This is a genomic window from Enterobacter cloacae complex sp. IR5458, assembly GCF_049238025.1.
Classification (GTDB): domain Bacteria; phylum Pseudomonadota; class Gammaproteobacteria; order Enterobacterales; family Enterobacteriaceae; genus Enterobacter; species Enterobacter kobei.
Genome location: NZ_JBMKIF010000009.1, coordinates 1 through 54,284, shown reverse-complemented (window position 1 = coordinate 54,284; position 54,284 = coordinate 1). Strand labels below are relative to the sequence as shown.

Genomic DNA, 54,284 nt, shown 5'->3' with positions numbered 1-54,284 from the left:
GATTTTCGCATCACTCCGGGGCGCCCCCGGAGTGATGAATTTACAGTGCGCCCAGCTGTTTCATCAGCGTCAGGTTGTCCTCAATATGCCAGTTAGCCACAATTTTACCGTCATTAATTTCATAGATATCCGTGGCGATAAAATCTATTTTCTGCCCCTTTCCTTTCAGCTCGCCAAATGTTCCGGTAAACGTGCCGTGAAAATGTAAATGGGAGACCACACGATTACCGGAAATAATCATCTGCTCAACGTCACAGCGTAAATCAGGTACGGCAGTACGAAATGCCCGGGAGGCTAAAATAGCGCCCTCGGGTCCCTGTTTACGCCCTTCCGGCGGCGTTTTATCAATAAAGTTAACTGCAAGCGCTTCACGCGCCAGAGACGGCGTCCCCGTATTCCAGAACGTTGCATATTTTCTGGCTGCAGCCTCATTCGCGGCTAATTGCGCCTGCGGCAGGCTTTTATCGACAATCAGCTGCTGTGGTTTCACCCACTCCTCCTGCGCCGAATAAGCGGCGCCCGACAGACCGATAAAAATAAGCGGCAATAAAACAGAACGAAAACAGGTTGAATAGTTCATCATTTTCTCTCAATCATTTATCAGGATAACGGCAAGGTGGGATAATCGGTATATCCCGTCGCACTGCCACCAAACAGCGTGGCGGGATCGCGCACCTGGGCCAGCGGCAACTTGTGCGCCAGCCGGTGGGGTAAATCCGGGTTGGCAATAAATGGCCGTCCGAAGGCAATCAAATCGGCATAGCCAGCCGTAAGTATTTGTTCGGCTTTGTTAAGGTCATAGTTGCCCGCGACGATAAGCGTTCCGCTAAACGTCTCGCGCAGGGATTGACGGAAAGTGTTGGGTACCTGCGGCGCGTCGTCCCAGTCGGCTTCCGCCAGGTGGATGAATGCTATCCCGTGTTGTTCGCACCAGGCCGCCAGAGCGAGGATGGCGTCGCTCACCTGCGGGTCATTCATCCCCCGCTGGGTAATAAACGGCGAAAGGCGGATGCCCGTTCGCTCGGGCCCAATGGCCTCCGCAATCGCGTTCAAGACCTCCTGGACAAAGCGGATCCGGTTAGCAAGCGTGCCGCCATACTCGTCCGTGCGTTTATTGGAGGTTTGACGCAGGAACTGGTCAATCAAATAGCCGTTTCCGCCGTGAACTTCCACGCCATCAAAGCCGGCCTGGACGGCATTCAGTGCCGCCTGGCGATAGTCCGCGATGATGCCGTGAATGTCTTTGCGCGTCAGCGTTCTTGGCTGCGGGCAGTCAACCATTTGGCCTTCGCCCTTTTCGTTCACCACCCACACTTTCGCGTCCGGTGCCAGCGCTGACGGGGCCACGGGCAGACCATCCTGATGAAAACTGGCGTGCGACATTCGCCCGACGTGCCAGAGCTGAGAAAAAATCACCCCGCCCGCCTGATGCACGGCCCCCGTCGTGAGTTGCCATCCTGAAACCTGCTCCGGCGAATGGATGCCAGGAGTCCAGGAGTATCCCTGGCCCTGCGGGGAGATCTGGGTGGCTTCGGTGATGATTAATCCCGCGCTGGCCCGCTGCCGGTAGTATTCCGCCATCAGCGACGAGGGAATATTGCCTGGTTGAAGGGAACGCGCGCGGGTCATTGGCGCCATAACGATACGATTTTTCAGGTCCTGCTGACCCAACCGGTAACGGTCAAAGAGTGAGGAACGGTTCATGTTTTCATCCCTTATGGTTTGGATGAAATCACTTTACAGGCGGTATTGCATTTTGATAATTACACTGAAAACTGATGCACTTTTCGGAAAACATGAATAATGGGCAAGCTTGAAGATATGGCATTGCTGGTTGAAGTGGCCGAGGCTGGTGGTCTTTCCGCCGCCGGACGACGGCTGTCGCTCTCTCCTGCGACCATGACGGCCAGACTGAAGGCGATTGAAGAACGTTACCAGACTCGCCTGTTTCACCGTTCAACGCGATCCATCACGCTGACCCGTGCCGGAGAAGAGTTTTATCATGCCGCGCTGCGCGTGCTGGAAGAGATGCGCCATGCCGAGTCGCTCCTGACGCAAAAAGAGGGCGTCCTCAGCGGCAATATTCGCCTTTCTGCCCCCTCGGATTTTGGCAGACAGTATCTTAGCCCCGCCGTGGTGGAATTTTCCCGACGCCATCCTGACGTGAAATTTTTCATCGCGTTAAGAGAACATGTTGAAGATCTGGTCGCTAACCGGCTGGATATGAGCGTGCGTTTCGGTAACCTGCCGGACAGCAGCCTGGTCGTCAGAAACATCCGCCCAAATCATCGGGTGCTGGTGGCCTCTGCGGCGTATCTTAGCAACCGCGGCGTCCCCGCCACATTTGCGGAGTTAGCCCATCACCGGTGCCTGGCACTTGAGTCTCAGGGCGTGGTGATGAACGAATGGCGCTTTGAAAAAGATGGCGAGGAAAGTGTCGTTCGCGTAGAGCCAGCCATGGTGTGCGACGACGGGGCATTGCTTCGTCAGTGGGCGCTCAGCGGCGCTGGCATTGCGGGGAAATCCTGGTGGGATGTGAAGGACGATGTTGAGGCCGGAAGACTCACCGTCCTGTTTGCTGACAGTTTTACCGGTTTTAGCCGATACGACCGCAAAGATGTCGGGCTACAGTTTGTTTACCCGCAGCGTAAACTGCAGCCGCTTCAGGTCACGGCCTTTAGCCAGTTTTTTCTCGACTGGCTAAAAAAACGGTAGCGTGAATGTTGATTAGACCCGCTTAAAATTCATCGACACAAGGCTGACCCACCTTATCCAGGGCGTTGACCAGCCTGGATCTGAGTTCAGTTAATGCGGCTTCCTTCTCTTCCAGCTGTTGCAACTTGCGGCGCAGCGCGCTTTGTTTTTGCTCAGCGGTAAATTTATCGTCGACCCAGACAGCTAAAACATCCGAAATTTCGGCCAGGGTAAAGCCCAGCATTTTGGCATGCTTGATCATTTTCAAACGCTGTAAATCGACGGCGGAGTAGACTTTGTAGTTGTTGCTGCGATTCGGTTGCGGGATTTTCTCCAGCAACCCTTGCCTTTCGTAGTAACGGACCGTCTCCTTCGATAAGCCCGTTTTCACACACAGTTCGCCAATGCGCATCGCGTCGTCCTCCCCTTTTCAAAATCACGCTTGACCGTGTACTTAAGTGCACGGTTTATCCTGTGATACACATATCAGGGAAACGGGATTTGAGGTATGAATATTTTTGATTATTCAGGAAAAATAGCGTTGATTACCGGGGCATCGTCGGGAATAGGTCGTGATTTCGCCAGGCAACTCGCTGCCCGCGGCGTGTCGTTGATCCTGGTTGCCCGCTCGGAGCCAAAGCTACAGGCGCTTGCCGCAGAGCTGGCCAAAAAGCATGGCGTATCAATCACTATTATCGTGCAGGACTTAGTGGAATCAGATGCCGTTCCCCGCATCGCGGAACGGCTGGGCCTCCTGAGGCGCTTCCCCGACATTCTGATTAATTGCGCCGGGTTCGCCACCTATGGCCCCTTCGAAGCGCTGTCGATCGACAGGCAACGTGATGAGATATATGTGAACTGCGTGGCCCCCGTGGCACTGACTCACGCTATGCTACCGGAAATGCTCCGCAAAGGTGCCGGGGTGGTAATTAATGTGGCCTCAACGGCCGCGATGCAACCGGACCCCTATATGGCAATTTATGGCGCGACCAAAGCCTTCCTGCTCTCCTTTTCAAATGCGCTATGGGGAGAGTACCGTGCAAAGGGCATTCGCATGTTGGCGCTTTGCCCTGGGGCAACGGATACGGCTTTTTTTGATGTGGTGAATGCGGAAGAAGCCTCGGTGGGTAAAAGGATGCCAGCGGATAAGGTGGTTACGCTGGCGTTGAAGGCGGTCGATACCAACCGTAACTACCTGATCACCGGATGCAGTAACTGGCTTCTGGGGCAGTTATACCGGTTTGTCACGCGTAAGCGTCTGTTACTCATCGCTGAAAAAATATTGCGTCCACGATCGACTTAAGCAAAACCGTGTCATTTCAGTGCAAAGGATTGCCCTGAAACGCTGACAGATAGATGCCTTAATGCGCGAAAAACAGTGATACACTTACCCCACCGGGTGGGTTTTCCCGTTTGAACTCATGAGGAAACAACAGTAACCAAATTACGATATGGTCACTCGTTGTCAATCCTGGCCTGTCACGCTAAGCTTAAATAATGACTAAAAATATGAACGCCCCATCAATACGTGGTCCACTTGACCATTCTGTCAGAGAGCAAATCGTCGAAGCGGCTTTTGAGCACTTCGGGCATTACGGCTATGAAAAAACCACCGTCGCCGAACTGGCGAAATCCATCGGTTTTTCTAAGTCCTACATTTATAAGTTTTTCGATTCCAAACAGGCTATTGGCGAGGTGATCTGCGCTAACCGCCTGGAGCTGATCATGGCGGCGGTGCTTTCTGCCATCGAGGATGCGCCGTCAGCCAGCGAAAAATTACGCCGTCTGTTCAAAGCGCTTACCGAGGCCGGAAGCGAGCTGTTTTTCCACGATCGGAAGCTTTACGACATTGCCGCCGTCGCCGCACGGGACAAATGGCCGTCTACTGAAAGGTATACAGACGGCCTGATGAAGCTGATTGAGAGCATCATTATTGAAGGCAGGCAGGCGGGTGAATTCGAAAGAAAAACGCCGCTGGATGAGGTCACGCAGGCTATCCACATGGTGATGTGCCCTTATATCAATCCCATACAGCTGCAATATAACCTCGAAACGGCCCCCACTGCGGCGGTGCTTCTCTCTTCACTGGTATTAAGAAGCCTGGCCCCCTGATTGGTGACCATTGACTTTATTGGTCACTAGTCTGAGAATGCGGAAACTGTCCTGTTACTTCTATAAGGGTTTCCCATGCTCAGGCTCAATACAGCCCGCCTTGCCGTTAGCCTTCTGCCGTTTGTCCTCGTGGCGTGCGGCGATAATTCCGCGAGTGACGATCCGCGCACACAGCCACCGCTTGTCAGATCCGCCGCCATCGAGCTTGCGAACAATACTGCGCACGCCTTTACCGGCGTGGTGGTGGCGAGAACGCAAAGTGATTTGGGTTTCAGGGTTCAGGGGAAAATCCTTGAGCGACTCGTCGATACCGGGCAAACCGTCAGACAGGGTCAGCCGTTACTGCGCCTCGATCCGGTTGACCTGAAATTACAGGCCCAGGCACAGCAGCGCACGGTGGATGCTGCCCAGGCGCGTGCGAGAAAAGCGTCCAGCGATGAGGCGCGTTATCGCGGTCTTGTGGCGTCCGGCGCCGTGTCCGCCTCGGAGTATGATCAGATCAAAGCCGCCGCCGATTCCGCCAGAGCGGAACTCAGCGCAGCCCGGGCGCAGGCCAACGTGGCGCAAAACGCAACGGGCTATGCCGTACTGCTGGCGGATTCAGACGGGGTAGTGATGGAAACCCTCGCCGAGCCGGGTCAGGTGGTGAGTGCCGGGCAAGTGGTGATCCGACTCGCCAGAGCGGGACAACGTGAAGCGCTCGTGCAGTTCCCGGAGACCCTGCGCCCTGCCGTTGGCAGCCCTGCACTGGCCACACTTTATGGCAATGAAAAACACCCGGTCAGCGCAACGCTGCGCCTGCTGTCTGATTCAGCCGATGCCACAACCCGCACCTATGAAGCCCGCTACGTGCTGAATGGTGACCTTGCAAACGCGCCGCTGGGGGCAACCGTCACGCTGAACGTTCAGGACCCCAAAGCGGAACGTCAGGTCATGCAGGTTCCGCTCGCCTCACTCTACGATGCTGGCAAAGGCCCCGGTGTCTGGCGCATTTCCGCCAGGCCGGCAAAGGTTACCTGGACGCCGGTGAAGGTGCTGAGCGTGGGTGAAGATGCCGCGCAGGTCACGGGCAGCGTGAAGCCAGGCGAGAAGATTGTGGCGCTGGGCGCACACCTTTTGCACGAGGGTGAAATCGTCAGGCTTGCAGAACAACGCAATGCCGCGCTGGCGGAGAACACGCCATGAGCGGAAGTCGCTTCAACCTGTCAGCGCTTGCCGTGCGCGAGCGCTCCATCACCCTGTTTCTGATCGTCCTTGTGACGATTGCCGGTATCTACGCCTTTTTTGGGCTTGGCCGCGCGGAAGACCCCCCTTTTACGGTGAAGCAAATGACGGTGATATCCGTCTGGCCCGGCGCAACCACGCAGGAGATGCAGGATCAGGTCGCCGAACCGCTGGAAAAACGCCTGCAGGAGCTCAAATGGTATGACCGGACGGAAACCTATACCCGCCCCGGCATGGCGTTTATCACCTTATCGTTGCAAGACAAAACGCCCCCCGCAGAGGTGCAGGAGGCGTTCTATCAGGCGCGGAAAAAGCTGGGAGACGAATCCCTGAACCTCCCTGCCGGGACGATCGGCCCGATGATCAATGACGAATTCGCCGATGTCACCTTTGCCCTTTTTGCCCTGAAAGCGAAAGGTGAACCCCAGCGGCAGCTGGTACGTGATGCCGAAGCCATGCGCCAGCAACTTTTGCACGTACCCGGCGTGAAGAAAGTGAACATTATCGGCGAACAGGCGGAGCGGATATACATCGCTTTCTCTCATGACCGACTGGCTACGTTGGGTCTTTCGCCGCAGGATATTTTCAACGCCCTTAACAATCAGAACGCGTTAAAAGCAGCGGGCTCTATTGAGACCCGGGGCGCCCAGATGTTTATTCGCCTCGACGGCGCGTTTGATGAGTTGCAGAAGATCCGCGATACACCCGTTGTGGCTCAGGGCAAAACGCTCAGGCTGTCCGATGTGGCGACGGTTGAGCGGGGCTATGAAGATCCTCCCACGATGCTGATACGTAACCAGCATGAACCCGCCCTTCTGCTGGGTATCGTCATGCGTGAGGGCTGGAATGGTCTGGCACTGGGTAAAGCGCTGGATGCCGAAACGGCAAAAATAAACGCAAGCCTGCCGCTGGGCATGACCCTGAGCAAAGTCACCGACCAGTCAGTGAACATCAGCTCGGCGGTGGATGAGTTTATGATCAAATTCTTCGTCGCCCTGCTGGTAGTCATGGTGGTCTGTTTTGTCAGCATGGGCTGGCGCGTGGGGGTGGTGGTTGCAGCGGCGGTACCGTTGACGCTGGCGGTGGTCTTCGTGGTGATGGAAGCCGCGGGGATAAACTTTGACCGCGTCACGCTGGGCTCCCTGATCCTTGCCCTCGGCTTACTGGTTGATGATGCCATTATCGCCATCGAAATGATGGTGGTCAAAATGGAGGAAGGTTACGACCGGGTCAAAGCCTCCGCCTACGCCTGGAGCCATACCGCCGCGCCAATGCTGGCGGGTACGCTGGTGACGGCGATTGGCTTTATGCCAAACGGTTTTGCCCAGTCAACCGCCGGGGAATACACCAGCAATATGTTCTGGATTGTCGGCCTCGCCCTGATTGCATCGTGGTTTGTCGCCGTGGTGTTTACCCCCTATCTTGGGGTGAAAATCCTCCCGGCCATTCCCAAAGTGGAAGGAGGCCATGCCGCCATCTATGACACGCCGCGTTATAACCGTTTTCGCCGGATGCTGAGCCGCGTTATCGCCGGAAAATGGCGGGTGGCCGGTGCCGTGGTCGCTATTTTCATCCTCGCCACATTCGGCATGGGACTGGTAAAAAAACAATTTTTCCCGACATCCGATCGCCCGGAAGTGCTGGTTGAAGTGCAGATGCCCTATGGCACCTCAATCGAACAGACCCGTGCCGCAACCGCAAAAATAGAAGCATGGTTGAGCCAGCAGCCTGAGGCCAACATCGTGACGGCCTATATTGGCCAGGGATCGCCCCGCTTCTACCTGGCGATGGCCCCCGAATTACCTGACCCGTCTTTTGCAAAAATCGTGATCCTGACGGACAGCGAGACGTCACGCGAAGCGCTCAAGGTCAGGCTCAGGGAGGCTGTCGCAAGCGGCCTGGCGCCTGAGGCCCGCGTGCGGGTGACGCAGTTGGTCTTTGGCCCGTACTCGCCCTTCCCGGTTGCCTGGCGCGTTTCGGGGCCGGATGTCGGTACTTTACGCGATATTGCAGACAAGGTGAAAGGCGTGCTACAGGCAAGCCCGATGATGCGTACCGTCAATACCGACTGGGGATCACGCGTTCCGGTATTGCATTTCACCCTCGATCAAAACCGTCTGCAGGCCACCGGATTAACGTCCAGTGCCGTGGCTGAGCAGCTTCAGTTCTTGCTCTCAGGCGTGCCAATTACCGCCGTGCGAGAAGATATTCGCTCGGTAGAGGTCATGGGGCGCGCCGCGGGGGATATCCGTCTCGACCCGGCAAAAATTGAGGGTTTTACCCTCGTCGGCAATGCGGGGCAGCGCGTTCCGCTGTCTCAAATTGGCAAGATTGAGATCGGTATGGAAGACCCGATTTTGCGCCGCCGCGACCGCACTCCGACCATTACCGTGCGGGGTGATATCGCCGACAATCTTCAGCCACCGGATGTATCGGTCGCCATCATGAAACAGCTCCAGCCGATTATAGATACGCTACCGGCCGGATACCGCATTGAGATGGCCGGTTCGATTGAGGAATCGGGCAAAGCCACGCAGGCAATGATTCCGCTGTTCCCGATCATGATTGCGCTGACGCTGCTGATCATCATTCTGCAGGTGCGTTCGCTCTCGGCGATGGTGATGGTGTTCCTTACCGCGCCGCTGGGGCTGATTGGCGTGGTGCCGACCCTGTTGATTTTCAATCAGCCGTTTGGCATCAACGCGCTGGTGGGGTTGATCGCCCTTTCAGGCATTCTTATGCGCAATACGCTGATCCTGATTGGGCAAATCGATCATAACCAGAAGGACGGTCTCGATCCGTTCCACGCAGTGGTCGAGGCGACGGTTCAGCGAGCCCGGCCCGTACTGCTGACGGCACTTGCCGCCGTGCTGGCGTTTATTCCTCTGACGCATTCGGTATTCTGGGGAACCCTGGCTTACACGTTGATTGGCGGAACCTTAGGCGGTACGGCCATTACGCTGGTGTTCCTGCCTGCGATGTATGCGATCTGGTTCCGGATCCGCCCTGCGGAACAGCGCGTGCAGTCCCCGGCAGAAAACGTGTAAACTACCCTAAGTAGATAACTGTTCCGAGGAAAGCATGGTTGTTAAGCGCTTAAGAAAAGAGGATCGCCGCGTACAGCTGCTGGAAGTGGCGCGCGGAATTGTCCGCCAGCAAGGCACGGAGGCACTGACGTTGGGTTACCTGGCGGAGCGGGCCAACGTGACCAAGCCTATCCCCTACGACCATTTTGGCGATCGTGAAGGGTTGCTGATGGCCTTGTATCAGGATTATAGCGATCGGCAGTTGGCGAAATTCCGTGAGACGCTGGCGGTAGACAGCAAAACGCTGGACAAGACGATCCGCTTTTTCAGCGCCGCCTATATTGATTGCGCCATGACCGCCGGGCCCGAAACCGGGCCCATCGCCGCGGCGCTGTCCGGCTCTCGCGCGTTGCAGTCGTTTCGTGAGGCGTGCGTTGCCGAATGCGCCGACTGCCTGCGTACCGCGCTTTCCCCTTTTGTCGTCCTGAAAGGCGTTCAGGGAGAAGCGGTATTGACGGCCATCATTGGTGCGGCGGACGCGCTCAGCACCGCCGCGTGTAACGGCGTGCTCGCCCGAAATGTTGCGGAAGATACCCTCAGCGGCGCCATCACCGGGGTGCTGGAGACCTACGTGAATAGCACAAAATGATCGTTGGGTGCGGATTGACAGCTAAGTTACCAATAGTAATATAAACGTCAATTCTCACCCATTCGAGGTCGCTATGTCTGCTACACATGCCATTAATAATGCACTGATCGTGACGGCTCACCCTGTCGACAATTCGTTATCCCATGCGCTGGCCGCCCGCATTGCCGGGAAACTGCGTGAACAGGGTACGCAGGTGGAGATGGCCGATCTGCATGCCGAAGGGTTTAACCCGGCCATGTCCCGCGCCGATCTTGATTTGTACCACGGCGATCCGAGCGCCCTTCCTGACGCTATTCTGCGCGAGCAGCAGCGGGTCGAGCGGGCGGATATGCTGGTATTCGTTTTCCCGGTGTACTGGTGGTCCGTTCCCGGCCTGTTGAAAGGCTGGTTCGATCGCGTATTAACCCTGAACTGGGCGTATAAAGTGGCAGAAGACGGCCGGATTGTGGGCAATTTGCGCGACGTTCCCGTTCGCCTTATTGCGACTGCTGGCAGCGATCTTAACGGTTTCGATAAACATGGTTATTCGACGGCGATTCAGACTCAAATAGTCGAGGGCATTTTCGGCTTCTGCGGTTTGAAGAACGTCAAACTCGATATTCTTTACCAGGCAGACACGGCGATGCCTGAGCAGGTGGAGGAGTTCCTGAAGGGACTAAAGGGCCTTAAATAATCCCGGCTATTCAGTCAGCAAAGGCGTGCACAGCAGGTTACGAGCCTTTGCTGACAGCTTCCTGCCGCTGCATCGTACCCCTACTCAAGTTGGTGTCTTGAAGCAATGAGTTAATCAACGCTATAACTAACGTGATAATTCCGCATATAGCGTAATGAATAAACAAAGGTCATTCCATGTATCAGTCAGTTCAGCCAACAACCACCCTCACCACCACCGGCACCTTCGGCGGCATGAGCGTATCTGTAGCAAACGACTGACAAACAGAACCTCAATCCCCGCCTAACTGGACGGGGAAATACCTCTCCGTTCACCGCCCTCTGAATGGAGAAAGAAAATGATTTCTGACAATGCTCTCTTAATTATCGACATGCAGCAGGGCCTCTTCCGGGGCCCGGTCTCACCCTGTTCCGCCGATGCCGTTCTGGCAAATATCCGTTTGTTAATAGCCAACGCGCGCCACGCTCAGGTACCCGTCTTTTTTGCCCGCCATGTTGGACCAGACGACTCGCCCTTTTCAGCGCAGGGGCCGTTGACGCAGCTGATACCCGAGCTGGACGTGAAGGAGCAGGATGTTGTTTTCACCAAGCGCCATCCCAGCTGTTTTCGGGATACCGAATTGCTGCGTGAACTTAATCAGAGAGGCATCAAACAGCTGGTCATTGCCGGGATGAAAACAGAATTTTGTGTCGACACCACCTGCCGGGCCGCGCCGGAGCTGGGCTTCAGGACGATATTGATTTCAGATGCGCATACCACAATGGATAACGCACATTTACCTGCCACTGACATCATTGCGCATCACAACAGCACGCTGGCCGGCCCGTTCGTGATGCTGTCGACTGCCGGCGACTGGCATTTTAATACGGTCAGTTGAGTTGGCGGGAGCGTCTCTCTCTATCCCGGCGCGCCTTTCCGCGCGTCGGGAAAAGTAGAGAAAATTACAGGGTAAAACCTCCATCACCCACCTGTGCCTGAGCGTACCATTTCATCAGCTCCGCACTACCGGGCGCGTTCTCAGCCGGTGACCATGGAGCGGTATCGTGCTCCGGAACAGGCTGATAGCCGCCGTGTTTCACCTCAAAAATGACGCCGCCTTTATCCAGCGACAGCACGGCATGCCAGGTACCGGCATCCATCTCCAGCACTTTGCAGTCTTCACCTAACACCACGCGCTGGGTCACGTTACCGCTGTCATCAAAATTCAACACCAGAAAGCGACCGCTCAGAGCCGTCAGCAGTTCAAACGTGTGCGGGTGGCGATGAGGGCGAACATAGGTACCTGGCTCCATCGCGATAGCCAGGCGTTGTACCGGGTCGCTCAGTTCGGGATGTAAATTTCGGTGCGCGCGTAAGCGAGGAGAATTGGCAGCCTGCTCGCTTTGTTGCTGCAGGTCACTGAACGTAATTTGTTTCATATACACCTTTGTGAATGGAGTCAGCGGGCGGCCACCCTTTAGCCGCACGACGTTATACCATTCTGGACGGTCGATGAGCGATGGCGTTTGTGAAACAAAACGCTGCAGCGTGAGGATGTGCGTGATCGCACTCCAAAGCGCAACGTTGAGTAAAACTCACATTTATTCCCACTATTTATCGTTTTTCAAAAGCGATAGCCCTGCAATACCATCCATTCATCCCTGGGATAGAAAAAATAAATAATATTAAGCCTGTATGGAGCAGCTATGACACTCGATGCTTTATTCCCTGTATTGAATATTATCTCGCCTCATAAATATAGCCTCAATGCAAATGTGCATGAGTTGATAACGTTACTTTCAGCAGAAAAGGAAAGCTCAGAAGCGCTATCGCCTTTCATCCATCGACTGCATCTTTTGGCTTTCGCCCAAAGCAATCCGGGTAACGCCGAAGAGTTGCTCTCAGCGCATTTACCAAAAGAAGATGGGATCCTTCCGCTGCTTGACTTTGCGGAGTGGCCAAAGGTGCGTTACGCCGCGTCGGGCGAAGATCAAACGCGTGAATCGGAGGAGTATTTCCGTGACATGACCTCGGCTGCCAATCTGTTACGCACGGCGCTGATCGACGCAGAGCGCGCAAAGGGGACGCCTGCGCTTTATATTCTGGATAAATTACTTAGCCTGAACAGCGCCCTGCCGGAAAGATATAAAAAGATGGCGAATATTCCCTACGCATAAATACGTTCAGGATGCGGAATATCCCACAATTAATATTCCGCTATTTATTAAACCTGATTATCATCGTAATCAAGACAGACGATATTCAAAGAAGGCACCACAGGCGCGTTAAGGTTAAGCCACGCCAGCAAACGTTCAATACTCTGTCTTCTGAGCGAATTTTTCGGCCAGACAAGATAGTAGCCATCCCCGGTTGCTATCGCTTCCCTGAAGGGCAGTGCGAGCAGGCCACTTTTTAGTGCGTCCAGCGTGAGTCGAAGGTCAGCCATCGCCACACCGTGACCGTGCATGGCCGCAAGGCTGCCCTGCTCCAGGGTGTCGAACACAAGCCCGCCGCTCATGTCGAGCCCGGGGAATAACCCTGTCCTTTTCAACCAGCGTTTCCAGTCCCGTCTGTCCGGTGAGGGATGAATAAGATCGCACTGAGCAAGCTGGTGCCGGGCAGATTCAAGCAAAGACGGGGGACAAACCGGAATGAGCCATTCACTGAAGAGCAGCCGGCTTTCTGTTGACTCGCCGAAATAGCCATTACCGAGGAGGATCGCGCAATCGTAAGGCTCGCGGCTGAAGTCAACGGTGTCGAAGTCCATCCAGACGCTGGCGATTTCGATTTTAGGCTTCGCATGGTTTTCGCGGAAAGATTTAAGCACATTCAGGAGCCATCTCATCGTAAGGGTGCTGGGAGCTTTAAGGCGCAGAAGGTGATTTTCACTTTTGAATGCCCGGCATGCCCACTCCATATTCGAGAAGCTTTCGCCAAGCTGTCCGGCCAGAATACGACCTGCCTCACTGACCTCCACTCTCGGCCCCTGCCGTTTGAAAAGCTCGCAGTCAAACCACAGTTCAAGCGTCCTGACATGCCTGCTGACCGCTCCCGGCGTGATATTCAGGGTTTCAGCGGCTTTGCTGAAAGAGTTCAGCCGCGCGGCGACTTCAAACGCGCGTAGCGCGTACAGTGGCGGTAATGACATATTTTCCCTTTCGATGAGGTTGAATCATGTAGCTTTTTTATTGGCACCCGGGGACTATTCACCCCGTTCCTCAGTCGGAAACGTCAGCAGTAATTCCCTGAGCAGGGATTCAAGCTGCGCATGTTGCACATCAGATAAGTTTCTCAATACTGCATTTTGCGTTTCCGTGTAAACGAGCAACGCCTGTTCAATATGATCCTTCCCGCTGGACGTCAGGCTCACGAGCGTGCTGCGCTTATCCTTCGGGTCGGCGATTCGCCTGATAAGCCCCTGCTGTTCAAGATGGCTGAGCCGGTTCGTCATCGCCCCGGACGTAATCAGCAACGCTTTGTACAGCTGCGTGGGCGAAAGGCAGTACGGCTCACCGGCGCGACGCAGCGTGGCGAGGACGTCAAACTCCCCCTCGCGAAAACCAAACTGCGCCATGGCCTGCGCGCGCGCTTTTGCCAGATGTTTTATCAGCCTGAGCATTCGGCCAAAAATTTTCATCGACGAGACGTCCAGTTCAGGCATGGCACGACTCCACTGGTCGACAACAAAATCTACATGGTCTTTCATTTTCCCCCCGTGTTGAGTGGGTATTTATCGTGTTGTGCGCTACATCTTACACAAAAAAAGGATTTTATCTTAACGTTAAGATAAATGCTTGTGGCATTTTGCCCTGGCCGTACACAATCGAAAAGGATTCCACGTTGAAACGCACATCACCTTTACTCTTCGCCGTTATTGCTTTTATCGTCGGGTTGAACCTGCGCCCTGTCCTGGCTTCTGTCGGCCCCTTGTTCTCCGTGCTGCAGCATGAAGTTGGGCTGTCGGCCACGGAATTCAGCCTGCTGACCACCCTGCCGGTCGCGATGATGGGCCTGGCCGCCTTATGCGGCCCCTGGCTTTTAGCCAGGATCGGAGCCGTCCGGGGGATCGCGTTCGGACTCTTCATCCTGCTTGCGGCCTGTTTATTACGAGGTTTTAGCGCCACACTGGCGAGCCTTATGGGTACCGCGTTACTGGGTGGGGCCAGCATAGGCGTGATCCAGGCGTTAATGCCTGCCCTGATAAAAAAGGACTATACGCAAACGGCCAGCACGGTGATGTCGCTCTTCAGCACGGGCATTATGGCCGGCGCGGCATTAGCCGCCGCCAGTGCCGAGCCGTTGTTTTCATGGCTCACGCTGAAGCCCGCGCTGGCGATGGCAGGCGTATTAGCGCTGCTTGCTTTGATACTGTGGCTGGCCCTCGTTAAGCGCCCTCAGCAAGAACAAACGGTACACGAAACCGTGACGCTCTCCTCCTCCCGGACAGGACTACTGTTGCTCTTTTTCGGTGTGGGAACTGGCGCCTACACGCTGGTTTTAGCCTGGCTGCCCCCACTCTATATTCAGGCGGGATGGTCCGCACGCAGCAGTGGCTATATGCTGGCCTGGCTGACATTGACCGAAGTGGTCGCCGGGTTTGCCGTCTCCGCGCTGATTGGTAAATTCCCTGACCGCCGTGTGCCGCTGATCGCTGTGCTCTCGCTACTGCTGGCAGGATTACTGTGTCTGGTCTTTGCACCGGGTACAACGCCGGTAGTATCCACATTGCTGCTTGGCACAGGGATCGGCGCCCTTTTCCCACTGTCGCTCATCGTCACGTTCGATCACACCCGCACGCCCGCTGAGGCCGGGAAGTTACTCTCCAGAGTTCAGGGGGGCGGATATATGATTGCCGCGCTGATGCCGTTAATCGCGGGGATTGTTCGCGACAGCGCGGTTTCATTGACCAGCGCCTGGCTGGTGATGAGTGCGGGAGTGGTGCTGCTGATCGTCATCGCGTTGAAGTTTAAACCCGTCGAGAACGTGCGGACACGGTGAAAGCGATGCCAGAATTGAGAGTCGTATTTCAACTGGTCGTAAGATAAATTCAGCGTAAGTGTTACGTCATACAGGAGGGGATATGCCGCAAGCTTTACCGGGAATTGATGTTTTATTTGTCGCTGGGTTCGGGCCTATTTCACGGGACACAGCGTCCAGCGCCGCGTTTTATATCCATACACTCGGCCTTCCGCTTAAGCCGATGGAGGGGAACAGTGATTATCTGCTCGCAGAAGTGGGCCAGTTGAAAGGCGTGAAGCATTTCGCCGTCTGGCCGCTTACACAGGCGGCAATGTCCTGCTTTGGAGAAGAACAATGGCCCGCTGAGCACCCGATACCGCAAGGATGGGTTGAGTACGAGGTTCAGGACCTGGACTCGGCTACCCGTATTTTGACTGAAAAAGGCTATCGGTTGCTGGTGGCAAACCGCACAGAACCATGGGGGCAAACCGTCACCCGCCTGCTCAGCCCGGAGGGCTTGCTTACGGGATTAACGATTACGCCGTGGCTTCGGGAGGTATGACGCCCTTCACCAGGCCATTTACCAGCAGGGTAAAAACCTGAATCGCTTTTGGTAATGCCTGCTGCGGATCTTCGCTGGCGGCCACCCACTGGGCGGCATTCAGTGCGGCACCGTTTAACAGCCAGGCGGTGGCATCAACATCTACCGGTTCGATTAATCCGCGTTCAATCAGGTCGGAAAGGCTCTTACGCGTAGCGTCGAGGCAGTTATTCTGGCTCGGCCATTTTCCCGGGTCCCCAAGAAAAGCCGGACCATCAAGCAGAACGATGCGACGGACTTCTTCATCCAGCGCCATCTCGATATAGGCTATCCCTTCTGCCAGAAGCTTTTGCTGGTCATCCTTCACATGTGCCGCCGCACTTTTGGAGCTTTGCGCCATTTCAGAATCAATCTGGGTAACGACAGCGGCAAGTAACCCCTTTTTATCGCCAAAATTATGATACAGGGCCCCGCGCGTCAGGCCAACGCTGGCGGTTAAATCATCCATCGAGGCTGCGGCAAACCCTTTTTCGGCAAAGGCTTTACGTGCAGCCGCAATCAATTTAGTGCGGGTTTCTTCCATCGTTTCGGCGCGGCGTTTGGCTGCCATAAGAACTCCTTGCAATCTACACCACGCAAGTCGTTTGACATACGCGGCGTATGTGTGATTAAGTTGACATACGCCGCGTATCTTAATTCATTTATTTATGCCGCGCATCCACTGTCCCTGTCCAAAGAAAGGATCCGTTATGAACCAACCGAAACCCGTTTTCCCTGCAAATCGCCACGCGCTGTATGAGCAGCACGGCTATTCTGCAGCGATCCGCTCTGGTGATTTACTGTTTGTTTCCGGACAGGTGGGTAGCCGGGAAGACGGTACACCCGAACCCGACTTTGCAATGCAGGTAGAGCGTGCCTTCGATAATCTCAAGGCCACGCTTGACGCTGCAGGATGTACGTTTGCCGATCTTGTTGATGTGACAACCTTTCATACCGATCCGGAGAATCAATTTCCAGCCATTATGCAGGTGAAACAAACGCTTTTCCCTAAGCCACCGTATCCGAACTGGACAGCCGTGGGCGTTACCTGGCTGGCGGGATTTGATTTTGAGATAAAGGTTATCGCCCGGATCCCTGAACATCAGGAATGAACACGTTGCACACAGCTATCAGAAGAACCGGTATCTGTGTGTAAATGTGAAACCGGGGCCGACATAGTGAGTGTTAGCTCAGAGTGACGCTACCTTACAAAGGGCGGTTAGCATGTTACCCGCGCATATCGAAACCGGATTTTTGAAAATCTCTGTAGACTTCCGGATTGTTGAATGCCGGGAATTTGGCTTTTTGGGCTGCTGATTTTATCGCTTCACAATAGGCTTTATTGCCGTTGCTGGTGGATATGTTTAAAGGCGTGCCATCCTGAGCAAATTCAATATGCAGCCTGCATTTTTTCCCTTTCCAGTTTTGCGGCTCATCCAGTTTGGCATTTATTGCCGCCCTGATTGCCCGCGCTTGCGCGCCCCACTCATCCTGATCGTCCCAGCGTCCTGAGCTGCAACTGCCCGTTGCCGTGGTCTTATGGCATCCAGAAGGATGTAACGGCGCACATCCTGCGACCATGTTCACCACTAATGCCACCATAACAATTTTCTTTATTGTTTCAGACACGCTCACTTCTTGCCTCTCAGTCCATTTAAGCATCAGAAATAGTGATCTATTTTTCTGTATTGACTGGTCATGTTTCAACTACCAATTTTTCACACAACCCGATGCTTCCAATGAACCTTTTTATGGCGCAAGGATAATAACCTGCGATGTCGTCGTTCATCATGCACGCTAAATCACTACCAAAGCGCTCACCTCCCCAGTGCCTCAAGAATTGCATCCTCCATTTTCTCGGGCGTCGTCATCGGTGCAAAACGCTTGAGGGGTATCCCATCGCGTCCGATCAGGAACTTCGTGAAATTCCATTTGATCCGTCCTCCCAGCACGCCAGGCAATTCCTTTTTCAGATAACGAAACACCGGGTGCGCTGCGCCACCGTTTACCTCAACTTTCTCGAACATGGGGAAACTTACGCCGTAGTTAATGTAACAAGTCTTCGAGATTTCATCGGCGCCGCCGGGCTCCTGCTTCCCAAACTGGTTACAGGGAAAGCCAAGCACCACTAACCCTTGACTGGCGTATTTCGTGTAGAGCGCTTCAAGGCCCGCGTATTGCGGCGTGAAGCCACACTGGCTGGCAGTATTCACGACCAAAACCACCTTACCCGCATAGTCGTCCATTGAGATAAGACGGCCATCCAGGCTGGTGGCGGTAAGTTGATGAAAATTCGTCATACTGGCATCCTTAAAAGAGAAACGGTTCGGCGTGAAATCTGGTTAACCCACAGGTTGAATCACGAGTGATGATCCCTCAGGAAAACGGTTAACACATCCTTAGGAGGGGTTATTCCCGTTTCTGAAAGCATCCAGCCCACCGCGCCGCGATGATATGAACCGTGAAAAAGGACATGATTAAGCATATCTCCTGCCTTCATTTCACCATACCCACCATCGACGAAACGAAATTTAACGATTTCAGAAAGATCAGACGTGTTCATTATTATACCGACGTGTTGAATATACCATTTAGTGCATTCAAACATCTTTGTCAGAAGCTCGTCTGCAGTCGGGGTTTCTGGCGTATTTAACGCGGTGTATTGGTGCTTTTGGCCAGTAATGTTGGCTCTGAAAATCATATCAACGACATAAACATGGTTCATAAGCCTGAGCATCAGATGATGCTTATCAGCATTCGCTAACGTATCTACCTGTATAGAAAGATGTTGCGGATTGCAAGACACCTTAATGCCCAAGTAATGGATGATGATGGTACGATTTACAGTGACGAATCGCAGTGGGAGTATGATCCGTCAACTAACGCTTAACGTCTGCTGTTGGCTCGCAGAGGCCAGGCTGGCTGGTCTTCAGGTCTGCTTTGAGCGATAAGCAGATATTCCCTTATGGAGACCTCAGTGTAATCAACCTTGTCAGTTCACGGATTCACCTGTTCTGTAAACAAACCTGGATTGATGAATTGAATTAACAGAAGCTTTTAGTCTGGCTAATCACATATTGTTTTTTGTCGACAAAACTTAGGGCTGATTTGCACCTCAACCATAAGGACAAAGTATGTCAAATAAAAAACGTGTAGCCATAACCGGTGCTTCAGGGAAAATTGGCAGGGTTACAGTAGAGTGGCTTGAGAAAGCGGGTTATAAACTGTTTCTCATCGATAAAAAAGACCCCGTCACCGATGCTCATCCAGCTATGATCGCGGATTTAGAGGATTTTGGTGCAACGCTTGATGCACTTTCCTCCGTGGGGGAGGACGTTTATTCACGACCCGAAGCGGCAGCCTTTGATGCCGTGGTTCATCTTGCCAGTATTCCTCATCCCCGAATGATCCCTGATTCTGACGAGTTCAGAAATAATATGCTGGCCACCTTCAACGTGTTTGAGGCATCCAGGCGGCTGGGAATAAAAAATATTATCTGGTCGTCGAGCGAAGTTCCTACCGGCGTGCCTTACGACAAGTGGGATGCCCCCTATGTTCCGGTGGATGAGCACTACCCTACCCGCGGATTAAGCATTTACGCGCTAACTAAAGTGCTGGGTGAAGAGATGGCCCGTCAGTTCTGCCTTAATAACGCTGACATACGCATTACCTGTCTGCGACTTTCTAACGTTATGGCACCGGAAGAATACGCGCAGTTTGAAAGCTGGCAGGACGAACCTGCCGTCAGGCAATGGAACATGTGGACCTACGTGGACGTTCGGGACGTTGCTCAGGCGATTGAAAAAGCTGTTGAATATGATGTCAGGGGCAAAGATGAGTTCTTTATTACCAGCGATGTCACCTGTATGCGGACACCTACACAGGAACTTCTTGACCGTTACTATCCTGACGTTGAACAGCGTAAAAAATTAGCAGGTAATGAATCCGTGCTGAGCAGCGAAAAGGCAATGCGCGTCCTGGGATACCGTCCTGCGCATCGCTGGACCGATAGCGTGTGATGCTAATTGCCCCCTCATTTTGCCACCGGCCTGTACAGGGCCGGTTACCCCTTTAACCGGAGAATCATATGAGTGAGAAAAAGCTGGCTCTGATAACTGGTGCGAGCAACGGTATCGGCCTTGCACTTGCTGAAGAATTTGCAGCTAACGGATACGATCTTGTCATCGTCGCCAGGGATGAAAAAAAACTTTCAGCCGCGGGTGAAAACCTGCAAAAATGTTTTTCAGTTAACGTACACGCGTTCAGTGCTGACCTGAGTGAGTATGACCAGATAACAGATCTCCAGGTCAGAATGGATGAGGCCGGTTTAGCCCCTAATGCACTGGTCATCAACGCCGGTCAGGGGCTCGGCGGCGCGTTTATCGACGGTACCGATCTTGAAAAAGAGCTTAGATTAATCCGGCTCAACGTTGATGCTGTGGTACATCTTTCTAAAATATTTATCCCGCGGCTCGTAGAGAAGGGTAACGGGCACGTTCTTATCACTTCGTCGCTTTCCGGCTCGGCGCCCATACCTTTCGAAGCGGTTTACGGGGCGTCAAAGGCTTTCGTCAACTCCTTTTTTTACGCCATACGTAACGAGCTGATGGGGAGCGGTTTATCAATGACGCTTCTGATGCCTGGGGCAACGGAGACCAATTTTTTCAAAAATGCAGGACAGGCCAGCACGACCGTAGGTTCGATGAAAAAGGACGATCCGAAAGAAGTGGCAAAACGTGCCTGGTATGCCCTGATGACAGGACACGAATTTGTCTATGGCAGTGAGTATGCCGAGTATGAGGGCGAGGTGATGAACAGAATGATGAGTGAGTCACATAAGGCTCAGCGTCACCGCATCATTTCTGAACCCGATTCTGCCACCAAAAAGTAAACCCGCACGGCGCCGGGCATCAGCCCAGCGCCTCTTTCAACAGCGTAAATACAACACTGAAAGCATGATTGCTGACAGCCGCATTGTAATGCGTTTTGCCCGGAACATCGGCCTTAGGATAGGTAAATGAGTGAACCGCACCGGCATAGTTCGTCAGCTGAAAGTCACATCCGCAGGACGCCATTTCACCGGCAAAAGCTTTTATCTGCTCTGCGGAAACAAACGGATCATCGGCCCCATTTAACACAGCGACCTTGCCCCTGATATCCCCTTTCTCAGCAGGGGTGCGGGTATCAAGCGTCCCGTGAAAGCATGCCGTGACGGCCAGAGGCGCACCGCTGCGTGCCAGTTCGAGTACGCAATGTCCACCATAACAGAATCCTACAGCAGCAAGCTTATCCTCATTCACGCACTGGAGCTGCGCCAGTCGTGCCAGCGCTGCGTTAAGAATCAGGCGTTCGGCTGGCGAGTCCTTTAATGAGTTCATACGGTTAGCTGCATCCTCTGCCGAGTCAGGCAGGCATCCATAAAGATCGGCAACGAGTACAACGTAGCCTTTTTTTGCAATGGTACGCGCGTGTTCAATACTCGACGATGCGACACCCATCATATTAGGGGCGAGAAGAACGCCGGGAAGAGGTGCGTTCCGGGAATCACGAACCAGTACGCCCGTAAAGATCTTTCCCTCGGCGTGGTAATGAATAAATTCTTCTGTAAGCGACATGGCCCTGTTCCCTGTAAATTCATATTTTCGGCAACCTGCCCCAAAGCAGCCTACCGATGGCATATTATCTTTTCATCCAGCGTTCAAAAGCCGACTTCCAGTCAGGGTGCCAGCGCGACAGGGCAGGGCGGTTGTCCAGCATATCCTGAGCGGCCCACATAATCCGTTTGGCATCCATCTCGCTGGTCACAGCGTTATCAGGGCAGATGATATAGAAATCACCCCGCACAAATCGTGGGAAGAAATAGTCAATGACCTGTGCCGCCGTCCACGCTTCATCAGGCTTTTTACCGCTGCGCTCGTCCATGCCTGGATCGTTCATGTCGGTCCAAGTATAGCCCGGGACCAGAAGATGAGCGGTGAGTCTGGTCCCGGTTTCCTTCAGAAGCTGATGGGACAGCTGTTCTGTCAGCACCTTCACTGCTGCCTTTGAGGCGTTATAGGCTGCGAAACCTGGCGGGGTGGTAATGCCTTCCTTCGAACCGAGGTTAACGATCGCCCCTTTCTCGTCCATTTTTAACATTTCTGGCAGAAAAATATGTTGTGTAGCGACCATAGACAGCAGATTGACCTCCATCTGCTGTCGCCAGAGATTGGGGGAATCCGAGGCTCCGGCTGCTATCTTCACACCGGCATTGTTAAACAACAGGTTCACTTTTCCCCAGGTGTTGTAAACGGTGTCTTTGAGCTGCAGCTGGTATTCGTTACGGGTTATGTCGCCAGTGACAAGCAGCGTTTCAGCCTCCAGTTCGCCAGCCAGCTGCTCAAGTGCCTGTCTGTTACGATCGAAAAGGCAAAGCTTCATGCCTTTTCGGGCCAGCTCCCTTGCCGCAGCGGCGCCAATACCCTTTGCCGCACCGGTTATTACGGCAACGTTACCTGTCGCGATGACTTTATCGTTCATGATTTACTCCCGTCAGTAATGCGTATCGATAAGAACATAAGCAGAAGTGCTAACAGGGAAAAAGCAGACCCAACCCACCCCGTAGAGATCCAGCTTCCTCCCGAAGCGATAACGAGCCCTCCCCCGGCTGCGCCGATCGCATTGGAAATATTAAATGCGCTGTGCGTAAGGGACGAGGCCAGAGTCTGTGCCTCACCAGCAATGTTCATCATATGGGCCTGAAGCGCCGGCACGAGTGAAAATCCGCAACCGAGCATAAACAGCACGATGAGAACCGGGGTCTGCAGCGTTCCCGAAAGGGAAAACAGACCAAGAAAGACGATGTTCCAGGCGATGATGCCAAATATGGATGGGATCAGCGCAATGTCCGCCAGTCTGCCACCAATAATGTTGCCGACAACCATACCCGCCCCCCAGAGAACCAGGATCCATGGCACGGCTGAGGTTGAAAATCCGGCAGACTCCGTCAGCGCCGGAGTGATAAAACTGTATACGGCAAACATTCCGGCAAAGCTGACTGAAGCGACGGCAAACGTCATCAGGATCCGTGGGCTCTTTAGCGCGCCAAGCTCCTTGAGCGGTGAAGCGGACCTGTCGGCCGGCACGGACGGAACAAAAAGCATAACCATTATGGACGTCAGCACCAGGCCCGTTGCCACCATCCAGAAAGAGATTCTCCAGCCCAGCGTCTGGCCCGCCCATGTGACAAGCGGAACGCCGGCAACGTTCGCTACGGCCAGTCCCAGCATAACGTAACCGATATACCGGGCTTTGTGCTGTGGCGAAACCATTGAAGCCGCCACGAGCGCGGAAACGCCGTACCATGCGCCATGAGGCATACCAGAGATAAAGCGTGCTGCCAGCATAGTATTGTAGCCCGTGGCCAGTGCGCTCAGGGCATAGCCTGTAAGTGCAATAATTAACAATATCAGCAGTAGGTTTTTACGGGCCAGGCGCGCTCCAAGCACCGCAATCGCCGGGGCACCGACCACCACGCCTGTAGCATATGCGCTGATATAGCCACCCGCGGCAGGGATTGAAACGCCGGTTCCCCGCGCAAGATCCGGCAGGAGGCTCATGGGTGCAAACTCGCCCGTTCCGATGCACAGTCCGCCCGCGCCCAGCGCAAGCATGGCGGGGAAAAGACCCACAGGCGGATGAATACGATCACCCTGTCGTGAAAGCGTTTGTTCTGACATTGACTATGACTCCTGATCTCTTTCACTGCCGTATGCAAAAAAGAAGAACCGCTACCTGTCGGGTAACGGCTCTCAGCTATGTGCAGCTTATGGGTCACAACGTTCCGAAAAGAACGGCAACAGGCAGTGGTATATTGAACTGAATTAAACTATAAGCCCTTCCTTTCGGTTATTGATGAATCAGATAGTCAGTAACGGTGAATATTATTCAACAATTCTGCTGCTTGTTTCGCCATGAAGGGTGATAAGCGTTATTTCGGCGGGTTTCCCTAGCCGGAAGGGAAAGCCGTTCCAGATACCGGAACCGTTGCTGACGTAAAGCTTCAGGGCCCCTACTTCGTACAGCCCGGACACAAAACCGTTATTAGCAGGCGCGACCAGCCTGTCCAGACCAGCGATCATACCGCCGTGAGTATGTCCGGAAAGCTGGAGGCTAACTCCACTTTCTGCGGCCTGGACAGCATTTTCAGGCCTGTGGTCAAGAAGAATGACGGTTTCCCCCGGGCGGGAAGACTTGAGGGCCGTGGGCAGGTCAGGGCCCGGCAGACCGTATGTTGGCGCAACGGCATCCGTCACACCCGACAGATACAGCGAGTCGCCGTAACGGCTTACACGGTAACCGGCATTATTAAGAAAATGCAGGCCCAGTTTTTCAAAGGCCAGGATCCAGTTTTCAGCGCCAAAGTAATATTCATGATTGCCCGTGACGGCAAAAACGCCGTCCTCAGCCCGCAACTGGCCAAGCGGTTCAATGTCGGAGAAACGCGCTTCTGGCCAACCATCAATCATATCCCCCGTAACCACAATCATATCCGCATCCAGCTCCCGGGTGCGGGTAACAACATCCTGTATCCAGCTTCTCGGCAGCAGCCTGCTGGCGTGCAAATCCGTAAGCTGAACTATCCGGTAGCCTTCAAAACGGGGGGGCAAGCTCCTGAGCATGACGTCTATCTTTTTCACTTCAGGAACCCCGGTACCATTTTTCAGGGCCTGCGTTGTCAGCATGGCCGCCAGAACAGGCAGGATAAACCAGCAAGCTGCATGCCATTTCATCCGGCGTCCTGATACCAGTCGGTGCAATATCCAGAATAGGTCACGTAGTACTAATAGGACCGCCATAAAAACGGTCATACCGAAAAGCCCGGTAGTAAGCAGCAGCAACGGTTTTGGTATCTCCGGAGAAAACATATTCCCCGTAAATAATTTCGTGATCAGATGAAACTCGGAGGCTACAACCATTACGCCTGCGATGGCTATTTTAGCCGAAAGCGGTGCGGGAAGCGGCCTGATGAACCGAAACAGCACGTAAAGCGCTGGAATGAGGGTCCAGATATGAAACACGTGGAAATCTCCGGGTAATGAAAACTGTTGGTTTGCCGTGGCGGCGGGTTGCAACGTTTTGTTGAATGAATCTAAACTTACCATCCTTCAGGAACGATTCCATGCCTTGTCATTTCACATTGCATTGAATTTTAATCAACGGTTTAACTTTATGTCCTCCAGATTGTCTACCACGCTCACCCGAAGCGATCTTGCTGAGCTCAACGCATTTCTTATCACTGAGAAAAGGCGCAGTTTTACCAGGGCCGCCATAGAACTGGGAATAACCACCTCTGCGCTGAGCCATACCATACGCAACCTCGAGACGCGCCTGGGTGTCAGGTTGTTGAACAGAACAAGCCGCACGGTCTCTCCGACCGAAGCGGGCGAAAGCCTGGCACTGCGCCTTGAAACAGGATTTAAAGAAATTGGCGACGCGCTTGAGGAAATTAATCGCATGCGCGATCGGCCCGTGGGAAAGCTCAGGCTTAATGTGCTGAGTGATGGTGCTCGCCTCATTATGGCGCGACATCTTCCACGCTTTATCAGCAAATATCCTGAAGTGGAGCTCGAAATCAGCGTTGATGACAGGATGGTAGATATCGTCAAGGAAGGATTTGATGCCGGGATCCGCTTTGGCGGAACCGTTCCTGAAGATCTCGTTGCAGTCCGACTGGGCAAAGAGCTCAGATGGGTGGCGGTGGCATCGCCACGCTATCTTTATCAGCATACACCGCCTGCCGTGCCTGAGGATCTGCGCCTGCATAACTGTATTCAACTGCGCACCGGGCAAGGCGTCATCTACAAATGGGAATTCCGTAAAGGAGAAGACTATCGCGTGGTTGACGTCAGGGGGCAGCTCTGTGTGAGCGAAACGGCGCTGGCAATTGAGCTGGCGCTGTCCGGCGTCGGTATTGCTTACTGTCTCGAAGATCGGGTGCGTGATTATATTCGTGACGGCAGACTCAGGATTGTTCTTCCTGAATGGGCCCCTCTGGAAGAGCCTATGTATCTGTACTATCCAGGTCACAGACAAGTTCCCCAGGGGCTCAAGGAACTCATCGAAATTCTGAGAGAAGAAATAGAACTAACGCATGCAGTTTCAGCCTGAATCAGGCTCAGGGATTCATAAATCACCTGAGCCTGAGTTTCATAACCTGTTATGGATGTTTTTGAAGCATTTCCTTAAGGTTATGACGTGAGGTCGTAATGATAGTCCAGGGATCTTTTGGCGCGTCATGCTCAATAATATACCACTCAACCCCACTGCTTCTCCCTGCACTGATGATTGAGCGCCAGTCCAGCAAACCTTCACCTGCCGGAGTGAAATTCATTTCGTCATCACGAATCCCGATAGCAGCATTATCTTTTGCATGAATCGCATAAATGCGTCCTGAATATCTTGCAATTATTGACGCAGGATCCTGTCCTCCACGCGCAGCCCATGCCACATCGAGTTCAAGACTAAGATTATTTTTGTGGGTGTGTGTCATAATCAAATCCAGAGCTGTCACATCATCATACTTCTTCATCTCAAAGTTATGATTATGGTAAGACAAGGACATTCCTTCATTTCTTAACGTCTCCCCCATACGATCAAGCCTCCTGGCGTAATCTATCCATCCCAGTTTTGTCGTAGGTCGTTCATTAACCTCAATCCATGGGACAACGAGGTGAGAGTTTCCTATGCCTTTGTTAAACGCAACAATTTTTCCGCGCTCGCTCTCTAGAGCAGATAGCTGTACATGCGATGCAATAACGTTAAGCTGATATTTTTTCAACGTTTCCTGCATTGTCGGTAAATCCACGTGATGATCACCGACAAGTTCTACATGTGAAAATCCCGCTTTTTTAGCCATGGCAAACTGTGCATCAGTATCACCAACATTTCTAAGCGTGTACATCTGAATAGCAATATCATCCTGCGCTTCGGTGCGGGCATACCCCACTATGCTTGCCATCATAAGGACGCCACAAAAAATCGAGTTTTTAATCATTATCGCTCTCATTAAAAAGTAATCGATTACAAAATATAATTCGACAGTTTTTTAATACAACAAACATCCATTAAAATGTGAACTAAATCACTGAATATGATTCTCTATATGAAGCAAAAAAAGATTTTATTTAACATTTTTGTTGAAATTCAGCAGCATTAATCTGACTTATTTACTGATTTCGTTGAATATGCGGTCGGTATAGATTTGGCATTTTAAAACTGGCTGAAATTTCTGCAGTAGTAAGATCAAACTATCTGTCATCCCAAAGGTACTGACTAAAGTCGGTTTCCGGTTAGGGCGAAATATCAATGATGTAAAAATGAGCCCCAAGCATGCCTTTTACTGTGATCCTGGATGAGTGGAAAAATACTATAAGTTGGGGTACTACCAGGTTCATTAACCATTAGTTCATGCGTAACGTCCGCTCCTGGCACAAAGCGGACCTCCCCCCTACACCGCCGACTTCGGTCTTAAATTTTCATCAAACGTCAGTCGCTTCCGGTCAGGCTCAACCTCGCGCAGCGGCTCGACCTGGTGCATCGTCAGCTTGCAGCGCTCCACCAGCACCTGATACTCCCGCGTGCCCTGCTGCTTCCAGGCCAGCTCCTGCTCGCTCAGCTCGCGGATCGCTTTGGCCGGACTGCCGATAATCAAATGGTTAGCGGGCATCTCCGCTTTCGCCTTCACGAACGCCGCCGCGCCGACGATGCTGTTTTCACCGATGACCGCTCCGTCCATTACCACCGCGTTCATGCCCACCAGCGCGTTACGGCGGATAATGCACCCGTGGAGAATGGCGCTGTGGCCGATATGCCCGTCCTCCTCCACCACCGTGTCCTGCTCCGGGAAGCCGTGCATGACGCAGTTATCCTGAATGTTGGCGCCATCTTTCACCACAATGCGGCCAAAATCACCGCGCAGGCTGGCGTTAGGGCCGACATAAACGCCTTTACCCAGAATCACGTCCCCAATCAGCACCGCCGTTGGGTGGACGTAGCTCTCGTCAGGCACCACCGGCGTCAGACCGTCAATTTGATAAACAGGCATCTTCACTCCTTATGCGCTTGAAAGACCACCAAAGCGTTGATAGTAGAGCGTGCCGGGCACGGGCAGTTCGCCGACGGAGGTTTCCCCCTTCTCGCTGACAAACGCCAGCGCCCCCGGTGCAACACGCTGATAGATATTGATGCAGAGCTGTCGGGCGCTTTGTCCCGCCCAGTGCGCAGGCAGTAACTCTTCCGGCAGCAGCGGGTCTTTCAGCACCACACGACGATAAAAGTGAATCAGCAGCAGCTGGATCTGGAAGCACCGTTCCGGCGTCAGCTCCTCCGGCGCGGCCTCTTTTAACAGCGGCAGAAGCGGCCGGAACGAAGTAATAAACGACTCATACATCGCGTTTTGCTCGGTTAGCTGCCAGCACTCTTCTACCCGTGAACGCAGCGCCGCGCGGGAGAGCGCCAGCGGCGAGTGGGCTTCAAAGAAAATGACGTTCTCCGCCACGCCAGCATCGTGAAGCAGAGATTGTACATCCGCCAGATGCTGCGACGGCGAGGCCATCAGGCTCGGTGCCAGCGTGCCAAACCCCTGCCAAATCAGCTGCTTTTTGACGTCGGCAAGGGTGGTTTTGTCCAGTCCTTCGGAGAGCAGCAACAGCCATTTTCCGTCCCAGGCGGGCAGTTCGGCGCGGTAAATCTTATTCTCCGCTCGACGGGTCAGGCGCAGCCCTTTATCGCTCAGGCGGTAGAAGCTGCGACGCCCGATGCGCGAGACGTCCAGCCAGCCCTCTTTGTTGAGGCGAAACAGCGCGGTGCGCACGAAGCGCTCGCCAAACCCCATGCCTTCCAGTAAGGCGGCGAGGCTGCCAAGCCAAATCTCGCCGCCGCGATGTGAAAGCGCGTCACCGTATAATGAGGAGATAAGCGACGTTCCGCTAACGGGAACCGAGCTAACCGCGTGCTGGATAAAGGCATCGAGTTTATTCATGTGATTCATTCTGTTGTATTTTTTGATCTGGATGAATCATAGCATATTCCCCTCTCCCTTGAGGAAGAGGCCTGGGGTGAGGGGAAACATACGGCTATAGTGGTCATTCCGTTCACTTCATGTTCCTTGCTACTCTGTGATGGCACGACCGGTGAACGTGCCAGGGTGGCTCAATCGCCACCACCCTGGCGACCCGGGCTCCCGGCGGTAAATCGCCGCTTCGCGGTGCCCTCAGCTTATTCCTTCAGGCTATCGGGTCGGGCATGAGCCTGCATCCCTGCAGGCCACGCCCTCTCGGCGCATCCCTGCGCCTCGCCCCGGCCTTACGGAAACGCTTCGGCGATTTACAGCCGGACCGGGACATCGCTGTAAGTCATTCATAATCCTGATGGCACATATATCGCTTCAAGTTAAAAAATTACTGGGGATCCCTCAGCCCAAAGGGAGAGGAAGAAAAAGTCCCTTCTCCCCTCTGGGGAGAAGGTTAGGATGAGGGGCAAGGGAAAAAACTCAACCGTTGGCCGCGACTTTACGCAAATCAAACACCCGACAGGCCTTGCCCTCTGAACGCGGGATGCTGCCGCAGTTGACTATCATCACATCGGTGGAAATCCCCACCATCGATTTAATGCGATGACGCAGCTGGTGGCACACCTGGCAACGCTGCTCGTGGGTCAGCGTTAAGCTGCTCTCTTTCAGCTCCACCTTCACGGAAAGTGAATCAAGATGTCCGCGACGGTTCACCTCCAGCTGGTAGTGGGGTGAGAGATGTTCAAACTTCACAATCTCCTCTTCCAGCTGTGACGGGAAGACGTTGACGCCGCGGATGATCAGCATATCGTCGCTGCGACCGCTGATCCGGTCCATGCGGCGCATGGTACGGGCGGTGCCGGGCAGCAGACGCGTCAGGTCGCGGGTGCGATAGCGGATCACCGGCAGCGCCTCTTTAGTGAGCGTGGTGAACAGCAGTTCGCCCTGCTCGCCGTCGTTCAGCGGCGTGCCGTCGTTCGGGTTGACGATCTCCGGATAGAAATGATCTTCCCAGATGGTCGGACCGTCGGCGGTTTCAATGCACTCCATCGCCACGCCCGGCCCCATCACTTCGGAGAGGCCATAAATGTCCAGCGCCGTAATCCCCAGGCGTTTTTCGATTTCACGGCGCATGGCCTGTGTCCACGGCTCGGCGCCGAATACCCCCACGCGCAGGGAACAGGTGCTGGCATCGCCGCCCATCTGACGTTCCAGCTCCTCAATCAGGTTGAGGCAATAGGATGGCGTCACCATGATCATGTCCGGCTGGAAATCACGGATCAGCTGCGCCTGTTTCTCCGTCTGGCCGCCGGACATCGGGATCACCGTCGCCCCTAAGCGCTCGGCACCGTAATGTGCGCCCAGCCCGCCGGTAAACAGACCATAGCCATACGCCACGTGAATTTTGTCCTTCGCACTACCGCCCGCGGCGCGCAGGGAACGGGCCACCAGGTTGGCCCAGTTGTCAATGTCGCCCTGCGTGTAGCCGACAACGGTCGGTTTGCCGGTGGTACCGGACGATGCGTGAATGCGCACCACCTGCTCCATCGGCACGGCAAACGTATCAAACGGATAGTTATCCCGCAGGTCCTGCTTGGTGGTGCACGGGAATTTGCGGATATCCGCCAGCTCGTTGAAATCGTCAGGGTGAACGCCCGCGGCGTCAAACTTGCGTTTGTACATCGGCACGTTGTTGTAGGCGTGATGCAGCGTCCATTTCAGACGCTCAGTCTGCAGCGCCTGTAACTCGTCAAGGGAGGCTGTTTCAATCGGATCAAGCTTTGTTGTATTTGTCATTGTAGGGTGCTCACAGTGAAATTTGATCAAACACGCTCAAGGATCATGGCAATGCCCTGACCCACACCGATGCACATCGTACAGAGCGCGTAGCGCCCGTTGCGTCGATGCAATTCATTACTCGCGGCCAGCGCCAGTCTGGCCCCGCTCATTCCCAGCGGATGGCCCAGCGCAATCGCGCCGCCGTTCGGGTTAACGTGCGCGGCATCATCCGGCAAACCCAGCTGACGCAGGACGCCCAGCGCCTGCGCGGCGAAGGCTTCGTTGAGTTCGATGACGTCCATATCGTTGATGCTGAGACCGGCACGCTCCAGCACCCGGCGGGTGGCAGGCACCGGTCCGAGCCCCATTAAACGTGGCTCCACGCCTGCCGTTGCCATCGCTACGATCCGCGTGCGGGGGATTAATCCCTGCGCCAGCGCCATTTTCTCGCTGGCGATGATTAACGCCGCCGCGCCGTCGTTGACGCCGGACGCATTCCCCGCCGTCACCACCCCGTTCTTACGGAACGGCGTTTTCAGCCCGGAAAGCTGCTCGAGCGTGGTCTCTGCGCGCGGATGTTCATCCACGCTGAATTCGGTGACCGTCCCTTTTTTACCCGGTACCCATACCGGCACGATTTCCTGCGCCAGAATGCCGTTCTGTTGCGCCAGAGCGGTTCGTTGCTGGCTGCGCAGCGCGAACGCGTCCTGATCGGCACGGCTGATATTTAACAATTCAGCTACATTCTCTGCCGTTTCCGGCATACTGTCAGTTCCGAATTGCTGATGCATGAGCGGATTCACAAATCGCCAGCCGATGGTGGTATCAAAGATCTCCGCCTGGCGCTGAAACGCGGCGGTGGCTTTTCCCATCACAAACGGTGCGCGGGACATGGACTCGACGCCGCCCGCCATCAGCAGGTCGCCATCACCTGCTTTAATAGCGCGAGCAGCGAAGCCTATTGCGTCCAGACCCGAGCCGCACAGGCGGTTAACGGTGGTTCCGGATACCGTCTGCGGCAGACCGGCCAGCAGCGCCGACATTCGCGCCACGTTGCGGTTATCTTCCCCCGCCTGGTTGGCGCACCCGAAAATCACATCATCAATCCGTTCCTGGTCGAGCTGCGGGTAGCGGTCCAGCAGCGCACGCAGCGGTACAGCACCGAGATCGTCCGTTCGCACGGCAGAAAGCGCGCCGCCGTAGCGCCCCACTGGCGTTCGAACGCCATCACAAATAAATGCGTCACGCATCAGGCCTCTCCTGTGACAGTGCCGCCGATGCGGTGTGATTTTCCGCGGAACAGGGCGACGGTTTTCTGTTGCTGGTTCTGAATTTCAATGTCGTACACGCCGGTCAGTTTGCCCTGATGCATCACCCGCGCGGTGGCGGTGAGCTTATCTCCGGCAAAGCCCGGACGCAGAAAATCGATCGAGCAGCCGGAGGCCACCGCCGCCAGCCTCTGGCTGTTGCAGGCGTAGGCAAAGGCGGTGTCTGCCAGCGAAAAAAGTTGGCCGCCGTGACAGGTTTTGTGGCCGTTGAGCATCTGCGGGGTGATGGTCATCGTCACCACCGCGTAGCCCTCGTCCATATCGACAATGTCCATCCCCATCGCCTGCGCGCAGGCGTCCTTTTCGTACATCGTGCGGGCGTTATGCCAGGCGTTATGACTCATAGCTACTCTCCAGAAGCGCCCGCTGGCGCAGCAGTGAACAGGGGCGATAACGTTCTTCGCCGTAATGTCGTTGCAGGTTCTCCAGCAGGGTCAGCAGGCGCTGCCAGCCCAGACGCTCGCCCCAGGCGATCGGGCCGCTCGGGTAGTTCACGCCCAGACGCATGGCGGTGTCGATGTCCTTCTCGCTGGCGACCCCCTTTTGCAGGGCATCCAGCGCTTCGTTAGCAATCATTGCCAGCGTGCGCCAGACCAGCAGACCGGGATAATCGGCAATTTGCACCACCCGGAGACCCTGCTGTTGCAGGTAGCGGATGGCGTTTTGCGTCGCGGTGTGCGGGTTGCTGGCGGCCGCCGCAATCACCGCCACGTCACGCTCAATACGGTCCACCACCACTACCGGGCCGTTGAGGCGCAGCGCCAGTGCCTGAGCGGTTTCCCCCTGCGTTTCAACCAGATACACATCATCAATTTCTGTGACACCGTCACGTCTTTTTTCCACGCGCATCGGGCTGTAGCTGTCATTGACGGTCTCAACCCACTGCACGACGGGTTTCTCCCCCTGCCAGTCGTAAACCCCTTTTCCGCTCTTTTTACCCAGCCTTCCGGCCAGCACCAGCTCCTGCTGCACCAGCGAAGGCAGGAAACGACGCTCCTGCCAGAAGGCGTTAAACACCGAGCAGGTCACCGCAAAGTTCACGTCCTGACCAATCAGGTCGGTCAGCTCCAGCGGCCCCATCGGAAAACCGCCGCCCTCGCGCAGCGCAGCGTCAATCACCTCCGGCGGGGCGACCTGCTCTTCAAGCGCACGCCAGGCTTCGGAATAAAACGGGCGCGCGACGCGGTTGACGATGAACCCAGGCGTTGACTGGCAGCGAACGGGTTGTTTACCCCAGTTCAGCGCCAGTTCACACAGCGCGTCTGCCACTTCCGCAGAGGTCGCCAGCCCGCTGACCACCTCCACCAGCTTCATCACCGGCGCGGGGTTAAAGAAGTGCAGCCCCGCCACGCGCTCCGGATGATTCACGTCTGCCGCAATCGCCGTGACGGAAATGGACGATGTGTTGCTGGTCAGCAGCGTCTGGGGCGGACAGATCTCCGCCAGCTGCGCAAACAACCCCTTTTTCACCTCCAGCCGTTCGGAGGCCGCTTCAATCACCAGTTCGGCCCCAGAAAGCGCGGTGATATCCGTCACCGGAAGCAGTCGGGCCAGGATCTGGGCGCTGGCATCGGCGGAGAGCTTTCCGCGCGTTACCCGGGAGGCCAGACGCTGGCGAATCCCGTCGATGGCGCGTGAAATCGCATCGCCGGCGATGTCGTAAAGCAGAACCTGATGGCCGTGGCTGGCGGCAACTTCGGCAATGCCCGCGCCCATCGTGCCGCTGCCAATCACGGCGACCGTGCGTATGTTCAGCATCTTATTTCCCCGTAAAGTTCGGCGTGCGTTTCGCCAGGAAAGCGCTGACGCCCTCGCGGTAGTCGTCGCTGCGACCGGCCAGACGTTGATAGTCGCGCTCCAGGTCAAGCTGGGCATCCAGGGTGTTGGTTTCAGCGGCGTTAATGGCCTGCTTGATCAGCCCCAGCCCAAAGGTTGGCTGAGACGTAAAGTGCAGCGCCATCTGCTGCGCGGTAGTGGAAAGCTGGTCGTCATCCACCACCTGCCAGATCATTCCCCACGCCTGCGCCTGTTCGGCGCTGAGTTTATCGCCGAGCAGCGCCAGTCCCATGGCGCGGGCACGTCCGGCCACGCGTGGCAGTAGCCAGGTGCCGCCGCAGTCCGGCACTAAGCCGAGCTTGCTGAAGGCCATCACAAAGTTGGCGGAACGGGCGGCAATCACCATGTCGCAGCCGAGCGCCAGCGTGGCGCCCGCGCCGGCCGCTACGCCGTTGACTGCACAAATGACCGGCTTCGGCAGTTTTGCCAGGCGGCGTACCAGGGGGTTATAGAAGGTTTCAACCGACATCCCCAGGTCCGGTGCCGGGCCGTTGGGGTCGACGTTGCGGTCGTTCAAATCCTGACCGGCACAGAAACCGCGCCCTGCGCCGGTGATCAGCAGGCAGCGGATGGTGTCATCGCGCTCAGCCTGTTTCAGGCATTCTGCAAGCTGCTGATGCATCACGTCATTAAAGCTGTTCAGACGCTCCGGACGGTTCAGCGTAATGGTCATTACGCCCTGTTCTACTTGACTGAGAATACATTCCACAATTAGCGTCCTTTAAAGTCGGGGGTGCGTTTTTGCAAGAAAGCGTCAATACCTTCCCGGCGGTCTTCGGTGGCAGAGAGCAGCGTAAAAAGCTGACGCTCCTGCATCAGGCCAGCCTGCAGTGGCACCTCTTGAGACTGACGAAGCGCCTGTTTCGCCGCCTGCAGCGCCAGCGGGGAATGGCGCGCCATCACTGCCGCCTGCTTCAGGGCATACTCCAGCGTCAGGGATGCCGGGAAGACATCGCTGACCAGCCCGGCGCTCAACGCCTGCTGCGCAGTAATGCTCTCTCCGGTCAGCACCATTTTGCTGGCAAGGGATTTACCGACGCTGCGGATCAGTCGCTGGGTACCGCCCGCCCCCGGCATAATGCCGAGGGTGATTTCCGGCAGGCCAAATCGTGCGTTATCCCCGGCAATCACCACGTCGCACAGCAGCGCAAGTTCACATCCGGCGCCCAGCGCGAAACCGTTGACGGCGGCGATCAGCGGTTTGTTAAACGCGTTAATGCGCGCCCATAGTTGCGGGCGGATATCGTTCAGGGTGGCTGGCAGGTCTTTCTCTGCCATTTCGTTGAGATCGGCCCCGGCGGCAAAGCAGCGTTCGTTGCCGTAGATCACACAGGCCGAGATGTCGGCATCAACCGCAGCGCTTTCCAGCGCGTCGGCTATTTGCGTCAGCAGAGCGTTATTCAGGGCATTACGCGCCGCCGGACGGTTCAGCGTCAGCTGCAGCACGCGGCCATGACGGGTAACAGTCAGTTCGCTCATGCCATCCCCTTTGCGTCAAAGTCGACGATCACGTCGGCGGTGAGCGGCAGTGACTGACAGCTCAGCACATACCCGGCGGCCAGCTCGTCCGGCTCCAGACTGTAGTTGGTCGCCATGTCCACCTTCCCGCGCAGCACTTTGCATTTACAGGTCGCGCACACGCCGCCTTTACAGGCATAAGGCAGCTCCGCCCCCTGACGCAGGGCAGCATCGAGGATGCTTTCGTCGTCTGCCGTCAGGGTAATTTCGCGGTCGCGCCCGTCCTGTCGCACGGTCACTTTCTGTCCTTCCGCCTGCACATTTACCGTGCGTTTCACGGCGTTCCCCGGCGTATTAAAGCGCTCAAGGTGAATGGATTTTTCCGACATCCCCAGCGCCTTCAGCGCGGCTTCGGCCTCGTCCATCATCGATGACGGGCCGCAGATAAACGCGTCGTCGTACTGACGGAAGTTGATCAGGGTTTTCGCCAGCGCCTGCAGCTTTTCCCCGTCGATGCGGCCATACAGCAGATCGCTGTCCAGCCGCTCCTGGCTAAAGATGGAGACCAGCTGCAGCCGCTGCGGATATTTATCTTTCAGGTCCGCCAGCGCCTGGCGGAACATCATGCTCTGGCTGCTGCGGTTGCCGTAAATCAGAGTGAAATGGCTGTTCGGTTCGGTGGCCAGCGTGGCGGAGAGGATCGCCAGCATCGGGGTGATGCCGGAGCCTGCGGCTATCGCCAGGTAGTGGCCTTCACGTTCGGCCTGCGGCTGATAGCCAAATTGCCCCTGCGGAACCATCACCTCCAGCGCCATGCCTGCTTTGATCTCATCCCGGGCATAGCGGGAAAAACGCCCGCCTTCGATGGCTTTGACCGCCACGCTGATCTCACCCGGCGCGGTACTCCGGCAGATGGAGTAACAGCGGCGCAGCTCGTCCCCGCCCAGCTTCGTTTTCAGCGTCAGGTGCTGTCCGGGGCGAAAGCGGTAGGCTTCCTGCAGCGCCTGCGGCACCGCAAACGTGATGGTCACCGCGTCGCGGGTTTCGGGTTCCACTTTTGCCACTGTTAATGAATGAAACGTTGTCATGGCAGCCTCAAATGCATTTGAAATAGTCGAAGGGTTCGCGGCAGGTGTTGCAGCGGTAAAGCGCTTTGCAGGCCGTCGAACCAAATTCACTGATTAGCGCGGTGTCGGTGCTGGCGCAGCGCGGGCAGCTCACCTCCGCCGGGGCGTGCGCGTGGCAGCTATGCCCCACGGGCGGGCTGATGCCGTAAGCCCGCAGGCGTTCGCGCGCGTCGGCGGTCATCCAGTCGGTGGTCCAGGCAGGGTCAAGCTGGAGCACAATGTGCACCGGGGTAAAGCCATGCGCGGTCATCACGTCGCGGATCGCCCCCAGCAGGTGCTCCGTTGCCGGGCAGCCCGAATAGGTTGGCGTGAAGCCAATCACCCAGCCTTCCCCCTGTGCCTTCACGCTGCGCACCATGCCTAAGTCGGTGATGGTTAATACCGGCACTTCCGGGTCCGGAATCTGGCTTAACAGCGACCAGATCTGCGGGATTTGCGCCGGTGCGATGTCGATGAGACGTTGCATAGCCTTCTCCTTTACCACTGCTGGCCGGGATACGCGCGCTGGAGATACTGCATTTCTGCCAACATCGGCCCCAGATGTTCGGTATGCAGCCCCTTCTTACCCCCGGTGCGGTACGCCACCTCGTCGGGTATGCTCAGGCTGGCTTCTTTAAGACCGACATACACTTCGCTTTCCCACGGCTGGCGCAGGGTGCGTGGGTCCACCGCCACGCCGGAATCTATCAGCGCCAGCTCAACGTCATCGGCGTCAAACAGCTCTGCCGTAAAGCGCCACAGATTATCGATGGCCTGCTGCATTTTTTGTGCGGACGTTTCGGTCCCGTCGCCCAGGCGTACCAGCCAGCCGCGGCTAAAGCGCAGGTGGTAGCGCGCCTCTTTGATCGCTTTGGCGGCGATGGCGGCAAGCTGGCCGTCAGTGCTGCGGGTCAGGCGCTCATACAGCGCCACGTTCCAGGCATCCATCAGGTACTGACGAGCAATCGTGTCGGCGAAATTGCCGTTGGGTTGCTCCACCAGCAGGACATTGCGGAACTGGCGCTCGTCGCGCCCAAACGCCAGGGTATCTTCGTCGCCCTCACCTTCACATTCAGCGGCGTAGGCCAGGAAATTGCGTGCCTGGCCCAGCAGATCAAGACCGATATTGGCCAGCGCGAGATCGATCTCCAGCTCCGGCGCGTGGCCGCACCAGGCACCCAGACGCTGGGAGAGCACCAGACCGTTGTCGCCCAGACGCAGGGCATAGGCTGTGACTGTTTTCATCCTTCGCCTCACATGTGCTCGATGCCATCGGGGATGGTGTAGAACGTCGGATGGCGGTAAACCTTGCTTTCCGCCGGATCGAAAAATTCGCCGCTCTCTTCCGGCTGGGAGGCAATAATTTCGCTCGCCTTCACCACCCAGATAGAACATCCTTCACTGCGACGGGTGTAAGCATCGCGCGCATTTTCCAGCGCCATGCGATCGTCGGCGGCATGCAGGCTGCCCACGTGACGGTGGGACAACCCTTGTTTGCTGCGTACGAACACTTCGTACAGCGGCCAGTAGACATTGCTCATGATTATTTCCTCTTATGCGGCCTGACGGGCGCGTTGTTTTTCTGCGTGGGCCAGGGCGGCTTCCCGCACCCACGCCCCGTCTTCCCAGGCTTTACGTTTCGCGGCCAGCCGTTCGTGGTTGCAGATGCCGCGCCCGTTAATCACCTCTTCAAATTCCTGCCAGTCGATTTCGCCGAAGCGGTAGTGACCGCTCTCTTCATCAAAACGCAGGTCGGGATCCGGCACCGTCATCCCCAGCATCGCCACCTGCGGCACCGTGTTGTCGACAAAACGCTGACGCAGCTCGTCGTTTCCGAAGCGTTTGATTTTCCAGGCCAGGCTGCGGGCGCTGTTTGGCGAGTTATCGTCGTTCGGCCCGAACATCATCAGCGCAGGCCACCAGAAGCGATTGATGGCGTCCTGCAGCATCTGGCGCTGAGCCTCACTTCCCTGGGCCAGCGCCATGCAGGCTTCAAAGCCCTGACGCTGGTGGAAGCTCTCTTCTTTGCAGATTTTCACCATCGCCCGGGCATACGGACCGTAAGAGGTGCGGCACAGCGCCACCTGATTGACGATGGCAGCCCCGTCCACCAGCCAGCCGATGACACCGATGTCGGCCCAGCTCAGGGTGGGATAGTTAAAAATGGAGGAGTACTTCATCTTGCCGTCGAGCATCTTCTGGTAGATGTCTTCCCGTGCGCAGCCCAGCGTTTCTGCCGCGCTGTAGAGGTAAAGTCCGTGTCCGGCTTCATCCTGTACTTTCGCCAGCAGAATCGCTTTTCGGCGCAGCGTGGGTGCGCGGGTGATCCAGTTACCTTCCGGCAGCATGCCGACGATTTCGGAATGCGCATGCTGACCAATCTGGCGGATCAACGTTTTACGGTAGGCGTCAGGCATCCAGTCCTGAGGCTCAATCGCCGTCTCCTGCGCTATCCGCTGCTCAAACCGTTGTTCTTGCGTCACGTCATCACCTTTATGATTCGTTAGTTTGCAAATTAAAGCGAAATGATGAATCACTTTGTTTTTTAAAAGTTACACAAAGGTTAAATATAACCCCAAGAATTGTTTCCTTGTTTTGTGATGGTGCTCGCAAGGCTTTTGCTTTCGCCCTTGCAGAAAGCGCTCTGACGGGCTGCGATTCATCAGGCCAGATCACAGCATTAACAATTCATTAAAATCTCAGCTTGCTTTTTATGATTCATAATTAAACTATTAATGGTGAAATTACGTAACACTTGGAGATAAGCGATGCAGCAGTTAGCCAGCTTCTTGTCCGGTACCTGGCAGTCTGGCCGGGGCCGTGAACGCGCCATTCATCACGCCATCAGCGGCGAAGCATTGTGGGAAGTCACCAGCGAAGGGCTGGATATGGCGGCCGCTCGTCGCTATGCGATTGAGCGCGGTGGCGAAGCGCTTCATAAGATGACCTTTATTGAACGTGCAGCCATGCTGAAAGCGGTAGCGAAACACCTGATTAGCGAAAAAGAGACGTTCTATGCCCTCTCCGCCCAGACCGGGGCGACGAAAGCGGACAGTTGGGTGGATATTGAAGGCGGGATCGGCACCCTCTTTACTTACGCAAGCCTGGGCAGCCGGGAGTTGCCGGATGACACGCTGTGGCCGGAAGATGAGTTGATCCCGCTGTCAAAAGAAGGCGGTTTTGCCGCTCGCCACGTTCTGACCTCGAAATCCGGCGTGGCGGTACATATCAACGCCTTTAACTTCCCCTGCTGGGGGATGCTGGAAAAGCTGGCGCCGACCTGGCTTGCCGGGATGCCCGCCATCATTAAACCGGCCACCGCCACCGCGCAGGTGACACAGGCGATGGTGAAATCTATCGTGGACAGCGGACTGGTGCCGGACGGCGCCATTAGCCTGATTTGCGGCAGCGCGGGAGACCTGCTTGACCATCTCGACAGCCAGGACGTGGTGACTTTTACCGGCTCCGCCAGTACCGGGCAAAGCCTGCGCGTTCACCCGAATATTGTGGCGAACGCGATACCGTTCACCATGGAGGCCGACTCCCTGAACTGCTGCGTGCTGGGTGAAGACGTCACGGCGGAGCAGCCGGAGTTTGCCCTGTTTATCCGGGAAGTCGTTCGCGAGATGACCGCCAAAGCCGGACAAAAATGTACCGCTATCCGCCGTATCATCGTCCCCCAGAATCAGATTGATGCCGTCAGCCAGGCGCTGATTGCCCGGCTGGAAAAAGTGGTGGTGGGTGATCCGGCGCAGGACGGGGTGAAGATGGGCGCCCTGGTGAATGCCGAACAGCGCGCCGACGTGCAGGAGAAAGTGGACCTGTTGGTTACGGCGGGATGCCAGATCCGTCTGGGTGGCAAAGCGGATTTACAGGCCGCGGGCGCGTTCTTCCCACCGACCCTGTTGTTCTGTCCGCAGCCGGACGAAACCCCTGCGGTGCACTCAACTGAAGCTTTCGGCCCGGTAGCGACGCTGATGCCGTATCGCCATACAGAGCACGCGATGGTGCTTGCCCGCGCGGGCGGCGGCAGCCTCGCAGGAACGCTGGTTACCGCTGATTTAGCCCTTGCCCGCCAGTTCATTGCCGGTGCGGCACGTGCCCACGGTCGTATTCAGATCCTCAACGAGGAATCATCCAAAGAGTCCACCGGCCACGGCTCCCCGCTGCCGCAGCTGGTGCACGGCGGGCCCGGTCGCGCGGGCGGTGGTGAGGAACTGGGCGGCCTGCGCGCGTTGAAGCACTACCTGCAGCGCACGGCGATTCAGGGCAGTCCGACCATGCTGGCGGCCATTGGCAAGCAGTGGGTGCGCGGCGCAACCGTGCAGGAAGATCGCGTGCATCCGTTCCGCAAATACTTTGAGGAGCTGCAGCCGGGCGACAGCCTGCTGACGCCGCGTCGCACCCTGACGGAAGCGGATATTGTGAACTTTGCCTGTCTGAGCGGAGATCACTTCTACGCCCATATGGACAAGATTGGTGCGGCAGAGTCGATCTTTGGCGAACGGGTGGTTCACGGTTACTTCCTGATCTCCGCCGCAGCGGGACTGTTCGTCGATGCGGGGGTCGGACCGGTGATTGCCAACTACGGTATGGAAAACCTGCGCTTTATCGAGCCGGTCAAACCGGGCGACACCATTCAGGTGCGCCTCACCTGCAAACGCAAAACGCTGAAGAAGCAGCGCACCGCGGAAGAAAAACCGACGGGCGTGGTGGAGTGGGCGGTTGAGATTTTCAACCAGCACCAGCAGGCCGTAGCGCTCTACTCCATCCTGACGCTGGTGGCGCGCCAGCGGGGTGAATTCTGACACCTTACCTTCACCGCCTTCCCTGCCGGGTGGCGCGATGCTTACCCGGCCTACGACGACCTGCCGGGTGTGACACCGTCCCGCTCTTTTTTTAACCTGGCAAGTGCAACAAATAACCTGGCAGATGCAGGCAAACGCTTTTCTCAGGCGTCTGTCAGGATAAGGCTGACACAACACAATAAACACAACAAGATGAGGTCTACGATGGGAAGCAATTCTTCTTTTTCTGCCCGTAGAACGGCACTGGCCATGGCCGTTGCGCTGTGTTGCGCCTGGCAATCCCCTGTTTTCGCCCACGGCAGCGAGGCGCATATGGTCCCGATGGACAAAACGCTGCAGGACTTCGGCGCAGACGTGCAGTGGGACGATTACGCACAGATGTTCACCATTGCGAAAGACGGTGCCTTTGTGAAGGTCAAACCGGGCGCAAAAACCGCTATCGTCAACGGTAAAACCCTCACGCTTGAGGTGCCGGTGGTGATGAAAGGCAACAAAGCCTTTATCTCAGAGACGTTCATCAACGATGTTTTCCAGTCCGGTCTCGATCAGACCTTCCAGGTTGAAAAAAGTCCTCACCCGTTAAATGCGCTCACGGCAGACGAAATTAAGCAAGCCGTAGAGATTGTTAAAGCCTCTGCAGATTTTAAACCGAATACCCGCTTTACCCAGATCGCCCTTGCGGAGCCAGAGAAAGCCAAAGTGTGGGACTATGTGCTCAACGGCACGGCAGTGGATACCCCTCGCCAGGCGAAGATCGTCATGCTCGACGGAAAGCATGTCATCGAGAGCCTGGTGGATCTGAAGGATAAAAAAATTCTGCGCTGGGAACCGGTCAAAGACGCGCACGGCATGGTGCTGTTGGATGATTTCACCGCGGTTCAGCAGATCATTAACGACAGTACTGAATTTGCTGAGGTGCTTAAAAAGCACGGCATAACCGACCCGAAAAAAGTGATTACCACGCCGCTGACCGTCGGCTATTTCGACGGTAAAGATGGCCTTAAGCAGGAAGACCGTTTGCTGAAAGTGGTGAGCTATCTGGATGTCGGCGACGGTAACTACTGGGCACATCCGATTGAAAACCTGGTGGCGGTGGTCGACCTTGAGCAGAAGAAGATCCAGAAGATTGAAGAAGGCGCCGTTATCCCGGTTCCTCTGACCCCACGTCCCTATGATGGCCGCGACCGCATAGAGACACCCAAAAAACCGCTCGACATTATTGAACCGGAAGGCAAGAACTACACCATAACCGGCGACAGAGTGCACTGGCAGAACTGGGATTTCCATCTGAGCCTGGACTCGCGCGTGGGCCCGATGATCTCAACCGTCACGTATAACGACAACGGCAAGAAACGTCAGGTGATGTATCAGGGGTCGCTCGGCGGCATGATTGTCCCTTACGGCGATCCGGACGTGGGCTGGTACTTTAAAGCCTATCTCGACTCCGGCGACTACGGCATGGGCACCCTGACCTCGCCGCTGGTGCGGGGTAAAGACGTGCCGTCCAACGCCGTGATGCTCAATGAAACCATCCCGGACTATACCGGCGCGCCGATGGAGATCCCGCGAGCAATCGCCATTTTCGAACGCTATGCGGGGCCGGAATACAAGCATCAGGAGATGGGTCAGCCAAACGTCAGCGCCGAGCGTCGTGAACTGGTGGTGCGCTGGGTGAGTACCGTCGGTAACTACGATTACATCTTCGACTGGGTATTCCATGAGAACGGCACCCTCGGCATTGATGCTGGCGCGACGGGTATCGAAGCCGTGAAAGGCGTTCAGGCCAAAACCATGCATGACGCCACCGCCAAAGACGATACCCGATACGGCACGTTGATTGACCACAACATTGTGGGCACCACGCACCAGCACATCTATAACTTCCGTCTTGATATGGATGTCGATGGTATTAACAACAAGCTGGTGGCGATGGATCCGGAAGTGAAACCTAATACCGCCGGTGGCCCGCGCACCAGTACCATGCAGGTCAATCAGTACGACATTGATACCGAACAGCAGGCGGCACAGAAATTTGACCAAGGCACTATTCGCCTGCTGAGCAACACCCGTAAAGAGAACCGCATGGGCAACCCGGTCTCGTATCAGATTATTCCCTACGCGGGCGGCACCCATCCGGTGGCAACCGGCGCGAAATTTGCCCCGGATGAGTGGATCTACCATCGCCTGAGCTTTATGGATAAACAGCTGTGGGTGACCCGTTACCACCCGGATGAACGCTATCCGGAAGGTAAATTCCCTAACCGCTCCATCCACGACACGGGACTGGGGCAGTACAGCAAAGATAACGAGTCACTTAACGATCAGGATGACGTAGTCTGGATGACCACCGGCACGACCCACGTCGCCCGCGCGGAAGAGTGGCCGATCATGCCAACGGAATGGGTGCATGCCCTGCTTAAACCGTGGAACTTCTTCGACGAGACGCCAACGCTCGGAAAGAAAAAAGACGAAAAATAACCCACCGCCGGGCAATCGCCCGGTTTTTTTTGCCCTGCCGTTTGAGGATCGTCCATGCTTGCTTATAGTTACAGATATCTCACCTGCATGATTTATCCCCCGGACGGGAAAGGGCTTTATGGAAAAAAGAAAAAAACCGACACTGGAACGCGCTACCTGGCCGACGCGCCACGCGATGGTCATGCATGGGCTGGCGATGAACCTGCCCTGGCTGGCGTTCGTCAACGTCAGCTTCGCCGTGATGATCCTGCTGCGACACGTCCTGCTTAAGGCCAGCGATCCGCTTTATCCTCATATACCGCAACTGACGACCCTGGTCGATGCCTCGATGCTCGGCATTATTATCCTCTCTGCTGCGTTGATCCTGATGGCCTGGCGGCGTATTGCGGGTATCAGCGTGGTGCTCTTTATCTGTAGCGCCATCTGGTCGGTATCCTGTTTTTTGTTTATTACCTATTTGCTGCTGCCCCACGTCTGGCCGCTGTGCGTGATTTTGTTACTCGCCGGGTTAACGGCGCTCTACTTTTACCCTGAGGGATTACTCGCCTTTGTGCTTCCGCTCTGGATCACCCTGCCGGTCGCAAGCTGGGTACTCAACGATGGTCTCAACCTTCACTTTGTCATCATCTGGAGCGTGTTTACCCTGATCCTGATCTGCGGGCGTTTTATCCTGTTGAGCTGGTTTGATGAAGCCTGGCGTCGTAATCAGCAAAATCAACTGCTGATCTCACGGCTAGATGCGCTGGCGCATCAGGATCCGCTAACCAAAACCGCCAACCGCCGGAGAATGGAGGTGGTGCTGGAAAACGCGGTTGAGCAGAAGAAACCTTTCTCGCTGATTATGCTGGATATCGACTATTTCAAACGCTACAACGACACCTACGGCCATCAGGCGGGTGATGACTGCCTGACGCGCGTGGCGCGGGTGCTGAAGCAGTCGGTACGAACGCCGGACGACGTTGTATCACGTTACGGCGGAGAGGAGTTTGTGGTGATCCTGTTTAATTGCCCGCTAAACATCGCTGAAAAGGTTGCCCTGCGTATTCAGGACGGGCTGCGCACGGAATCCATACCGCATGGCGCCTCGACGGTCAGCGACCATGTGACCGTGAGCATGGGGATTGCCGGCATGACGGAGGGGTTAGCCGGCACCGAAATAATCGCCCGCGCCGATGCGGCGCTTTATCGGGCGAAAGAGGCCGGGCGGGATCGGTGGTCGCTTTGAATAATGCCGGGTGGCGCTGCGCTTACCCGGCCTACAAAACCAGAGAAAGTAGGCCGGGTAAGGCGTAGCCGCCACCCGGCTTGTTTCTTAATACCGCACGCAAACCGACTTCGTCTCACACCATCCGTCCAGCCAGTCCGGGCCAAAGTCGCGACCTGTGCCGGACTGCTTCATGCCGCCGAACGGCAGGTTGGCGTCGATCAGCGTATGGCTGTTTACCCAGACGGTGCCCGCCTGCAGCCTGTCGGTGTACTCCAGCGCCTTGCTGATATTCTGCGTCCAGACGCTGGCGGTCAGGCCATATTCGGTGTCGTTTGCCAGCTGAAGCGCCTCTTCACCATCGGCAACGCGCACCAGATTGACCACCGGGCCAAACACCTCTTCGCGGGTTAAGCGCAGCGCGGCATCCGGGTTGACCACCAGCGTCGGCGAAACGTAATAGCCTTTCCCTTCCGGGCCACGGTTACCGACAATCAGCTCTGCGTGGCGAGATTGCGCTTCATCGAGGAAAGTCTGCACCTTGTCACAATGCGCACGCGACACCAGCGGGTTGATAAATGCTTCCGGGGACATACCCGGCCCGACGCTCAGGGATTTCACCGCCTGTTCGAAGCCGCTGACCAGCGTGTCAAACAGCTGCGCTTCAATGTAGATACGGGAACTCGCCGCACACACCTGTCCCTGGTTCAGGAAGCTCCCGGTCATCAGGCCTTCGATCACCCACGCCGGGTCCGCATCTTTGAGTACGATAGCCGGGTTTTTGCCCCCCAGTTCCAGGGTCACGCCTGTCAGGGTATCTGCCGCCGCGCGGGCAATTTGCTTGCCCGTCGCCGTTGAGCCGGTAAAGCTCACCTTTGCAATATGCGGATGCGAGGTCAGCGCTGCGCCGCACACCGCGCCGCTCCCGGTCACCACGTTGAATACCCCGTCCGGAATGCCCGCTTCGCTGGCCAGTTCCGCCACGCGCAGCATGGTCAGCGGCGTGGTTTCTGATGGCTTGATGACAATCGAGCACCCCGCCGCCAGCGCAGGCATCACTTTCCACATCCCAATCATCAGCGGGAAGTTCCAGGGCACAATCCCGGCCACCACGCCAACCGGCTCTTTACGTGTCCATGCCTGATAACGCGCCCCCTGTGGCAGGGGAATAGAAAGGTCGAGGGTTTTGCCTGCGATTTTGGTGGTCAGCCCGGCGGTATAGCGCATCCAGTTCAGGGTACAACCCACTTCAAAGAGACGGGAAATGTTAATCGATTTCCCCTGCTCCAGCGTTTCAAGCTGGGCCAGCTCCTCGCTGTGCTGTTCAACCAGATCGGCGAAACGGAGCAGGCTCCGCTCGCGCTCCGCCGGTAATTTTCCGGCCCAGCTGCGGGCAACAAAAGCACGCCAGCCGGACATGACGGCACGGTCAACGTCATCGACGCTGGCATCGGCCGTCGAGGCAATCACCTCGCCCGTGGCCGGGTTATAGACGTTGAGCCGCTTTTCGCTGTCCGACGCGGCCTGACGCCCTTCAATCCACAGGCCATGATGTCGGTCTAAAAACTGCTGCACGGCAGGCTGAATAGCCACCTGGGATTCGGACATAGGATACTCCTTCGTTATTATTCGCAGGGTGTTCATCCAGTCTAAGAGGGGTTTCGCATTCTCGCTTTTGTCTCTGTGACATTCGCTTTGCCACCTGTGACAGGTGCCGCAAATCGTGATAATTCCACCTTATATCGCTGTTCCCGATGAGTGTTCTTTCCTATAGTCAGCCCAGAGCTCTGACAAAACGCAACATAAATGCAACAATGCGAAAACATTGACGGTGCAGTGAGAGAAACGATGGCGTGTGCAAGCGAGCAGGAACAGTATCAGCAGTGGCTGGCGCAGATTAACCAGGTGTGCGGGCGTTTTAATGCACAGCCCACCGGGGGAAAATTCGTCGGCGAGCTGGAGACCAGCTATGCGCGCAGCCTGAAGCTCAGCACCGTCACCGCCGGCGGCGTAAATCTGTTCCGCTCCCGTCAGGAGATCAAACAGAGTAATGATGCCTGGTTCTATACCGTCTTCCAGCTTGAGGGCAGTGCGGAAATTGAACAGGATGACCGTCGCGCTGTGCTCCGAACAGGCGATATCACGCTGCTTGACGCCTCCCGGCCCTGCTCAATCAACTGGCAGGAAAAATCCCGCCAGATTTCGCTGCTGGTACCCCGCCAGATTATTGAGCAACAGTGTCGTTTCCATGAGATTAGCTGCGCGCTCGCCCTCTCTCGCTCGCTGCCAACGGTACAGCTGAGCCATCGCCTGCTGATGGAAAGCATGAACAACGCCGACCTGAGTGACCGGGAGAGCGAAGCCGCGCTCGAAGCCATGGTCTGCCTGCTGCGCCCCGCGTTTCAGCAACGCGATGTGATTCAGCCGCGCAAGGAACGCCAGTTCCAGCATGTCGTGGCGCTGATTGACGATCATATTCAGTCTGACTCTCTGCGCCCGGAGTGGATTGCCGCCGAGAGCGGGATGTCCGTGCGCAGCCTCTACCGCATGTTTGCCGAGAAGGGGCTGGTGGTCGCGCAGTACATTAAAAACCGTCGGCTGGATCTCTGTGCGCAGGTGCTGCGCTCTGCCGGGGATGATGAAAAGCTGGCGGGAATTGGCTACAGCTGGGGGTTCACCGACCATAGCCATTTTTCAACGGCCTTTAAGCAGCGTTTTGGCGTCTCGCCCGGCGAATACCGCAAGCGCCACCGCTAGCTATTTTTTCAGCCATTTGCCGTTAATTCCCTTCACGTATTCGCCCGGCTGCGCACGGGCAACCAGTTTTTGCCCCGCCATTTTCGCCACTTCATCGACCGGTAAATTATTGCTGTCGGCCAGCTTCTGATAGCTCTCGGTGCGCGCCGCGTTAATACGGTTTACCAGCGCCAGCGTTTCTGCATCCTGTTGGATCGGGGCAATATACCCGCTGAGTGTTTCCCCCACGCGCCCCTGCGCCCGGGCATCATTTAAGGTCAGCGCAGCCGCCTGCGCATTCATCCCCAGAGCCAGTAGAATCAGAGCTAAACGTTTCATGGCATCCTCAGAACAGATCGCTGCGCGATTTCAGCAGGGTTTCAACGTCTTTATCGACCTTAATGTGGATCTCGTGTTCGATTTTGACATTCATATTGATGGTAATCGGCTCTTTCGGCGCAGCGACTTCAATACGCGGCGTACAGCCGGTCATTAGCGCAGCAACGGCAACGGTGAGTACACCAGCCATCTTTTTCATTGTTGTTCCTCACTTTCCTTGCCAGTCGAACTGCGGAGACCGGGTATCGCCGCGTGTTGCTCAAACCAGGTTTGCAGGTTGTCTCCAAAACGCAGGCTGCGCCAGAGGGTAAAGACATTTTCGTCATGGGTATAGTTCAGGTTGACGGAGCTGCTTTTGCCATCCACACGGCTGGTTCCCTTGATGGTCGCCTGCATGGTTAATTCACCCAGGTTATCTAAATTGATTCTTGTCCACGAACGAGAAATTTCCATATAGCGGAGCCAGTTGATCGCGGCACCCGCAACCATATTATCTTTCACGATGGCATCCGCCGTATCTTTGTCGATACGCAGCGTCATTGGGCCAGGGTTGGTCAGCCAGCCATCTTTAATGATCCATTTTTCATTGTCCAGCCAGAATGGCAGCGCCCCGCTTACCGGGCCTGACATGGCAAACTGTTTCGGATTGACGGCGCCGATCAGTTCACTTGACGAGATATTGTCCACGCGGAGCAGCGCCGGATCGTGCTGCGGCATCCGCAACTGCTGCATCGTAATCTTCCCGCCGAGGGTTTCCACTTTCACGTTGGTAAGCAGCAGCGGATTGTCCTCCGTCCAGGGATAATCCCCCTGTAGATCGGCGGTAATATTGCGCGCGGTCACCAGGTTTTCCACTTCGCCAATACGCAACGTAACCGGGCCGCGCGTGCCCAGGGACCAGGTCCCTTTGCTGAAGCGGAACGGCAGCACAAAATCGACACCGTTGATCTGGTTATCCGGCATCCAGGCGCTACCGGCTTTCAGCACGCCGTGCCCCCCCGCCTCAAAGCCCTGATCGGCCGCCGCCGAGAAAGCCACCTGCGCATAGAGTTCCCCGTCACGCAGCGTCATTTTCCAGTCCGGAGGGATCAGAGGCTGGAAGACGGTGAGCGACTGTTTCGGCCACCAGGCCTGCCCGCGAAGGCGTTCACCATCCCAGCGACCATTCACCTGTACCGGGCCGATTTTCTCTGCATGGAGGTCGCCCTTAAACTGGAACACCGTCGGATCGGTGCCGTCGACGCTAAAGGTCAGCACCGACGGTGGCAGCGTGCTGCCACCGGAGAAACGGGTTTGCCCGGCATTGAGCGCCAGCGCGCCGCTGAACGTCGGCTTTTCGGCGTCACGGAACCAGCGCACGGGTTGATCCAGCACCAGACGCGGCGTGCTGACCTCCATGGTTCCATACTGGAGCTTGTCAAAACCGGTGGAGAGCGCCGTGAGCTCAATGAGTTTGTCACGCCACTCGCCTTTCCCGGCGACATCCCAGCGGGCATGCATCGGCGTAAAACTCCCTTTTCCCCAGTAGCGCCACTGCCAGAGACCGCTGTCGGGTAAAAAGTCGTTCGCCTGCCCGTCCAGATGCAGTTCAAAATCGCCCATCTCGTTTTCATGGGCACGCAGGATAGCCTGTAAACGCCCGTCCACGCCCTTCTGCGTCAGCTTCACACCTGCCAGCGGCCAGCGGATTTCATCGATATCAAGCGAGTCAATGATGCGCCCGCGCGAGCGAAGCAGTGCGCCCGGTTCAAAGGCGAGTTGCGGTTCATATACGCTGCCGGTCAGTGTCGCCGGCAATTTGGCATAAAGAATGAGGTCGTTTTGCTTCGCCTCACCGCTCAGATGCAGCGGCATGTCGCTGTTTTCCATACTGAGCCTGCCTGGCCCAATATTGAGTACCGCGTTGCCTTTCCCCGCATCACCATGGGTAAGCACGTTCAAACGCCCGGTCAGGGTGGCTTTCTCAAGCCCCTGCTGCCAGTTATCGGCGCGAAGCGAAACGCGTCCGCTCAGCGGCATACCGGACAAATCCCAGTTCCAGCGCCCGTCGCTGATGTTCAGCTGTTCCGCCGTAACTTGCCACGGCAGATCGAGCAGTGGATCAGGGTTGTCTCGCGCCATCACCACCAGTTGTCCACGGTTGTCTTCCCAGTCCAGATCGGCATCGACGAGAGACGTCAGTTGTGGCACGTTAAAGGTCGCCACCGCGTGGCCTTTTACCGGCACGCCATCCGGCACCAGCGGCAGAGTGAACTCCCCCACCAGTTTGATGGGCTGCGGCTGATCGGGTAGCTGAACATCGAACTGGCTGACCGAAAGCGTCTGGCCGCGAAGCGTTCCTTGAATGCTCACCCGCTCGCCTTTATAGGCTATCTCCTGGCTGGACGGGGTCAGCGAGGCCTTCAGCTCACCCTGCCACTGCTGCCAGGGCGAGAGGGTGAGACGGTGAATGGTCAGCCAGGTATTCGGTAATACCGCCTGCCACTGCGCCAGCGTTTTGGGGGCAACGGTCGACGGCGCGGATTGGGGAATTTTGCTGAGGCAGACGGCGTTAAGATCCAGCGCGCCGATATCCAGCTGCCAGCGGCTCGGATGTGACAGCGTCACGTTCTCAATGCGAGCAATTTCGCACTCTTCAACCAGATAGCGGAGATCGGGGATCACCAGCGCATGACGAGTCAGTTTAGGACTCTCTTCGAAAGCGATACGCGTCCCGACGGGAAGCCAGATTCCGGCAAGCGTCGGTACCCACTGAGCGAGCGTCATCAGCAGCGTCAGCGGCAATAAAATGAACAGCAGTAAAAGCGCAAGTGCGGCTTTGTATTTACCCTTCATGGGCAGTTAATATCCTGATTTAGCGAAAGAATTAAGCCAGCAATGCTGAACATTGTTGCATGTTTAGCGGGTCAATTGAAGCCAAAGGCAAGTTTAAGGATAGAAGCTGTAGCGTTAAGTTGCGAAGCTAGTACCTGTTACGAGGTATCGCCAGGAGGTAAAGCATGGCAAATATTAATGACCCCCAATACACGGAGTCATACCGCCATGGGTCAAAGTTGATATGCAGAAAACCGCTCACAAAGTCCTGGCCATTGGCGAACACGTTGAGTTGTATGGCAGCACTGGCTAGCACAAACAAGGTGTAAGCAATGAAAAGAGGATATTTTCCAGCTCTTTCAACTTTGAGTTTACCTCTGTACAGCAACAATAAAAACGCAATAGATATAATGAAATAGTACAAGGCAGGCAGCATTGGCGGGGATAAAGACAACTCCAGTTGTAACGGCATACATTGCTCTCCATCTCTGCCTGAAAATCCACCCGATTCCTGATGTTTCTGGCATTAAGAATATCATGGAGTTAGGGTAACAAGATGCTCTAGAATAATTCATAGAACTTATTGAATTCAATAATATTTTAGAAATTGTAAGATAATTTTAATCATGCTAACGTGAATGCAAAATCACTGGAGAAAGTCTTATGAAACTCGCGGTATATAGCACAAAGCAGTACGACAAAAAGTATCTGCAACATGTTAACGAAGCTTACGGGTTTGAGCTTGAATTTTTCGACTTTCTGCTTTCCGAAAAAACCGCCAAAACGGCGCACGGCTGTGAAGGCGTCTGCATTTTTGTTAACGATGACGGCAGTCGTCCGGTGCTGGAAGAGTTGAAAAAACAGGGAGTGAAGTATATCGCCCTGCGCTGTGCAGGCTTTAACAACGTGGATCTCGATGCGGCGAAAGAGCTGGGGCTGAAGGTGGTGCGCGTTCCGGCCTACTCCCCGGAAGCCGTCGCGGAACATGCGATTGGCATGATGATGTCGCTCAACCGTCGTATTCACCGCGCTTATCAGCGCACCCGTGATGCCAACTTCTCGCTGGAAGGGCTGACCGGCTTTACTATGTACGGTAAAACCGCAGGGGTGATCGGGACCGGGAAAATTGGCGTCGCTGCCCTGCGGATCCTCAAAGGCTTTGGCATGCGTCTGCTGGCGTTTGATCCGTATCCAAGCGCCGCGGCGCTGGAGCTGGGCGTGGAATATGTTGACCTGCCGACCCTGTTCTCGCAGTCTGATGTGATCTCCCTGCACTGCCCGCTGACGCCGGAAAACTATCACCTGCTGAACCAGGCGGCGTTTGACCAGATGAAGGACGGCGTGATGATCATCAACACCAGCCGTGGTGGCCTGGTTGACTCTCAGGCCGCTATCGAAGCGCTGAAAACCCAGAAAATTGGCGCACTCGGGATGGACGTGTATGAGAACGAACGCGATCTGTTCTTTGAAGACAAGTCCAACGATGTGATTCAGGACGACGTGTTCCGCCGCCTGTCTGCCTGTCATAACGTCCTGTTTACCGGTCACCAGGCGTTTCTGACGGCTGAAGCGCTGATCAGCATTTCAGAAACCACGCTGGGTAACCTGCAGCAGCTGGAAAAAGGCGAAACCTGCCCTAACGAGCTGGCATAAGTATGACGCCAGGTGGCGGCTATGCCCCACCCGGCGTACTGTCTGTTTCCCAGGTTCGGTGAGCAACGCGCCACCAGAGCAGGACGGCCACCAGCGCAATCGCCCTCAGCACGCTGAATGCCGTCGCAAAGGAGTAATGCCCGGCTATCGTGCCGGTTAACGCCGGGCTCATCGATGCCCCAACGCCCTGCATCAACATCACCACGCTCTGCCCGGCATTGACGTGCCCGCTCCCTCGCAACAGCACAACAATAAACGACGGTACCACGACGCCGAGGATGCCTGCGGCCAGCCCGTCGAGAATTTGCACCGGGATCATCATCAACGGCGCGTCCGTGGACGCCGCCAGCGCCGCACGCACCGGCATCACCAGCAGCGCCAGCATAATTAATCGCCAGTAGCCGTAGTGTTCTATTCTCCGTGCGACCCAAATGGCGACGGGGATCATCACGGCCTGAGAAATAATGACAGTGCCCGCTGCATACAAGCCGGGGTTGATTGAGGCGGGTGCCGCCGCAACCCTCATGCTGAGCATCGGTAACAGCGCAGCGTTCGCCAGATGAAACAGGAGCAGCGTCAATCCGGTAACAAACAGCGCCCGGTTTTTAATCAGCACCGCAAAGCCCGGAACAGGCAGGTTCGCTGGAGAGGACAACCCGCGCGCGGCATTGTTGTCGATATCCTTATTGCGAATGGCAAGCAGCGCACACAACGTTAGCAACGTCGTACAGGTCATCAGCAGGAAAATTCCGCCGACGCCCCAGTACCAGGCAATGCCGCCAGCCATCAGTGCGGTCATAAAATTGCCCGCATGATTAAACGCCTCATTTTTGCCCATCTGCGCGCTGAACCCACTCTGGCCGGTCAGCCCTAAGGTAATTCCGGTGATCAATGGCCCCACAAACGCCGCACAGATGCCGGTGATAATTTGTGAAACGGCGACAACGCCGCTCTGCTGGCTAAACCAGAGCAGAAGCGTGCTCAGGGTGATCAACAGGCAAAGCAGCGCGAGTACAGCGCGTTTGTTTCGGGAGGTGTCGGTGATGAATCCCGCCGGGAGCGTGGCCAGTAAACCCGCCAGCCCACCCGCCGTCATCAGAAAACCAATATCATCAGGCGTCCAGTGACGTTCGGTGAGAAAAATACCGAGAAAAGGGCCGAGGCCATCGCGGACATCCGCAATGAAAAAACTGGTCAGGCATAACGCCCGAAGCGAACGAAGAGACATACTGCCTGCCTTTACAAAGGGTCGCCTGAAAAAATTAAAACGTAGTATACCCGGCATTGCGCGGTTTGATACGTCGCGTTGCAGGTACGGATTGTCGTGCAGATCGCGTCATAAAGAAGCGGTGGCTTTGCCCAGGCCCAGCAGGCCAGGATGTTCATCGTCACGACAGGCTGAACGCGTCATTGACCCCATGCCGGGAACGTTCGCCTGTATAGCTATCACAGAACCGAAATTTGTCTCCGTTATGACAACCTGCTCTCTGTTTTCCTGGAATTAACGGTCTAACCTGAATTGTGTAAAAAACACTCAGGAGGGACACATGTACAATTCAATTTTGGTTCCAATTGATATTTCCGAAGATAGCCTGACGCATATGGTGATTCCTTTCGTTCAGGCTCATACCGCACTTAACACAGCTAAAGTCCATTTTCTTACGGTCATTCCTTCGCTACCTTATTATTCATCTTTAGGCCTGGCCTACTCCGTGGAGATGCCGAAGCTAAAAGAGTTCCAGTGATCTTGACCCGCCATTTCCGGACAGCTTTTGTATCTTAAGTTAACGATGCCCGC

General features: G+C 55.7%; 53 protein-coding genes and 2 pseudogenes. 21 read left to right on the top strand and 34 right to left on the bottom strand.

All coding sequences use genetic code 11. The features are described from left to right. Positions 1–40: 40 nt before the first annotated feature. The gene (locus ACOTYN_RS09845) at positions 41–580 is read right to left on the bottom strand and encodes an ester cyclase (protein ID WP_032664944.1); all 540 of its coding nucleotides are present in this window, start codon (positions 578–580) and stop codon (positions 41–43) included. 20 nt (positions 581–600) lie between these two features. Beyond that, positions 601–1,704 (bottom strand): alkene reductase, encoded by a 1,104-nt coding sequence (locus ACOTYN_RS09840; RefSeq protein WP_232932436.1) that lies wholly within the window; start codon positions 1,702–1,704, stop codon positions 601–603. A gap of 99 nt (positions 1,705–1,803) precedes the next feature. Here ACOTYN_RS09840 and ACOTYN_RS09835 point away from each other — a divergent pair, with 99 nt between their 5' ends. Further along, entirely contained in the window at positions 1,804–2,715 is a 912-nt protein-coding gene (locus ACOTYN_RS09835) for a LysR family transcriptional regulator (protein WP_045282069.1), read from the top strand. A gap of 22 nt (positions 2,716–2,737) precedes the next feature. On the opposite strand, the gene ACOTYN_RS09830 is transcribed toward ACOTYN_RS09835, so the two are convergent. Beyond that, entirely contained in the window at positions 2,738–3,106 is a 369-nt protein-coding gene (locus ACOTYN_RS09830; RefSeq protein WP_045135148.1) for a MerR family transcriptional regulator, read from the bottom strand. A 96-nt stretch (positions 3,107–3,202) separates the two neighbouring features. Between ACOTYN_RS09830 and ACOTYN_RS09825 the strand changes: the two genes are divergently transcribed. The 7 genes from ACOTYN_RS09825 (at position 3,203) to ACOTYN_RS09795 (ending at position 11,255) form a co-directional block, all read left to right on the top strand. Then, positions 3,203–3,997 carry an SDR family NAD(P)-dependent oxidoreductase gene (locus ACOTYN_RS09825; protein WP_096217595.1) on the top strand — a complete coding sequence of 265 codons (795 nt, stop codon included), beginning with the start codon at positions 3,203–3,205 and terminating at the stop codon, positions 3,995–3,997. Between the two features lie 194 nt (positions 3,998–4,191). Next, entirely contained in the window at positions 4,192–4,806 is a 615-nt protein-coding gene (locus ACOTYN_RS09820; protein ID WP_014883733.1) for a TetR/AcrR family transcriptional regulator, read from the top strand. A 75-nt stretch (positions 4,807–4,881) separates the two neighbouring features. Further along, positions 4,882–5,991, top strand: coding sequence for an efflux RND transporter periplasmic adaptor subunit (locus ACOTYN_RS09815; protein ID WP_221703543.1), 1,110 nt, complete (start codon positions 4,882–4,884; stop codon positions 5,989–5,991). Then, entirely contained in the window at positions 5,988–9,077 is a 3,090-nt protein-coding gene (locus ACOTYN_RS09810; protein ID WP_332957577.1) for an efflux RND transporter permease subunit, read from the top strand. The genes ACOTYN_RS09815 and ACOTYN_RS09810 overlap by 4 nt, the downstream gene beginning before the upstream one ends. Positions 9,078–9,111: 34 nt before the next feature. After that, positions 9,112–9,705: a TetR/AcrR family transcriptional regulator gene (locus ACOTYN_RS09805; RefSeq protein WP_032636662.1), complete on the top strand. Its 594-nt coding sequence runs from the start codon at positions 9,112–9,114 to the stop codon at positions 9,703–9,705. Between the two features lie 73 nt (positions 9,706–9,778). Then, complete coding sequence (locus ACOTYN_RS09800) at positions 9,779–10,378, top strand: NAD(P)H-dependent oxidoreductase (protein ID WP_047344190.1); 600 nt, start codon at positions 9,779–9,781, stop codon at positions 10,376–10,378. Positions 10,379–10,715: 337 nt separating this feature from the next. Continuing rightward, complete coding sequence (locus ACOTYN_RS09795; RefSeq protein ID WP_047027392.1) at positions 10,716–11,255, top strand: cysteine hydrolase family protein; 540 nt, start codon at positions 10,716–10,718, stop codon at positions 11,253–11,255. A 64-nt stretch (positions 11,256–11,319) separates the two neighbouring features. Here ACOTYN_RS09795 and ACOTYN_RS09790 read toward each other — a convergent pair whose 3' ends face one another. Further along, entirely contained in the window at positions 11,320–11,796 is a 477-nt protein-coding gene (locus tag ACOTYN_RS09790) for a WbuC family cupin fold metalloprotein (RefSeq protein WP_014883727.1), read from the bottom strand. A 267-nt stretch (positions 11,797–12,063) separates the two neighbouring features. Here ACOTYN_RS09790 and ACOTYN_RS09785 point away from each other — a divergent pair, with 267 nt between their 5' ends. Then, positions 12,064–12,534 (top strand): hypothetical protein, encoded by a 471-nt coding sequence (locus ACOTYN_RS09785; protein ID WP_048996296.1) that lies wholly within the window; start codon positions 12,064–12,066, stop codon positions 12,532–12,534. 47 nt (positions 12,535–12,581) lie between these two features. Here ACOTYN_RS09785 and ACOTYN_RS09780 read toward each other — a convergent pair whose 3' ends face one another. Both ACOTYN_RS09780 and ACOTYN_RS09775 read right to left on the bottom strand, forming a co-directional pair. Continuing rightward, complete coding sequence (locus ACOTYN_RS09780) at positions 12,582–13,505, bottom strand: LysR substrate-binding domain-containing protein (protein ID WP_282374727.1); 924 nt, start codon at positions 13,503–13,505, stop codon at positions 12,582–12,584. Positions 13,506–13,559: 54 nt separating this feature from the next. Then, positions 13,560–14,063, bottom strand: a complete 504-nt coding sequence (locus tag ACOTYN_RS09775; protein ID WP_282374726.1) for a MarR family winged helix-turn-helix transcriptional regulator — start codon at positions 14,061–14,063, stop codon at positions 13,560–13,562. A 134-nt stretch (positions 14,064–14,197) separates the two neighbouring features. Between ACOTYN_RS09775 and ACOTYN_RS09770 the strand changes: the two genes are divergently transcribed. Then, positions 14,198–15,355, top strand: coding sequence for an MFS transporter (locus tag ACOTYN_RS09770; RefSeq protein ID WP_332957588.1), 1,158 nt, complete (start codon positions 14,198–14,200; stop codon positions 15,353–15,355). Positions 15,356–15,437: 82 nt separating this feature from the next. Beyond that, positions 15,438–15,878: a VOC family protein gene (locus tag ACOTYN_RS09765; RefSeq protein ID WP_023330340.1), complete on the top strand. Its 441-nt coding sequence runs from the start codon at positions 15,438–15,440 to the stop codon at positions 15,876–15,878. Here the strand turns inward: ACOTYN_RS09765 and ACOTYN_RS09760 are convergent. Beyond that, positions 15,853–16,467, bottom strand: a complete 615-nt coding sequence (locus ACOTYN_RS09760; RefSeq protein WP_332957591.1) for a TetR/AcrR family transcriptional regulator — start codon at positions 16,465–16,467, stop codon at positions 15,853–15,855. The two genes, ACOTYN_RS09765 and ACOTYN_RS09760, sit on opposite strands and share 26 nt — an antisense overlap. 139 nt (positions 16,468–16,606) lie before the next feature. Here ACOTYN_RS09760 and ACOTYN_RS09755 point away from each other — a divergent pair, with 139 nt between their 5' ends. Continuing rightward, a complete protein-coding gene (locus ACOTYN_RS09755) occupies positions 16,607–17,008 on the top strand; it encodes a RidA family protein (protein ID WP_023330338.1) in 402 nt (133 codons plus the stop codon). Positions 17,009–17,123: 115 nt separating this feature from the next. On the opposite strand, the gene ACOTYN_RS09750 is transcribed toward ACOTYN_RS09755, so the two are convergent. The 3 genes and pseudogenes from ACOTYN_RS09750 to ACOTYN_RS09740 all read right to left on the bottom strand — a co-directional run. After that, complete coding sequence (locus ACOTYN_RS09750) at positions 17,124–17,558, bottom strand: cell envelope integrity TolA C-terminal domain-containing protein (protein WP_086527780.1); 435 nt, start codon at positions 17,556–17,558, stop codon at positions 17,124–17,126. Between the two features lie 155 nt (positions 17,559–17,713). Further along, entirely contained in the window at positions 17,714–18,196 is a 483-nt protein-coding gene (locus ACOTYN_RS09745) for a glutathione peroxidase (RefSeq protein ID WP_014883719.1), read from the bottom strand. Positions 18,197–18,255: 59 nt separating this feature from the next. Further along, positions 18,256–18,672: pseudogene (locus ACOTYN_RS09740) on the bottom strand (DinB family protein); the annotation flags it as partial. A gap of 358 nt (positions 18,673–19,030) precedes the next feature. Here ACOTYN_RS09740 and ACOTYN_RS09735 point away from each other — a divergent pair. Next, positions 19,031–19,915 (top strand): NAD-dependent epimerase/dehydratase family protein, encoded by an 885-nt coding sequence (locus tag ACOTYN_RS09735; RefSeq protein WP_014883717.1) that lies wholly within the window; start codon positions 19,031–19,033, stop codon positions 19,913–19,915. Positions 19,916–19,983: 68 nt separating this feature from the next. After that, positions 19,984–20,787: an SDR family NAD(P)-dependent oxidoreductase gene (locus tag ACOTYN_RS09730; protein ID WP_014883716.1), complete on the top strand. Its 804-nt coding sequence runs from the start codon at positions 19,984–19,986 to the stop codon at positions 20,785–20,787. Positions 20,788–20,806: 19 nt separating this feature from the next. On the opposite strand, the gene ACOTYN_RS09725 is transcribed toward ACOTYN_RS09730, so the two are convergent. The 4 genes from ACOTYN_RS09725 to ACOTYN_RS09710 form a co-directional block, all read right to left on the bottom strand. Further along, on the bottom strand, positions 20,807–21,511 hold the full coding sequence (locus ACOTYN_RS09725; protein ID WP_014883715.1) for a dienelactone hydrolase family protein: 705 nt from the start codon (positions 21,509–21,511) through the stop codon (positions 20,807–20,809). A gap of 64 nt (positions 21,512–21,575) precedes the next feature. Further along, the gene (locus tag ACOTYN_RS09720) at positions 21,576–22,415 is read right to left on the bottom strand and encodes an SDR family NAD(P)-dependent oxidoreductase (RefSeq protein WP_014883714.1); all 840 of its coding nucleotides are present in this window, start codon (positions 22,413–22,415) and stop codon (positions 21,576–21,578) included. Next, complete coding sequence (locus tag ACOTYN_RS09715) at positions 22,412–23,614, bottom strand: MFS transporter (RefSeq protein ID WP_332957596.1); 1,203 nt, start codon at positions 23,612–23,614, stop codon at positions 22,412–22,414. The genes ACOTYN_RS09720 and ACOTYN_RS09715 overlap by 4 nt, the downstream gene beginning before the upstream one ends. A 204-nt stretch (positions 23,615–23,818) precedes the next feature. Beyond that, on the bottom strand, positions 23,819–25,039 hold the full coding sequence (locus ACOTYN_RS09710) for a metallophosphoesterase (RefSeq protein ID WP_332957600.1): 1,221 nt from the start codon (positions 25,037–25,039) through the stop codon (positions 23,819–23,821). On the opposite strand from ACOTYN_RS09710, the gene ACOTYN_RS09705 reads away from it, so the two are divergent. Continuing rightward, entirely contained in the window at positions 25,014–26,045 is a 1,032-nt protein-coding gene (locus ACOTYN_RS09705; RefSeq protein WP_332957602.1) for a LysR family transcriptional regulator, read from the top strand. The two genes, ACOTYN_RS09710 and ACOTYN_RS09705, sit on opposite strands and share 26 nt — an antisense overlap. 49 nt (positions 26,046–26,094) lie before the next feature. Here the strand turns inward: ACOTYN_RS09705 and ACOTYN_RS09700 are convergent, their stop codons facing one another. The 14 genes from ACOTYN_RS09700 to paaA form a co-directional block, all read right to left on the bottom strand. Next, positions 26,095–26,931 carry a sugar phosphate isomerase/epimerase gene (locus tag ACOTYN_RS09700; protein ID WP_332957603.1) on the bottom strand — a complete coding sequence of 279 codons (837 nt, stop codon included), beginning with the start codon at positions 26,929–26,931 and terminating at the stop codon, positions 26,095–26,097. 453 nt (positions 26,932–27,384) lie between these two features. Continuing rightward, positions 27,385–27,981 (bottom strand): phenylacetic acid degradation protein PaaY, encoded by a 597-nt coding sequence (gene paaY / locus ACOTYN_RS09695; protein ID WP_032636682.1) that lies wholly within the window; start codon positions 27,979–27,981, stop codon positions 27,385–27,387. A gap of 9 nt (positions 27,982–27,990) precedes the next feature. Further along, positions 27,991–28,926, bottom strand: coding sequence for a phenylacetic acid degradation operon negative regulatory protein PaaX (paaX, locus tag ACOTYN_RS09690; protein ID WP_014883708.1), 936 nt, complete (start codon positions 28,924–28,926; stop codon positions 27,991–27,993). 501 nt (positions 28,927–29,427) lie between these two features. After that, positions 29,428–30,744, bottom strand: a complete 1,317-nt coding sequence (gene paaK, locus ACOTYN_RS09685) for a phenylacetate--CoA ligase PaaK (RefSeq protein WP_014883707.1) — start codon at positions 30,742–30,744, stop codon at positions 29,428–29,430. Positions 30,745–30,770: 26 nt separating this feature from the next. Next, positions 30,771–31,976 (bottom strand): 3-oxoadipyl-CoA thiolase, encoded by a 1,206-nt coding sequence (pcaF, locus tag ACOTYN_RS09680; protein ID WP_332957605.1) that lies wholly within the window; start codon positions 31,974–31,976, stop codon positions 30,771–30,773. Next, the gene (gene paaI, locus ACOTYN_RS09675) at positions 31,976–32,398 is read right to left on the bottom strand and encodes a hydroxyphenylacetyl-CoA thioesterase PaaI (RefSeq protein ID WP_332957608.1); all 423 of its coding nucleotides are present in this window, start codon (positions 32,396–32,398) and stop codon (positions 31,976–31,978) included. The genes pcaF and paaI overlap by 1 nt, the downstream gene beginning before the upstream one ends. Beyond that, the gene (paaH, locus tag ACOTYN_RS09670) at positions 32,388–33,812 is read right to left on the bottom strand and encodes a 3-hydroxyacyl-CoA dehydrogenase PaaH (RefSeq protein ID WP_332957610.1); all 1,425 of its coding nucleotides are present in this window, start codon (positions 33,810–33,812) and stop codon (positions 32,388–32,390) included. The genes paaI and paaH overlap by 11 nt, the downstream gene beginning before the upstream one ends. A 1-nt stretch (position 33,813) precedes the next feature. After that, positions 33,814–34,602, bottom strand: coding sequence for a 2-(1,2-epoxy-1,2-dihydrophenyl)acetyl-CoA isomerase PaaG (paaG, locus tag ACOTYN_RS09665; protein WP_332957631.1), 789 nt, complete (start codon positions 34,600–34,602; stop codon positions 33,814–33,816). Then, the gene (paaF, locus tag ACOTYN_RS09660) at positions 34,602–35,369 is read right to left on the bottom strand and encodes a 2,3-dehydroadipyl-CoA hydratase PaaF (RefSeq protein WP_088126803.1); all 768 of its coding nucleotides are present in this window, start codon (positions 35,367–35,369) and stop codon (positions 34,602–34,604) included. Before paaF ends, paaG begins: the two co-directional genes overlap by 1 nt. After that, entirely contained in the window at positions 35,366–36,436 is a 1,071-nt protein-coding gene (paaE, locus tag ACOTYN_RS09655) for a 1,2-phenylacetyl-CoA epoxidase subunit PaaE (protein WP_332957613.1), read from the bottom strand. The genes paaF and paaE overlap by 4 nt, the downstream gene beginning before the upstream one ends. 7 nt (positions 36,437–36,443) lie before the next feature. After that, positions 36,444–36,941, bottom strand: a complete 498-nt coding sequence (gene paaD, locus ACOTYN_RS09650) for a 1,2-phenylacetyl-CoA epoxidase subunit PaaD (protein ID WP_332957615.1) — start codon at positions 36,939–36,941, stop codon at positions 36,444–36,446. Positions 36,942–36,952: 11 nt separating this feature from the next. Then, entirely contained in the window at positions 36,953–37,699 is a 747-nt protein-coding gene (paaC, locus tag ACOTYN_RS09645) for a 1,2-phenylacetyl-CoA epoxidase subunit PaaC (protein ID WP_248227632.1), read from the bottom strand. An 8-nt stretch (positions 37,700–37,707) separates the two neighbouring features. Beyond that, on the bottom strand, positions 37,708–37,995 hold the full coding sequence (gene paaB, locus ACOTYN_RS09640; protein ID WP_006175064.1) for a 1,2-phenylacetyl-CoA epoxidase subunit PaaB: 288 nt from the start codon (positions 37,993–37,995) through the stop codon (positions 37,708–37,710). Between the two features lie 12 nt (positions 37,996–38,007). Continuing rightward, a complete protein-coding gene (paaA, locus tag ACOTYN_RS09635) occupies positions 38,008–38,937 on the bottom strand; it encodes a 1,2-phenylacetyl-CoA epoxidase subunit PaaA (RefSeq protein ID WP_014883698.1) in 930 nt (309 codons plus the stop codon). Positions 38,938–39,222: 285 nt separating this feature from the next. Here paaA and paaZ point away from each other — a divergent pair, with 285 nt between their 5' ends. The 3 genes from paaZ (at position 39,223) to ACOTYN_RS09620 (ending at position 44,965) form a co-directional block, all read left to right on the top strand. After that, positions 39,223–41,262 carry a phenylacetic acid degradation bifunctional protein PaaZ gene (gene paaZ / locus ACOTYN_RS09630; RefSeq protein ID WP_332957619.1) on the top strand — a complete coding sequence of 680 codons (2,040 nt, stop codon included), beginning with the start codon at positions 39,223–39,225 and terminating at the stop codon, positions 41,260–41,262. Between the two features lie 204 nt (positions 41,263–41,466). Continuing rightward, positions 41,467–43,740 (top strand): primary-amine oxidase, encoded by a 2,274-nt coding sequence (tynA, locus tag ACOTYN_RS09625; protein ID WP_332957621.1) that lies wholly within the window; start codon positions 41,467–41,469, stop codon positions 43,738–43,740. A 118-nt stretch (positions 43,741–43,858) separates the two neighbouring features. Next, positions 43,859–44,965 carry a GGDEF domain-containing protein gene (locus tag ACOTYN_RS09620; protein ID WP_332957624.1) on the top strand — a complete coding sequence of 369 codons (1,107 nt, stop codon included), beginning with the start codon at positions 43,859–43,861 and terminating at the stop codon, positions 44,963–44,965. 87 nt (positions 44,966–45,052) lie between these two features. Here the strand turns inward: ACOTYN_RS09620 and ACOTYN_RS09615 are convergent, their stop codons facing one another. Continuing rightward, entirely contained in the window at positions 45,053–46,552 is a 1,500-nt protein-coding gene (locus tag ACOTYN_RS09615; RefSeq protein WP_248229166.1) for an aldehyde dehydrogenase family protein, read from the bottom strand. Positions 46,553–46,792: 240 nt separating this feature from the next. On the opposite strand from ACOTYN_RS09615, the gene feaR reads away from it, so the two are divergent. Then, complete coding sequence (feaR, locus tag ACOTYN_RS09610) at positions 46,793–47,701, top strand: transcriptional regulator FeaR (RefSeq protein ID WP_014883693.1); 909 nt, start codon at positions 46,793–46,795, stop codon at positions 47,699–47,701. Here feaR and ACOTYN_RS09605 read toward each other — a convergent pair whose 3' ends face one another. From ACOTYN_RS09605 to ACOTYN_RS09590, 4 genes are all read right to left on the bottom strand, one after another. Then, positions 47,702–48,019: a YdbL family protein gene (locus ACOTYN_RS09605; RefSeq protein ID WP_023330315.1), complete on the bottom strand. Its 318-nt coding sequence runs from the start codon at positions 48,017–48,019 to the stop codon at positions 47,702–47,704. Positions 48,020–48,026: 7 nt separating this feature from the next. Further along, positions 48,027–48,218, bottom strand: coding sequence for a YnbE family lipoprotein (locus ACOTYN_RS09600; RefSeq protein ID WP_010430706.1), 192 nt, complete (start codon positions 48,216–48,218; stop codon positions 48,027–48,029). Continuing rightward, positions 48,215–50,854 (bottom strand): YdbH family protein, encoded by a 2,640-nt coding sequence (locus ACOTYN_RS09595; protein WP_045135008.1) that lies wholly within the window; start codon positions 50,852–50,854, stop codon positions 48,215–48,217. The genes ACOTYN_RS09600 and ACOTYN_RS09595 overlap by 4 nt, the downstream gene beginning before the upstream one ends. A gap of 127 nt (positions 50,855–50,981) precedes the next feature. Next, on the bottom strand, positions 50,982–51,305 hold the full coding sequence (locus tag ACOTYN_RS09590) for a hypothetical protein (RefSeq protein WP_050862405.1): 324 nt from the start codon (positions 51,303–51,305) through the stop codon (positions 50,982–50,984). A 191-nt stretch (positions 51,306–51,496) separates the two neighbouring features. On the opposite strand from ACOTYN_RS09590, the gene ACOTYN_RS09585 reads away from it, so the two are divergent. Next, positions 51,497–52,486: a 2-hydroxyacid dehydrogenase gene (locus ACOTYN_RS09585; protein WP_023338286.1), complete on the top strand. Its 990-nt coding sequence runs from the start codon at positions 51,497–51,499 to the stop codon at positions 52,484–52,486. Between the two features lie 19 nt (positions 52,487–52,505). Here the strand turns inward: ACOTYN_RS09585 and ACOTYN_RS09580 are convergent, their stop codons facing one another. Then, positions 52,506–53,714 (bottom strand): MFS transporter, encoded by a 1,209-nt coding sequence (locus ACOTYN_RS09580; RefSeq protein WP_332957629.1) that lies wholly within the window; start codon positions 53,712–53,714, stop codon positions 52,506–52,508. 319 nt (positions 53,715–54,033) lie between these two features. On the opposite strand from ACOTYN_RS09580, the pseudogene ACOTYN_RS09575 reads away from it, so the two are divergent. Further along, a pseudogene (locus tag ACOTYN_RS09575) lies at positions 54,034–54,228 on the top strand (universal stress protein UspA); the annotation flags it as partial. Positions 54,229–54,284 lie beyond the last annotated feature (56 nt).

What these genes read in the sequence shown, in the direction of transcription:
- ACOTYN_RS09590 (WP_050862405.1), bottom strand. Translation starts at nt 51,305, where the DNA reads ATGCCGTTACAACTGGAGTTGTCTTTATCCCCGCCAATGCTGCCTGCC.
- ACOTYN_RS09785 (WP_048996296.1), top strand. Translation starts at nt 12,064, where the DNA reads ATGACACTCGATGCTTTATTCCCTGTATTGAATATTATCTCGCCTCAT.
- ACOTYN_RS09585 (WP_023338286.1), top strand. Translation starts at nt 51,497, where the DNA reads ATGAAACTCGCGGTATATAGCACAAAGCAGTACGACAAAAAGTATCTG.
- ACOTYN_RS09845 (WP_032664944.1), bottom strand. Translation starts at nt 580, where the DNA reads ATGAACTATTCAACCTGTTTTCGTTCTGTTTTATTGCCGCTTATTTTT.
- ACOTYN_RS09810 (WP_332957577.1), top strand. Translation starts at nt 5,988, where the DNA reads ATGAGCGGAAGTCGCTTCAACCTGTCAGCGCTTGCCGTGCGCGAGCGC.
- ACOTYN_RS09750 (WP_086527780.1), bottom strand. Translation starts at nt 17,558, where the DNA reads ATGCTTAAATGGACTGAGAGGCAAGAAGTGAGCGTGTCTGAAACAATA.
- feaR (WP_014883693.1), top strand. Translation starts at nt 46,793, where the DNA reads ATGGCGTGTGCAAGCGAGCAGGAACAGTATCAGCAGTGGCTGGCGCAG.
- ACOTYN_RS09745 (WP_014883719.1), bottom strand. Translation starts at nt 18,196, where the DNA reads ATGACGAATTTTCATCAACTTACCGCCACCAGCCTGGATGGCCGTCTT.
- paaK (WP_014883707.1), bottom strand. Translation starts at nt 30,744, where the DNA reads ATGACAAATACAACAAAGCTTGATCCGATTGAAACAGCCTCCCTTGAC.
- ACOTYN_RS09720 (WP_014883714.1), bottom strand. Translation starts at nt 22,415, where the DNA reads ATGAACGATAAAGTCATCGCGACAGGTAACGTTGCCGTAATAACCGGT.
- paaD (WP_332957615.1), bottom strand. Translation starts at nt 36,941, where the DNA reads ATGCAACGTCTCATCGACATCGCACCGGCGCAAATCCCGCAGATCTGG.
- ACOTYN_RS09815 (WP_221703543.1), top strand. Translation starts at nt 4,882, where the DNA reads ATGCTCAGGCTCAATACAGCCCGCCTTGCCGTTAGCCTTCTGCCGTTT.
- ACOTYN_RS09795 (WP_047027392.1), top strand. Translation starts at nt 10,716, where the DNA reads ATGATTTCTGACAATGCTCTCTTAATTATCGACATGCAGCAGGGCCTC.
- ACOTYN_RS09760 (WP_332957591.1), bottom strand. Translation starts at nt 16,467, where the DNA reads ATGGCAGCCAAACGCCGCGCCGAAACGATGGAAGAAACCCGCACTAAA.
- ACOTYN_RS09775 (WP_282374726.1), bottom strand. Translation starts at nt 14,063, where the DNA reads ATGAAAGACCATGTAGATTTTGTTGTCGACCAGTGGAGTCGTGCCATG.
- ACOTYN_RS09580 (WP_332957629.1), bottom strand. Translation starts at nt 53,714, where the DNA reads ATGTCTCTTCGTTCGCTTCGGGCGTTATGCCTGACCAGTTTTTTCATT.
- tynA (WP_332957621.1), top strand. Translation starts at nt 41,467, where the DNA reads ATGGGAAGCAATTCTTCTTTTTCTGCCCGTAGAACGGCACTGGCCATG.
- ACOTYN_RS09840 (WP_232932436.1), bottom strand. Translation starts at nt 1,704, where the DNA reads ATGAACCGTTCCTCACTCTTTGACCGTTACCGGTTGGGTCAGCAGGAC.
- ACOTYN_RS09765 (WP_023330340.1), top strand. Translation starts at nt 15,438, where the DNA reads ATGCCGCAAGCTTTACCGGGAATTGATGTTTTATTTGTCGCTGGGTTC.
- ACOTYN_RS09735 (WP_014883717.1), top strand. Translation starts at nt 19,031, where the DNA reads ATGTCAAATAAAAAACGTGTAGCCATAACCGGTGCTTCAGGGAAAATT.
- ACOTYN_RS09820 (WP_014883733.1), top strand. Translation starts at nt 4,192, where the DNA reads ATGACTAAAAATATGAACGCCCCATCAATACGTGGTCCACTTGACCAT.
- ACOTYN_RS09800 (WP_047344190.1), top strand. Translation starts at nt 9,779, where the DNA reads ATGTCTGCTACACATGCCATTAATAATGCACTGATCGTGACGGCTCAC.
- paaZ (WP_332957619.1), top strand. Translation starts at nt 39,223, where the DNA reads ATGCAGCAGTTAGCCAGCTTCTTGTCCGGTACCTGGCAGTCTGGCCGG.
- paaX (WP_014883708.1), bottom strand. Translation starts at nt 28,926, where the DNA reads ATGAATCACATGAATAAACTCGATGCCTTTATCCAGCACGCGGTTAGC.
- ACOTYN_RS09725 (WP_014883715.1), bottom strand. Translation starts at nt 21,511, where the DNA reads ATGTCGCTTACAGAAGAATTTATTCATTACCACGCCGAGGGAAAGATC.
- ACOTYN_RS09730 (WP_014883716.1), top strand. Translation starts at nt 19,984, where the DNA reads ATGAGTGAGAAAAAGCTGGCTCTGATAACTGGTGCGAGCAACGGTATC.
- ACOTYN_RS09615 (WP_248229166.1), bottom strand. Translation starts at nt 46,552, where the DNA reads ATGTCCGAATCCCAGGTGGCTATTCAGCCTGCCGTGCAGCAGTTTTTA.
- paaH (WP_332957610.1), bottom strand. Translation starts at nt 33,812, where the DNA reads ATGCTGAACATACGCACGGTCGCCGTGATTGGCAGCGGCACGATGGGC.
- paaI (WP_332957608.1), bottom strand. Translation starts at nt 32,398, where the DNA reads ATGAGTCATAACGCCTGGCATAACGCCCGCACGATGTACGAAAAGGAC.
- ACOTYN_RS09755 (WP_023330338.1), top strand. Translation starts at nt 16,607, where the DNA reads ATGAACCAACCGAAACCCGTTTTCCCTGCAAATCGCCACGCGCTGTAT.
- ACOTYN_RS09715 (WP_332957596.1), bottom strand. Translation starts at nt 23,614, where the DNA reads ATGTCAGAACAAACGCTTTCACGACAGGGTGATCGTATTCATCCGCCT.
- ACOTYN_RS09595 (WP_045135008.1), bottom strand. Translation starts at nt 50,854, where the DNA reads ATGAAGGGTAAATACAAAGCCGCACTTGCGCTTTTACTGCTGTTCATT.
- paaE (WP_332957613.1), bottom strand. Translation starts at nt 36,436, where the DNA reads ATGACAACGTTTCATTCATTAACAGTGGCAAAAGTGGAACCCGAAACC.
- paaY (WP_032636682.1), bottom strand. Translation starts at nt 27,981, where the DNA reads ATGCCTGTTTATCAAATTGACGGTCTGACGCCGGTGGTGCCTGACGAG.
- ACOTYN_RS09780 (WP_282374727.1), bottom strand. Translation starts at nt 13,505, where the DNA reads ATGTCATTACCGCCACTGTACGCGCTACGCGCGTTTGAAGTCGCCGCG.
- paaB (WP_006175064.1), bottom strand. Translation starts at nt 37,995, where the DNA reads ATGAGCAATGTCTACTGGCCGCTGTACGAAGTGTTCGTACGCAGCAAA.
- ACOTYN_RS09620 (WP_332957624.1), top strand. Translation starts at nt 43,859, where the DNA reads ATGGAAAAAAGAAAAAAACCGACACTGGAACGCGCTACCTGGCCGACG.
- ACOTYN_RS09700 (WP_332957603.1), bottom strand. Translation starts at nt 26,931, where the DNA reads ATGATTAAAAACTCGATTTTTTGTGGCGTCCTTATGATGGCAAGCATA.
- ACOTYN_RS09600 (WP_010430706.1), bottom strand. Translation starts at nt 48,218, where the DNA reads ATGAAAAAGATGGCTGGTGTACTCACCGTTGCCGTTGCTGCGCTAATG.
- paaF (WP_088126803.1), bottom strand. Translation starts at nt 35,369, where the DNA reads ATGAGCGAACTGACTGTTACCCGTCATGGCCGCGTGCTGCAGCTGACG.
- ACOTYN_RS09790 (WP_014883727.1), bottom strand. Translation starts at nt 11,796, where the DNA reads ATGAAACAAATTACGTTCAGTGACCTGCAGCAACAAAGCGAGCAGGCT.
- ACOTYN_RS09710 (WP_332957600.1), bottom strand. Translation starts at nt 25,039, where the DNA reads ATGGTAAGTTTAGATTCATTCAACAAAACGTTGCAACCCGCCGCCACG.
- pcaF (WP_332957605.1), bottom strand. Translation starts at nt 31,976, where the DNA reads ATGCGTGACGCATTTATTTGTGATGGCGTTCGAACGCCAGTGGGGCGC.
- ACOTYN_RS09830 (WP_045135148.1), bottom strand. Translation starts at nt 3,106, where the DNA reads ATGCGCATTGGCGAACTGTGTGTGAAAACGGGCTTATCGAAGGAGACG.
- ACOTYN_RS09825 (WP_096217595.1), top strand. Translation starts at nt 3,203, where the DNA reads ATGAATATTTTTGATTATTCAGGAAAAATAGCGTTGATTACCGGGGCA.
- ACOTYN_RS09605 (WP_023330315.1), bottom strand. Translation starts at nt 48,019, where the DNA reads ATGAAACGTTTAGCTCTGATTCTACTGGCTCTGGGGATGAATGCGCAG.
- paaC (WP_248227632.1), bottom strand. Translation starts at nt 37,699, where the DNA reads ATGAAAACAGTCACAGCCTATGCCCTGCGTCTGGGCGACAACGGTCTG.
- ACOTYN_RS09805 (WP_032636662.1), top strand. Translation starts at nt 9,112, where the DNA reads ATGGTTGTTAAGCGCTTAAGAAAAGAGGATCGCCGCGTACAGCTGCTG.
- ACOTYN_RS09835 (WP_045282069.1), top strand. Translation starts at nt 1,804, where the DNA reads ATGGGCAAGCTTGAAGATATGGCATTGCTGGTTGAAGTGGCCGAGGCT.